Origin of the sequence: Gardnerella sp. DNF00476, from assembly GCF_049262735.1 — a bacterium.
Taxonomy (GTDB): Bacteria; Actinomycetota; Actinomycetes; order Actinomycetales; family Bifidobacteriaceae; genus Bifidobacterium; species Bifidobacterium vaginale.
The window spans coordinates 807,400-865,070 of record NZ_CP058401.1; the positions used below are offsets into that span (position 1 = coordinate 807,400).

Annotated in this window: 45 protein-coding genes, 3 rRNA genes, 1 pseudogene and 1 riboswitch (2 of these 50 only partly in view); of the genes and pseudogenes, 37 read left to right on the plus strand and 12 right to left on the minus strand. The window is 43.1% G+C overall.

All coding sequences use genetic code 11. The annotated features are described in order from the left end of the window. A protein-coding gene (gene tgt / locus HXT25_RS03310; RefSeq protein ID WP_174143107.1) for a tRNA guanosine(34) transglycosylase Tgt crosses the window boundary here: on the minus strand, nucleotides 1–506 show its start. Its footprint begins 820 nt before the window's first position; 506 of the gene's 1,326 nt are visible here — the first part of the coding sequence; the start codon lies at nucleotides 504–506; the stop codon falls past the left edge of the window. 341 nt (nucleotides 507–847) lie between these two features. Here tgt and HXT25_RS03315 point away from each other — a divergent pair, with 341 nt between their 5' ends. Continuing rightward, nucleotides 848–2,671: a S1C family serine protease gene (locus HXT25_RS03315; RefSeq protein WP_048730924.1), complete on the plus strand. Its 1,824-nt coding sequence runs from the start codon at nucleotides 848–850 to the stop codon at nucleotides 2,669–2,671. A gap of 9 nt (nucleotides 2,672–2,680) precedes the next feature. Further along, nucleotides 2,681–3,391 carry a nitroreductase family protein gene (locus tag HXT25_RS03320; RefSeq protein WP_422118660.1) on the plus strand — a complete coding sequence of 237 codons (711 nt, stop codon included), beginning with the start codon at nucleotides 2,681–2,683 and terminating at the stop codon, nucleotides 3,389–3,391. Between the two features lie 24 nt (nucleotides 3,392–3,415). Here HXT25_RS03320 and HXT25_RS03325 read toward each other — a convergent pair whose 3' ends face one another. Beyond that, nucleotides 3,416–5,173, minus strand: coding sequence for an ABC transporter ATP-binding protein (locus HXT25_RS03325; protein ID WP_422118661.1), 1,758 nt, complete (start codon nucleotides 5,171–5,173; stop codon nucleotides 3,416–3,418). Between the two features lie 32 nt (nucleotides 5,174–5,205). Further along, nucleotides 5,206–6,201 carry a 23S rRNA (guanosine(2251)-2'-O)-methyltransferase RlmB gene (rlmB, locus tag HXT25_RS03330; protein ID WP_019261477.1) on the minus strand — a complete coding sequence of 332 codons (996 nt, stop codon included), beginning with the start codon at nucleotides 6,199–6,201 and terminating at the stop codon, nucleotides 5,206–5,208. Nucleotides 6,202–6,414: 213 nt separating this feature from the next. On the opposite strand from rlmB, the gene HXT25_RS03335 reads away from it, so the two are divergent. The 12 genes from HXT25_RS03335 to HXT25_RS03390 all read left to right on the plus strand — a co-directional run bounded on the left by HXT25_RS03335 (nucleotide 6,415) and on the right by HXT25_RS03390 (nucleotide 22,627). After that, nucleotides 6,415–9,372 (plus strand): cation-translocating P-type ATPase, encoded by a 2,958-nt coding sequence (locus HXT25_RS03335; RefSeq protein WP_422118662.1) that lies wholly within the window; start codon nucleotides 6,415–6,417, stop codon nucleotides 9,370–9,372. Nucleotides 9,373–9,462: 90 nt separating this feature from the next. Continuing rightward, nucleotides 9,463–10,044 (plus strand): dCTP deaminase, encoded by a 582-nt coding sequence (dcd, locus tag HXT25_RS03340; RefSeq protein WP_014554278.1) that lies wholly within the window; start codon nucleotides 9,463–9,465, stop codon nucleotides 10,042–10,044. Between the two features lie 333 nt (nucleotides 10,045–10,377). Further along, nucleotides 10,378–11,199 (plus strand): alpha/beta hydrolase, encoded by an 822-nt coding sequence (locus HXT25_RS03345; RefSeq protein ID WP_014554279.1) that lies wholly within the window; start codon nucleotides 10,378–10,380, stop codon nucleotides 11,197–11,199. Further along, nucleotides 11,196–11,660 (plus strand): nucleoside deaminase, encoded by a 465-nt coding sequence (locus tag HXT25_RS03350; RefSeq protein ID WP_004113892.1) that lies wholly within the window; start codon nucleotides 11,196–11,198, stop codon nucleotides 11,658–11,660. Before HXT25_RS03345 ends, HXT25_RS03350 begins: the two co-directional genes overlap by 4 nt. A 485-nt stretch (nucleotides 11,661–12,145) precedes the next feature. Then, entirely contained in the window at nucleotides 12,146–13,156 is a 1,011-nt protein-coding gene (locus HXT25_RS03355; RefSeq protein WP_422118663.1) for a substrate-binding domain-containing protein, read from the plus strand. 264 nt (nucleotides 13,157–13,420) lie between these two features. Next, complete coding sequence (locus tag HXT25_RS03360; protein WP_422118664.1) at nucleotides 13,421–14,914, plus strand: sugar ABC transporter ATP-binding protein; 1,494 nt, start codon at nucleotides 13,421–13,423, stop codon at nucleotides 14,912–14,914. 172 nt (nucleotides 14,915–15,086) lie between these two features. Continuing rightward, nucleotides 15,087–16,088 (plus strand): ABC transporter permease, encoded by a 1,002-nt coding sequence (locus HXT25_RS03365; protein WP_422118665.1) that lies wholly within the window; start codon nucleotides 15,087–15,089, stop codon nucleotides 16,086–16,088. 298 nt (nucleotides 16,089–16,386) lie between these two features. Continuing rightward, the gene (locus tag HXT25_RS03370; protein WP_004116565.1) at nucleotides 16,387–17,325 is read left to right on the plus strand and encodes a D-ribose ABC transporter substrate-binding protein; all 939 of its coding nucleotides are present in this window, start codon (nucleotides 16,387–16,389) and stop codon (nucleotides 17,323–17,325) included. 390 nt (nucleotides 17,326–17,715) lie between these two features. Next, nucleotides 17,716–18,111 (plus strand): D-ribose pyranase, encoded by a 396-nt coding sequence (gene rbsD, locus HXT25_RS03375; RefSeq protein WP_004116568.1) that lies wholly within the window; start codon nucleotides 17,716–17,718, stop codon nucleotides 18,109–18,111. A gap of 68 nt (nucleotides 18,112–18,179) precedes the next feature. Next, nucleotides 18,180–19,244 (plus strand): ribokinase, encoded by a 1,065-nt coding sequence (locus HXT25_RS03380; protein WP_422118666.1) that lies wholly within the window; start codon nucleotides 18,180–18,182, stop codon nucleotides 19,242–19,244. A 257-nt stretch (nucleotides 19,245–19,501) separates the two neighbouring features. After that, entirely contained in the window at nucleotides 19,502–20,470 is a 969-nt protein-coding gene (locus tag HXT25_RS03385) for a ketopantoate reductase family protein (protein ID WP_004113883.1), read from the plus strand. A 213-nt stretch (nucleotides 20,471–20,683) separates the two neighbouring features. Next, nucleotides 20,684–22,627 carry an alpha-glucosidase gene (locus tag HXT25_RS03390; protein WP_422118667.1) on the plus strand — a complete coding sequence of 648 codons (1,944 nt, stop codon included), beginning with the start codon at nucleotides 20,684–20,686 and terminating at the stop codon, nucleotides 22,625–22,627. 28 nt (nucleotides 22,628–22,655) lie between these two features. Here the strand turns inward: HXT25_RS03390 and HXT25_RS03395 are convergent, their stop codons facing one another. Continuing rightward, nucleotides 22,656–23,438: an SIR2 family NAD-dependent protein deacylase gene (locus HXT25_RS03395; RefSeq protein ID WP_032836326.1), complete on the minus strand. Its 783-nt coding sequence runs from the start codon at nucleotides 23,436–23,438 to the stop codon at nucleotides 22,656–22,658. 38 nt (nucleotides 23,439–23,476) lie between these two features. On the opposite strand from HXT25_RS03395, the gene HXT25_RS03400 reads away from it, so the two are divergent. The 8 genes and pseudogenes from HXT25_RS03400 to HXT25_RS03435 form a co-directional block, all read left to right on the plus strand. Further along, nucleotides 23,477–23,818: a hypothetical protein gene (locus tag HXT25_RS03400; RefSeq protein ID WP_422118668.1), complete on the plus strand. Its 342-nt coding sequence runs from the start codon at nucleotides 23,477–23,479 to the stop codon at nucleotides 23,816–23,818. Nucleotides 23,819–24,008: 190 nt separating this feature from the next. After that, a 16S ribosomal RNA gene (locus tag HXT25_RS03405) occupies nucleotides 24,009–25,536 on the plus strand. Nucleotides 25,537–25,596: 60 nt separating this feature from the next. Beyond that, nucleotides 25,597–25,863, plus strand: a complete 267-nt coding sequence (locus HXT25_RS03410; protein ID WP_101892036.1) for a hypothetical protein — start codon at nucleotides 25,597–25,599, stop codon at nucleotides 25,861–25,863. 47 nt (nucleotides 25,864–25,910) lie between these two features. Beyond that, nucleotides 25,911–28,969 (plus strand): 23S ribosomal RNA (locus tag HXT25_RS03415). Nucleotides 28,970–29,133: 164 nt separating this feature from the next. Further along, a 5S ribosomal RNA gene (gene rrf, locus HXT25_RS03420) occupies nucleotides 29,134–29,250 on the plus strand. The 16S, 23S and 5S rRNA genes sit together here, the layout of an rRNA operon. A 316-nt stretch (nucleotides 29,251–29,566) precedes the next feature. After that, a riboswitch (TPP riboswitch) is annotated at nucleotides 29,567–29,659 on the plus strand. Then, nucleotides 29,647–31,164, plus strand: coding sequence for a hydroxyethylthiazole kinase (thiM, locus tag HXT25_RS03425; RefSeq protein WP_422118669.1), 1,518 nt, complete (start codon nucleotides 29,647–29,649; stop codon nucleotides 31,162–31,164). Its footprint overlaps the riboswitch before it by 13 nt. 5 nt (nucleotides 31,165–31,169) lie before the next feature. Further along, nucleotides 31,170–32,867: a bifunctional hydroxymethylpyrimidine kinase/phosphomethylpyrimidine kinase gene (locus HXT25_RS03430; RefSeq protein ID WP_013399395.1), complete on the plus strand. Its 1,698-nt coding sequence runs from the start codon at nucleotides 31,170–31,172 to the stop codon at nucleotides 32,865–32,867. 66 nt (nucleotides 32,868–32,933) lie between these two features. Then, nucleotides 32,934–33,116: pseudogene (locus HXT25_RS03435) on the plus strand (XRE family transcriptional regulator); the annotation flags it as partial. Nucleotides 33,117–33,296: 180 nt separating this feature from the next. On the opposite strand, the gene HXT25_RS03440 reads toward HXT25_RS03435, so the two are convergent. The 3 genes from HXT25_RS03440 to HXT25_RS03450 form a co-directional block, all read right to left on the minus strand. Continuing rightward, nucleotides 33,297–33,668, minus strand: coding sequence for a hypothetical protein (locus tag HXT25_RS03440; RefSeq protein WP_004112863.1), 372 nt, complete (start codon nucleotides 33,666–33,668; stop codon nucleotides 33,297–33,299). Nucleotides 33,669–33,829: 161 nt separating this feature from the next. Then, the gene (locus HXT25_RS03445) at nucleotides 33,830–34,990 is read right to left on the minus strand and encodes a histidine kinase (protein WP_422118670.1); all 1,161 of its coding nucleotides are present in this window, start codon (nucleotides 34,988–34,990) and stop codon (nucleotides 33,830–33,832) included. Further along, nucleotides 34,987–35,658, minus strand: coding sequence for a response regulator transcription factor (locus HXT25_RS03450; protein ID WP_020761671.1), 672 nt, complete (start codon nucleotides 35,656–35,658; stop codon nucleotides 34,987–34,989). The genes HXT25_RS03445 and HXT25_RS03450 overlap by 4 nt, the downstream gene beginning before the upstream one ends. A 475-nt stretch (nucleotides 35,659–36,133) precedes the next feature. Between HXT25_RS03450 and HXT25_RS03455 the strand changes: the two genes are divergently transcribed. Genes HXT25_RS03455 through HXT25_RS03470 form a run of 4 tightly spaced genes read left to right on the plus strand, consistent with a single transcriptional unit; the run spans nucleotide 36,134 to nucleotide 39,490 of the window. Then, on the plus strand, nucleotides 36,134–37,036 hold the full coding sequence (locus HXT25_RS03455; RefSeq protein WP_248899419.1) for an efflux RND transporter periplasmic adaptor subunit: 903 nt from the start codon (nucleotides 36,134–36,136) through the stop codon (nucleotides 37,034–37,036). Then, nucleotides 37,033–37,743, plus strand: coding sequence for an ABC transporter ATP-binding protein (locus HXT25_RS03460; RefSeq protein ID WP_248899418.1), 711 nt, complete (start codon nucleotides 37,033–37,035; stop codon nucleotides 37,741–37,743). The genes HXT25_RS03455 and HXT25_RS03460 overlap by 4 nt, the downstream gene beginning before the upstream one ends. Continuing rightward, the gene (locus HXT25_RS03465; RefSeq protein ID WP_422118671.1) at nucleotides 37,727–38,938 is read left to right on the plus strand and encodes an ABC transporter permease; all 1,212 of its coding nucleotides are present in this window, start codon (nucleotides 37,727–37,729) and stop codon (nucleotides 38,936–38,938) included. The genes HXT25_RS03460 and HXT25_RS03465 overlap by 17 nt, the downstream gene beginning before the upstream one ends. 27 nt (nucleotides 38,939–38,965) lie before the next feature. Then, nucleotides 38,966–39,490 carry a hypothetical protein gene (locus HXT25_RS03470; protein ID WP_016636350.1) on the plus strand — a complete coding sequence of 175 codons (525 nt, stop codon included), beginning with the start codon at nucleotides 38,966–38,968 and terminating at the stop codon, nucleotides 39,488–39,490. Between the two features lie 44 nt (nucleotides 39,491–39,534). Here HXT25_RS03470 and HXT25_RS03475 read toward each other — a convergent pair whose 3' ends face one another. After that, entirely contained in the window at nucleotides 39,535–40,797 is a 1,263-nt protein-coding gene (locus tag HXT25_RS03475) for an MFS transporter (RefSeq protein WP_422118672.1), read from the minus strand. Nucleotides 40,798–41,105: 308 nt separating this feature from the next. Between HXT25_RS03475 and HXT25_RS03480 the strand changes: the two genes are divergently transcribed. From HXT25_RS03480 to HXT25_RS03505, 6 genes are all read left to right on the plus strand, one after another. Further along, entirely contained in the window at nucleotides 41,106–41,231 is a 126-nt protein-coding gene (locus HXT25_RS03480; protein WP_004131337.1) for a hypothetical protein, read from the plus strand. 207 nt (nucleotides 41,232–41,438) lie between these two features. Then, entirely contained in the window at nucleotides 41,439–42,710 is a 1,272-nt protein-coding gene (locus tag HXT25_RS03485) for an ABC transporter substrate-binding protein (RefSeq protein WP_004131339.1), read from the plus strand. Nucleotides 42,711–42,794: 84 nt separating this feature from the next. After that, nucleotides 42,795–43,700: a carbohydrate ABC transporter permease gene (locus tag HXT25_RS03490; protein ID WP_004118115.1), complete on the plus strand. Its 906-nt coding sequence runs from the start codon at nucleotides 42,795–42,797 to the stop codon at nucleotides 43,698–43,700. Further along, the gene (locus HXT25_RS03495) at nucleotides 43,700–44,521 is read left to right on the plus strand and encodes a carbohydrate ABC transporter permease (RefSeq protein ID WP_004112888.1); all 822 of its coding nucleotides are present in this window, start codon (nucleotides 43,700–43,702) and stop codon (nucleotides 44,519–44,521) included. Before HXT25_RS03490 ends, HXT25_RS03495 begins: the two co-directional genes overlap by 1 nt. A 33-nt stretch (nucleotides 44,522–44,554) precedes the next feature. Next, on the plus strand, nucleotides 44,555–45,934 hold the full coding sequence (locus HXT25_RS03500) for a glycoside hydrolase family 13 protein (protein ID WP_422118673.1): 1,380 nt from the start codon (nucleotides 44,555–44,557) through the stop codon (nucleotides 45,932–45,934). A 29-nt stretch (nucleotides 45,935–45,963) separates the two neighbouring features. Next, nucleotides 45,964–47,022, plus strand: a complete 1,059-nt coding sequence (locus HXT25_RS03505; RefSeq protein WP_004113759.1) for a LacI family DNA-binding transcriptional regulator — start codon at nucleotides 45,964–45,966, stop codon at nucleotides 47,020–47,022. A gap of 142 nt (nucleotides 47,023–47,164) precedes the next feature. Here HXT25_RS03505 and HXT25_RS03510 read toward each other — a convergent pair whose 3' ends face one another. After that, nucleotides 47,165–48,694 carry an aminotransferase class I/II-fold pyridoxal phosphate-dependent enzyme gene (locus HXT25_RS03510; RefSeq protein ID WP_080968790.1) on the minus strand — a complete coding sequence of 510 codons (1,530 nt, stop codon included), beginning with the start codon at nucleotides 48,692–48,694 and terminating at the stop codon, nucleotides 47,165–47,167. Nucleotides 48,695–49,054: 360 nt separating this feature from the next. On the opposite strand from HXT25_RS03510, the gene HXT25_RS03515 reads away from it, so the two are divergent. Continuing rightward, nucleotides 49,055–51,118, plus strand: coding sequence for a cation:proton antiporter (locus tag HXT25_RS03515; protein ID WP_422118674.1), 2,064 nt, complete (start codon nucleotides 49,055–49,057; stop codon nucleotides 51,116–51,118). A gap of 379 nt (nucleotides 51,119–51,497) precedes the next feature. Beyond that, nucleotides 51,498–51,764 (plus strand): hypothetical protein, encoded by a 267-nt coding sequence (locus HXT25_RS03520; protein WP_103013388.1) that lies wholly within the window; start codon nucleotides 51,498–51,500, stop codon nucleotides 51,762–51,764. Nucleotides 51,765–51,804: 40 nt separating this feature from the next. Here the strand turns inward: HXT25_RS03520 and HXT25_RS03525 are convergent, their stop codons facing one another. Then, the gene (locus HXT25_RS03525; protein ID WP_004118120.1) at nucleotides 51,805–52,620 is read right to left on the minus strand and encodes a nitroreductase family protein; all 816 of its coding nucleotides are present in this window, start codon (nucleotides 52,618–52,620) and stop codon (nucleotides 51,805–51,807) included. Between the two features lie 73 nt (nucleotides 52,621–52,693). Further along, nucleotides 52,694–53,278 carry a hypothetical protein gene (locus tag HXT25_RS03530; RefSeq protein ID WP_004113769.1) on the minus strand — a complete coding sequence of 195 codons (585 nt, stop codon included), beginning with the start codon at nucleotides 53,276–53,278 and terminating at the stop codon, nucleotides 52,694–52,696. A 194-nt stretch (nucleotides 53,279–53,472) separates the two neighbouring features. On the opposite strand from HXT25_RS03530, the gene HXT25_RS03535 reads away from it, so the two are divergent. Together HXT25_RS03535 and HXT25_RS03540 are read left to right on the plus strand one after the other, a co-directional pair. After that, complete coding sequence (locus tag HXT25_RS03535; RefSeq protein WP_004113771.1) at nucleotides 53,473–54,231, plus strand: histidine phosphatase family protein; 759 nt, start codon at nucleotides 53,473–53,475, stop codon at nucleotides 54,229–54,231. Nucleotides 54,232–54,385: 154 nt separating this feature from the next. Beyond that, nucleotides 54,386–55,729 carry an ABC transporter substrate-binding protein gene (locus tag HXT25_RS03540; RefSeq protein WP_014554295.1) on the plus strand — a complete coding sequence of 448 codons (1,344 nt, stop codon included), beginning with the start codon at nucleotides 54,386–54,388 and terminating at the stop codon, nucleotides 55,727–55,729. Nucleotides 55,730–55,980: 251 nt separating this feature from the next. Here HXT25_RS03540 and HXT25_RS03545 read toward each other — a convergent pair whose 3' ends face one another. Beyond that, nucleotides 55,981–57,000 (minus strand): LacI family DNA-binding transcriptional regulator, encoded by a 1,020-nt coding sequence (locus HXT25_RS03545; RefSeq protein ID WP_116437281.1) that lies wholly within the window; start codon nucleotides 56,998–57,000, stop codon nucleotides 55,981–55,983. Nucleotides 57,001–57,349: 349 nt separating this feature from the next. On the opposite strand from HXT25_RS03545, the gene HXT25_RS03550 reads away from it, so the two are divergent. Next, nucleotides 57,350–57,671, plus strand: the start of a protein-coding gene (locus HXT25_RS03550; RefSeq protein WP_004112931.1) for a carbohydrate ABC transporter permease. Its footprint extends 533 nt past the window's final position; 322 of the gene's 855 nt are visible here — the first part of the coding sequence; the start codon lies at nucleotides 57,350–57,352; its stop codon lies beyond the right edge, outside the window.

Consider the following 57,671-nt stretch of genomic DNA (forward strand, 5'->3'; position numbering starts at 1 on the left):
AATGCCATACGCTCTTTACCTTCTGCAATAACATCGTCGGACTTCATGCCTGTAACGTCCATTGCAAGAGTTTTCTTAAAACCAGCGCCAAGCGAAAGCACTTGGAATCCGCCAGAATCCGTAAAAGTTGGGCCATCCCAGTTCATAAACTTTGCAAGACCGCCAGCTTCGTCTAAAATGTCTTCGCCAGGGCGCTCATATAAGTGGAATGCGTTAGAAAGCATGCATTGGCCGCCCAAGTCTTTTATTGACTCTGGCAGCACGGCCTTCATTGCGGCTTGAGTTGCAACAGGCACAAAAGCAGGCGTGTGAATATCTCCGTGAGGCGTGCGAATCACGCCAGTTCGCCCGTATCTAGCTCCATCTTTTCCCTTGCCGTCCGCCGTATTTTCCAAACGCGTTTTTGTTGTAAACGAGAATTCGCTGCGATCTCCAGGCTTACCAGGCTCTGCTCCGCGTGGGTGTTCAATAAGATTAGTCATACCTTTTACTCTATTAGAAGGCATGACGATATGCGCATAAGTTGTGGCATTGTACGCGGAAAAGTCGTCAGCAACCGTTCGTTAAATTTTACGTGTTTATGTATTTTCTATAAAAACCGCTAGCTAATTTTACGGTATTCATACGGTAACTATATGGTATTTATACGGCATTATATGGCTAAATATTCAGGTAATTTTAAGAGCAAAACGTTTAACTCATATTGTAAGAAAATTAAATCTTAGATTTTAACTTACGCTTTATTTGCGTGTAGAAAGATTAAAGCGCGTAAAAATCTCATATTAACTTGTATGAATGCGTGTAATCAGATTAGAGTATGTTGTGTTAAAAGATTTAAGGAGGATTAATGGCTGACGATATTTATGATTCTAAGGCCTATGATTCTAGTGAAGTGCAATCTGAGCAGTCTTCACAAGGACAGTCACAGACGGAGGAGACTAAGCAGACTAGTCAGGGTGAACCTCAGATTTATCGTCCTGCTCCGGAATATGGTGCATATGGTCCTGTTAATACTGGCGACGGAAGTGATGAAAATAATTCTGCAAACTCTTCGGTTGCTGGCGACTCTACTGCTAATGATGGTGAAGAATCGTCAAGAAACACAGTTAACGGAGATTATGCGCGTTCGGATGACAATTTGGATAATCCATTCTTGCCTTATGGTGATCCCTATAGCGGCAATATTAAAAATTCTAGATTTGGGAATCCTTATGATTTGAGTGATGATGCTGCTGATGGCGATGCTGGCGATAATCAGGATGATGCAGTTCATGGCGAAGTACAGGTCGTAAATCAGGGTTCAAATCAGAATCCAAATCAGGGTCCACATGTAGTGTACAAAAAGCGTGGCGCTAGAAAAGAGTCCAGAGAAAACTCAAATATAACAGTGGCGATTGTGTCGTCAATTATTTCTGCAGTGGTATGCGTTGTTGTAATGTCATTCGCTATCACTCAAGGACTAATTTCTATTCCAGGTTCGGGAACGCTTGCAGATGTAGGTACACAATCATCTTCAAAAGGAACAGCAGTAGTAAAAGGTGGTCAATCTCCAGATTGGCGTTCGGTTGCTAAAAACGTTTCTGGCGGAGTTGTGTCTATTCAGGCGCGCAATGACAAGAATATGAGCAAAGGCTCTGGGGCAATAATCGACAAGCAAGGTCATGTTGTTACAAACAATCACGTTATTGCTGGAATGCAACAGCTGCAAGTAACGCTATCTAATGGCCAGATTTACAAGGCAAAGCTTGTTGGAACCGATAAAACTACCGATTTGGCTGTGCTTAAAGTAGACGGTTTACCAAGTAACGTAAAACCAGTTGAGTTTGCTGATTCTGATGCTCTTGCTGTTGGAGAACCTGTGATGGCAATTGGAAATCCTCTTGGTTACGACGATACTGCTACAACAGGCATTGTTTCCGCGCTTAATCGCCCAGTTTCCGTTATGGATGATCAGAGTCGTTCGGAAATCGTAACAAATGCTGTGCAAATTGACGCTGCAATCAATCCTGGTAATTCTGGCGGACCAACTTTTGATGCTGCTGGAAAAGTAATCGGTATTAATTCTTCTATTGCCGCAACTTCTGCTAGAGGCGGCACAGCAGGGTCTATTGGAATTGGATTTGCTATTCCGTCTAATCTTGTTAAGCGCGTAGTAAACGAGATTATTAAGAATGGTTCTGTAAAACACGTTGCTCTTGGAATTATGGTTAAAAGCGTGAACGTAACGCAAAATAACATTACGCGCGGCGGCGCTCAAGTGGCGTCTGTAACTCCTGGCGCTCCTGCAGCAAAAGGCGGAATGCGTGCTGGAGATACAATCGTGGCGTTTAATGGAAAGCCTGTGACAAGCAATTATTCGCTTTTGGGATTTGTGCGCGCTACCGCTTTGGGAGATAAGGCAACAATAACAGTTGTTCGTGGTAACGGAACTGTCAATCTAACAGTCAAGTTTAACCAAGAAGAAGCTGCTGTTAATGGCGCAACTCGTCAAGACCCTCGATCCTTGAGGAAGCGCGGAAGTAAAAAGCCTGATTCTTCCGATAAGAAGAGCCAGAACAACAATGGAGGCGATTCTTCAGATGGAGATGATGATCCTTTGGATCAACTCCCTCGAGGCGGAGACGACGATTCTGACGATGGTGGCATTTTTGACCCATTCGGTTTCTGGTAAACTGATAGCATGACTTACAAAGATTTTGGCCAACTTGCATCGGAGCGGTTTTCTGCACGCGACTTTTTAAACAAGCCGATTGAGCAAAACGTTTTAGAGTCAATATTGCACACCGCTTCTCTTGCGCCAAGCTGGAGCAACACAAGAGCTTATGCGCTTGCGATTGCACAAGGCAGCAAAAAAGATCGCATTGTGAAAGCTTATTTAGATAAGTGCAATGCAATGCTTAAAGCCAAAGATAAGAGTTTGAGCGAATCTGAGCGCGCTCAGTTTGCTCAAGAGTCAGCGCCTAATGGCGACGTTCCTGTTGCAAAGCCGTACCCCGACGATTTAAAGCAGCGAAGCGCTAAACTCGGTCTAGCGTTATATTCGCATTTAGGAATCGAAAGGCACGATTTTGCAGCCAGGAACGCCCATACGCGCAGAAATTTCGAAGCTTTTGGAGCACCCGTTATTGGCTTTGTTTTAGCTAGACGCGATTTTATGCCATTTGCTGCAATGGATGCAGGTCTTATGCTACAAACGCTGTTTCTTGCTGCTAAAGATTTAGGCGTTGACTCTTGTCCGCTTGGAGTTTTGGCTACTTGGCGAGATCCGCTAGACGCGGAGTTTGATGTTCCAGAAAACATGGAGCTTTTAACTGGATTTGCGCTTGGGTATGCTAGCGATTCGCATACAAACGAGTTTAGAGCCGAGCATCCAAAGATTGAGCTGCTTTAGCGATTGCGAAACAATTGTTTTTGCCTATTTTATGTGTGCTTTGCGCTCGTAAATAGTGGCAGTGCTTTCATAAACCCAAGCTTTCCAAGACGTTTTAACGTTGGAAACAGCGTGCGCATTGTAATGCGAAATGTTGTAGTTTAAAGCCAAGAAGTAGTACCACGGCTGGCTGGATTCGCTAACAAAAAATTCTGGCTCGCCCTTTGCAGCACAATCCGTCAACTCTTGTGCTTGCTGGCTTGCAGTAGGGCTTTCATTCGTTATAAAAGTCTTGTTTTTGTAAGCGCAATCTATAAGATTTTTAGAAAAATAAGGGTTTGCGCCTATTAAAAGCCACGAATATTGGTGAGTGTCGTTTTCTTCGTGAGAAATAACTTTTCCACTTTCGTCAACCTGCTCGTCGTTATGGAGCCAAGATGCTACAAAACGCTTATTTTGCAAGTGATTACTAGATATGTATTGTGCTACAGCTCTAGAAGGCGAATAGTCAAACAGAATGTCGTTTACGCAAGCAAACGCGTTCCAAATTAGGCTTGGTGCAAGGATTATTGATATTAGTAGGTTGATTTTAAAAGCTTTGTTTTCGGTAATTTTTGTTTTATTTTGATAAAGATTAGTCGGCTTTATTTTAGCTAGTGCAGATTTTGTAAAAATGGCGACTTTAATAAAAATCGCAGGAATATCTTTTGTACTAAGCGGCTCTTTGATGTGACTAATCCAAAGTATGCTTAGCAGAAACACAAAGATTAGACCTGCGTGGTGAAGCGTAAAATAGCGAACAGCTACGATTGTAAGAACGAGATAAGGGATTACAAGAACCGCAAGGAGTTTTCTGCGCTTGGCGATTTTAATTGCAAATGCCCAAATCACAAGACTAAAAATTGTGCATATTGTAATCGGCAAAAAGTCAAAAGGCATTCTTCGCATTGAAATATCGCCATAAAAGCTTGTAAACATGCTTTCGGAAGGCATTACGAATATAAAAGCGAAGCATTTTGCAATTGTTGAATTGCCATCAATCGTTGCGCGAGTGGCGAATGCGTTTTTTGCTGGCCATGCAAGAGCAAGGTTTGCAGCGCCAAAAATGGCGATTAATCCCCAAGATATAAGTCGCGCCCAATTTGATGCGATTGTTGCTTTAATTGCGTGAAGAATGGAGCTAAAATTAAGAGTTTTGCTAATATTCTTGCTAAAAACTCGCCAAATCCAAGCAATTGTAAAGCCTGCAGCAAATGCAATCCCGTACACGCTAAGCAAGCACATAAACATAAGACTAATCGCAAGTTTGCAAGCGCTAGAAGTCTTAGAATCCGCACTATTCCAATAATGTGCCGCTACTAGCAAGCTTAAGCAAAGCAAAGCGTATGGTCGCGATGTAACACCGTACTGGAAGCAAGCAAAATAAGTAAACGGAATAAGAAAAGTTGCAAGGCTGCTTGCGCTTTTAAAAGGCGACTTAAAAATAAGCCACGCACCCAGTAGGCTTGCGCAAACCAGTTGAATACCCTTAATTCCAAACTCGTATGGAACGCTATTTTTAGCTGCAATCGCAAGCAAAAGATTCCAAAAAGGAGGGTGACCCTCGTAATGGGGTCTAACGCTAATAATGTCTGCAAGCGACGAGTCGCGCGCAATCAGCCAGCTTTGAGCTTCGTCAAACCAAGGTTCGTGGAAACACATTACGATTGCAATAATCGCAATGTATAAAACAAAAGCTAATAATAAAGCCAATGTGCGCGCGTTATGTGAATCTTGTAAATTGCGTGGCTTAAAAATCCGCATGAGTGTTAACTCTTAATTCGCAATGCTAATTACTAATTTTGACTCAAGGCGGCAAGCCTGCGAGCGTTAGCAACAGCATACAAGCTGATTCCAGCTGCAACGGATGCGTTAAGCGATTCGACAGCGCTAGAAATTGGGATTCCAGCAATAGCATCGCAAGCTTCACGCGTTAGGCGACTCATGCCCTTGCCCTCGCTTCCAAGAACTACGACAAGCGGATCGGTTTCAAAACCAGTCTCGCCAACAAGCTTGTCGCCGCCACCGTCAAGACCAATCGCATACCATCCGCGCTCGCGCAAACCTTGAATCGCCTTGTTTAAATTCACAACGCGAGCAACAGGCAAATGTGCTGCTGCGCCTGCAGAAACCTTCCAAGCGGCAGCTGTAACAGATGCGCTTCTGCGCTCTGGCAAAATTACGCCATTTGCGCCAAAAGCGGCTGCGGATCGAATAACAGCACCAAGATTTTGTGGATCGGTAACTCCATCTAGTGCTATAAACAATGGGCGTGCGTTAATGCGAGCGGCTGCAGAATCCGCCGCCTCCATAGCGCGAGACTTCTTTTCTGCGCGATCAACAAGCTCTTGCAGCGAATAGTATTGATAAGGCTGCACTTTTAATATAATGCCTTGATGATTGGTGCTGTGAGCAATGCGATCCATTTCCAAGCGATCCGCTTCCAAAAGTCGCAAGCCTTGCATGCCAGCAAGCTTAACGATTTCGCGCGTGCGATCGTCATGCTCAATGCGATTTGCAACATAAAGTTGCGTGCTAGGAACGCCTACGCGCAAAGCTTCAAGAGCTGCATTTCGCCCAATTACCAACTCGTCGCTATCTGTGCCCAACTTATCTACTCTGCGTCTAGCTGCCAAACGCGGATCTGCAAACGTGCGCTTAATCGCAGCCTTTTTAGCGAAATAAGCCTTATGATACACGCGGTCCTCTGCTTTAGGAGTAGGTCCCTTGCCGCGCAATGCATTACGATGTTTTCCACCCGACCCCTTGGTCGGTCCTTTTTTCATAGCCATATTCTTATTTTCACATGCCCCCGAGGCATTGACGATGCTTTGGTGCTGCATTAGCGAGGCATTAGTATTTGGCGCTTTATGTGGCATAATAGAACGGTACTTAATTATTGTTATTGCAATAATCCACAACCGCGCAATAATCAAGATTTTGAGTCAACTTTGCGTAAAAATTTTGATTATTGACTACTCCGCGGCGCTCCCAAGGGGGAAAATATGGTTGATCAAAGCGATCAATCCAAAGATCCGTCATTGCAAGACGTGCAAAATGTTGCAAATTCGCTTAATGTAAACGTTTCTACGGGTTTAAGTAGTGATGAGGCGGCTAAAAGGCTCGCGCAATTTGGCCCGAACGTTTTAGCTAGCGCTCCTAAAACACCAGCGTGGAAGAGATTCCTAGAACAGTTTAAAGATCCGCTTGTTTACTTGCTTATAGCGGCTACTATTATTTCCGCAATCGCATGGTTTGTTGAGCGCGCACAACATGGTGGCGAAAGTGGCGGCGAAGTTCTGCCGTTTGACTCAATAGTTATAATCGTGATTCTTATAGCAAACGCAGTTTTGGGCTATATTCAAGAGTCGCGCGCGCAAGAAGCAGTTGAAGCGCTGGCAAAAATGAGCGCTCCGCAAACGTCTGTTCTTAGAGATGGGCGAGTTATGCGCATAGATACGGCGGATGTTGTGCCTGGAGATATTTTGGTTCTCGGCGAAGGCGATGCTGTTTCTGCAGACGCAAGGCTTATTGCAGCCGCTTCTTTGCGCGTTGCGGAAGCAAGCCTTACAGGAGAATCTGTTGCTGTTAGCAAGCGTCCAGAAACTCTAGCTTCGCCAAAATCTTTGGCAGACCGCACAAACATGGTGTTTAATGGCACTGCCGTAACGCAAGGCACTGGTCGCGCAATAGTCACTTCTACTGGCATGAAAACTCAGGTTGGAAAAATCGCAGATATGCTTTCTAGCGCGCAAGAAGAAGCCACTCCTCTCGAGAAGGAGATGGTTCGCGTATCTAAGGTTCTTGGAATCGCAGTGTGTATTATTGCAGCCGTTGTGCTTGCGTCTATGTGGGCTCTTGAAGGATTCCGCACTATTGAAGACGTTATAGATTCTTTGCTTCTTTCTGTTTCTCTTGCTGTTGCTGCTGTTCCAGAAGGCTTGGCTGCTATTTTAACGGTTGTTCTTGCTTTGGGAGTTCAGCGCATGGTAAAGCATCATGCTGTTGTTAAAAAGCTTTCGTCTGTAGAAACTCTTGGCTCCGCATCTGTTATTTGCTCCGACAAAACTGGTACTTTAACTCGAAACGAGATGACTGTTGAGCGTGTTATAACGCCTAGCGGCCAAGTACAGCTTACAGGTAGTGGGTATAAGCCAGAGGGACGAATGGTTTTGCTGGATTCTTTAGATGCGGATTTGGCGGTTCCTCCAGCTCTAGCAACAGAGGTGATTGGCGCGCTCGGATCTGGGTATTTAGCAAACGATGGCGACTTGCACCATAATGAATCGTCTGACGCATGGCAGCCAGTTGGCGACCCTACCGAGGTTTCGCTTATTGTTGCGGCGCGCAAAACCAAGGCGGACAAGCGTTACGCGCATCTTAGTCGCGTTGCGGAAGTGCCGTTTACTTCTGAGCGCAAACGCATGTCTGTTGTTGTTAAAGACGGGTCGGATTCTGGGAATCTTATTGTTTGCGCTAAAGGCGCTCCAGATGTTTTGCTTTCTTATTGCACGCGAATCGCAGTGGCTGGCGCTGTTCGTCCGCTTACAGATGGCGATCGCGAAGAGATTCTTGCAAATGTGGAAAAGCTCTCTGGCGAAGCGTATCGCACGCTTGCAATGGCGTATAGACCGCTTGGCGTAGATAGTTTAGCTAAAGTTGACGGCATGGTTTCTAACGCTGCCGGCCAAATCGCAGATGTTGCTGAACAAAGTGATGTTTTGGAGTCTGATTTGATTTGGAACGGCATGGTTGCGATTATTGATCCTCCTAGAATCGAAGTTCGAGATAGCGTTGCTCAAGCGCATCGTGCTGGAATCAGAACTGTTATGATTACTGGCGATCACCCGCTTACTGCTGCTCGAATCGCTCGCGACCTTGGCATTATTGGAAAAGATGAGCATGCGCTTACAGGCGATGAGCTTGACGAGTTGCTTTCTAGGGATGACGACAATATTGCTTTCGACGATGCGATTAGCAAAGTGAGCGTGTATGCGCGAGTAGCTCCAGAACACAAGCTTGCTATTGTTTCCTCGCTACAAAGGCAAGGCAATATTGTTGCTATGACTGGCGACGGCGTAAACGATGCTCCTGCCGTAAAGTCGGCAGATATTGGCGTTGCAATGGGCATTACGGGTACGGAAGTCACTAAAGAATCTGCCAAGATGATTTTGGCAGACGACAACTTCTCCACAATCGTTGCAGCAGTGCGCGAAGGTCGCGGAATTTTCGACAATATTCGTAAATTCTTGCGATACTTACTTAGCTCCAACGTTGGCGAAGTGTTCACCGTGTTTGGTGGCGTAGTGTTTGCTGGCGCTTTGGGAATTACGCAGCCAAATTCTGTTGGCGTAACTTTGCCTTTGCTGGCAACTCAGCTTTTGTGGATTAATTTGCTTACGGACGCTGCTCCTGCGCTCGCAATGGGCGTTGATCCACAAACGGATGATGTTATGAATAGGCGTCCGCGAAGGCTTACGGATAGCGTTATCGATAAGCCAATGTGGGGAGACATTGTGTTTATTGGTGTGATTATGGCAGCTATAACGCTGATTGGCATGGACATGCATTTGGCTGGCGGATTGTTTACAGACCGCTCCACAACTGTTTTAACTCATGCTTCTCAAATGACTCACGCGCGCACAATGGGCTTCACTATTCTTGTGTTTGCTCAAATGCTTAATGCTCTTGCATCTCGCTCGCATTTGCAAAGCGTGTTTGTTGGCTTGTTCGCAAATCGTTGGCTTTGGGGTGCAATCGCAGTTTCCGTAGTGTTGCAGCTTGCTGTAATTTATATACCATTCCTTAATGGCCCGTTTGGCACAGTTCCGCTCGACTTTATGGAGTGGGTGGAGTGCCTTGGGCTTTCAATGGTTGTGCTTATTGCTTCGGAGTTAAGAAAGTGCGTTTTGCGATTTATTGCTAAGCGCAAAGCTGCATCTTCTGTTGCAATTTCTGCCTAATATTTTCGACCGCGGCACGCGCTACACTTGGCATATTAGTGTATTTAAGTGTTTGTTTTACGCGGTTTTATCGCAAGGAGATTTGACGTTATGCTGTTGTCTGATCGCGACATTCTCAAAGCTCATGACGAGGGTCATATTGATTTGACCCCATGGACCCCACAAATGGTCCAGCCTGCGTCGATTGATGTGCGGCTCGACCGATTCTTCCGATTGTTCAATAATCACGCTTACACCTACGTGGATCCTGCAGAAAATCAGGGGGAGTTGACTGAGCAGTTTGCGGTTGCCCCTGATGAACCTTGGATTTTGCATCCTGGCGAGTTTGCGCTTGGATCCACTTGGGAGTATGTGAAGTTGGATTCCACAATTGCTGCGCGCTTAGAAGGCAAAAGTTCGCTTGGCCGTCTTGGAATTTTAACTCATTCCACAGCTGGGTTTATTGACCCAGGTTTTGAAGGCCACATTACTTTGGAGCTTTCAAATGTTAGCACTCTGCCAGTTAAATTGTGGCCAGGTATGAAGATTGGTCAAATGTGCTTCTTCAAGCTGAGTTCTCCTTGCGAAAATCCTTACGGGTCTTCTGTTAATGGATCTCACTATCAAGGTCAGCGTGGTCCAACACCATCTAGGTCTTATGAGAACTTCTATCGCGCAAATTTGGAAGATTAAATTTATAAGATTATAAGATTAGAGTTGAAAATCTAGATTTGAAAGTCTAAATTTGTAAGATTAGCAACGAATATCAAGAAAAATCAGGGGAAAAGTAGTAAACTTTCAGGAACTTATCAGCTAACGTACTAGCAGCACTAAGGATTATGTGTTTTCATAATATTAGTGAAAAACTTAAAAAGTAATTCACGAAAGCTTATTCATATTTTTTCCTTTAATTTAAACCCCGACTTAAACGGTCGGGGTTAAATTTTTATGTAGCGTTTATGCGTTTAGCGCAGTGTTCGGATTACAAGGGTTATAAATGCCAAAGCTGTGCCGTATGCTGTAGATATGACTAATCATAACGGTGTGATCTCAGATGAGTTCGACAACGGCGAGTTTGACAATAACGACAATAATGGCGATTTTGGCAGTGAGGATTCTGCTGCAAGCGCTTCAAATGGTCTACATGCTGGTCGCGAATCTAGTGTTGTTCCAGGCAGATTCGGCGAAGATTTACATGTAAACGCTGCTAAGTATTCTCGCGGAGAAGCGTCGGCTTACGCTACAAGACCTCTTCTTTTGCTTCTGCACGGGTGGGGTTCCAATGAGGATGATTTGCTTGATTTGCTGCGCGTTGTTGCCCCTTATAATGATGCGATTTCTTTGCGCGCTCCGCTTCGATTAGATCAAGGCGCTTACAGCTGGTTCCATGATGCTGTTCCTCAGGGAGATGACTTAGATCGAGATATGTATGCTGCAGCTGCTGCAATTGACGAGTGGGTTGCTGCGAACGTTCCTGAAGATCGCGCTGTTGTGCCATTTGGTTTTTCGCAGGGTGCGGCTCTTGCTGTTCATATTCTCAGGCTTAACCCTGAACGTTATCGTGCAGCCGTTGCGCTTTCTGGCTTTGTAGCTCCTAATATTGCCAAGGATATTTCTCTTAATGATGATGTTCTTGCAGATCTTAATACGCCTGTTTTCTTTGGTTATGGTTTGGATGATGCTGTTATTGCTCCTTACGAGTTTTCGGCGGCTGCAGCCTGGCTTGAGGAACATACGTGGTTGGAAGAGAAGCGTTACCGAGGGCTTGACCATGCAGTTCACATGGAAGAACTTGGCGATATTCGCTCTTGGTTTGCTTTGCACAATATTTCTTCGGGGCTAATGTGACTTTGTGCGCGCGCGAATATGTTCCGCTAATGCAAGAGGCATTGCGACTTGCGCAAGTTGCTTCCGATTGTGGAGAGGTTCCAGTTGGCGCTGTTGTTGTAGATGGTTCTGGTGTGATTATTGGCCGCGGCTCTAATCTTCGCGAGCGAGACGCGGATCCTCTTTCTCATGCAGAAATTCTTGCGATTAGGCAGGCGGCAGTATCTCGCAAGTCTTGGAATCTTAGCGATTGTGCGCTTGTTGTTACTTTGGAGCCTTGCCCTATGTGCGCTGGGGCGATTTTACAAACGCATATAAAACGTGTTATTTTTGGCGCATGGGATTCAAAACTTGGCGCATGTGGATCTGTTTGGGATATTCTGCGAGATCCTCATGTTGGCTCGCATCCGCAAGTTTTTGGTTCTGTTTGTGAATCGGAGTGTGTTCAGATTCTAAGCGATTTTTTTAAGAATTGCAGGTAGGTTTGATTTACTCAAGTCTTTTCTAGCTTTGTTTAGCCTTGTTCAATATAGTCTAGTTTTGTCTTCTTTTATTGTGTCTTATTTAATCTTATCTACTCGTATTTTTAAATTATTTTATTTTACTAATAATTATTTTAATAATATAAATTTCTTAATATTTTTATCTTGCAATTGCGCTTTTTAAATGTTATAGTTGCGGTAACGTTACCGCACAAGGTTTGCTACGGAAGCGAGAAGAGTGTGAAAACGTTATCTCATAGGTGACTTTGGTCAGCGCTGATGAAGCTACTTAGTGAGATTGAGGTTAGTAAAAACATCATATGCATAGATGCATAGTGTGATTCTCTCAAAAGAGAGGAGTATATGAAAAAACGTAATTTAGAATATAGAATACAAGAGAAAATCAGAGCATATAAATTGCAATGTAAATAATCTTAAATGCTGTACTTGTATAGTTTTGTATAGTGTTACCGATGGGAGGTGCTATGACGTATATTACGATTCGCGATGTTGCACAACATGCTGGAATATCAGTGTCAACTGTGTCTCGTGCATTAAACAACACGGGTCGTATATCGGCAAACACCAAGGCAAAAGTTGAGCGTGCGGTTGCTCAATTAGGTTATATCCCAGATTCGCGCGCGCAAGCAATGCGATCGTTACGCACAAAAACAGTAGGACTGCTTGTGCCAGACATTCGTAACGCATATTTTGCCGAACTCGCTTACACTGTTCAAGACTCATTGTTTGAGGCAGGCTATTGTGCATTTATAGGAACATCATCTGAAAGTGCATCTCGTCAAGATTCATTTATAACCAGTATTCTTTCGCAACGTATTGATGGGGCGATTATAGTTCCTCAGGGTGAAGTTACTGAAGCTATGAGAAAGCTGATTGAGCAGCGACTCCCTATGCTGTTTATGGATCGCCACGTAGAACCGCAAGCTGGCGGCTTAGAACACGTACCAGTAGTTGATTCAGACCCAACAAAGGGCATTCGTGATGCGCTGTTAGATGTTCTGCAACATGGTTTTCACTCAGTTGGCTATATTTCTGGCCCGATTATTGTTTCGCCTTCGTTGCAAGAACGTGAGCAAGCATTTAGAACCGTGGCTTCAGAGATATTTGGCGAAGAGCATGTATTCGTAGAATCAACAGGATTTGACCAGTCGTCGTGTGCAAGCGTAATGCATCGCATGATTAATGTTGGAGTGAAAGCTCTTATTATTGGCTATTCGCCAGATGCGTTGCGAGTAATGCAAGTGATGGCTCAAGAAGGATTAGTAATAGGCAAAGATATATCATTGATTTCTTTCGATGATGTAGAAGTGTTTCGCCTAGCAACTCCACGTATTTCTGTGATTTCACAGCAAGTTCAACGCATTGGCCAGATAAGTGCTGCACTATTTTTAGATATGCTTGAAAATAATGGTGACGTTAAATCGCAGAGTGTAGAAACTGTGTATATCCCTCGCGAATCGCTGGGGCGAGCATAGATTCATAAAAAGCTGCAAAACATATCGTCATTACTTAATGGTTTATCTATCAGTATTTCAACTGATTATTGCACTGTAACTTTGTTGTATGTGTATTAATTGTTTGAGTGGACATTGTTCGTACTTTGTACTTTGCACATTGTACTTAATGTTTTATTCGCAATTCGCAAGTCAATATAAACGTAACTAAACAAACAATAACTTGACGTAATCAATGGTAATTTCGCGAGCGCATTGATGCTATAGCGAAGGAAGAGGCTAAACATGACGGAGCTGTCATTAGTAGGAGTATCGAAAATATTCGGTAATTCTACTGTAGTTGACAATGTGTCAGTAAAAGTAAAGCCAGGTGAAGTTCATGTTCTACTTGGTGAAAATGGTGCTGGCAAGTCAACTGTTATTAAAATGATGAGTGGCATTTATCAGCCAGATAAAGGTCATATTGAGATTAACGGTAAAACGGTGCGTATTCCTAATGTAGATGCTGCGCGCAAATTAGGTATTGCTGTAATACACCAAGAGTTAAATTTAGTGCCTGAACTTTCTATTATGGAAAATCTGTTTCTTGGCATGCTACCAACCAAAGCTGGTTTTGTTGATCGTGCAACTATGCGATCTAAAGCAAAAGAGGCATTGCAAGTTATTGGCTTAGAAGAAGATGTAGATAGGCCAATGGGAGAGCTTGGAGTGGCTCGTCAACAAATGGTAGAAATTGCTAAAGCGCTTATGCAACATGCATCTATTCTTATTCTTGACGAACCGACAGCAGCACTTACAAAACGTGAGTGTGAACAATTATTCAGCATTATTGCAGATTTGAAATCTAAAAATGTTGGAATGGTATTTATTTCTCACCATTTGGATGAGATTGCGCGAGTTGGAGATGTAGTAACCGTACTTCGAGATGGAAAATACGTTGACACTGTTAGTGCAGATGTTCCAGAAAAAGAACTTGTAAGGTTAATGGTTGGACGCGATATAACTAATCAGTTCCCACATGGAAACAGGCATCAAGGCAAGGAATTGCTAAAAGTAGAAGGATTAACGCGAAAAGGTGCTATTGAGGATGTGTCTTTTAGCGTTCATGCTGGAGAAGTCGTTGGACTTGCAGGCTTGGTTGGTGCTGGTAGGACTGAGGTTCTTCGTGCAATATTTGGAGCGGATACTTACGATTCGGGATCTGTTTCAGTAGACGGAAAAGCGATTCCTAAAGCAAATATTGCTGGCAGCATTGCTGCAGGTCTTGGATTAGTGCCAGAAGATCGTCGCGTGCAAGGTCTTATTTTGGAGGCATCTGTTGCAGATAATCTTGGAATCTCTACGTTAATTCCTACATCTCATGCTGGTTTTGCAGATTTAAAAGGTCAGCGTGTGCATGAAGAAGAAACTGCAGAGAAATTGCGTATTCGCATGGCAAATATTGATCAGCTTGCTGGTTCGCTTTCTGGTGGAAATCAGCAGAAAATCGTATTTGGCAAGTGGTCTATGGCAAACGTAAAAGTGCTGCTTTTGGATGAGCCTACTCGTGGCGTTGATGTTGGCGCTCGCGTTGAAATCTATGAGCTTATTAACAATATCGTTGAAAACGGTGGAGCAGTACTTATGGCTTCATCAGATTTACCTGAAGTTCTAGGAATGTCTGATCGTATTCTCGTAATGTCAAACGGCAAGATCAGTGGAGAACTTGCTGCTAGCGAGGCTACGCAGGAAAAGGTTATGGAACTTGCTGTAACGCATCTTAGTGAATCAGATAAATAGGAATAAATAGCAATAAATAACGATAAACAACAATAAACAACATGGCGTGAAGTCATATTGAAAAATTAAAAATTGAAAGATTACTTGTAAAACGTAAAAATTGCGTTCTGCAGTTTGAAAAGCGCAAATAGGTGCTGTGAACTGTTGGAAACTCGTTAAAGGAGTATTTGTTATGAGTGCTACAAAGAGCGAAAAATCTCACCGTTTAGGGTATGGTGCAGACGACAAAGGATTTTTGCCAACGTTAAAAAAGTTTGCATCTCGTAATGGTGCACTTATTGGTTTGATTATTTTGTGTGCAGCGCTTTCTTGCGCTACGCCTGCATTTTTAACAAGTGTAAATATTCTCAACGTTGGCATTCAAGCTGCTACGGTAGCAATTTTGGCATTTGGTCAAACTTTCGTAATCGTTTCCGCTGGAATTGATTTGTCGGTTGGTGCAGTTGCTGCGATTTCTAGCATGCTTGTTGCTTACACTGGCGCTTCTATGGGCTTACCTCCAATATTTACTATTATTATTGGTGTAGCTACAGGTGCAGTTTTTGGCTTAATTTCTGGCGTTGCTAATGCTTTTCTTAAGCTGCCGTCGTTTATTGCCACGTTGGCAATGATGTCTGTGGCTCGTGGACTTACGCTGGTTGTTTCGGATGGTCGTCCTATTTCCACTTCGGGCATGGTGAATTTCTTCGGAGCAACAATATGCGGAATCCCTATGCCAATAGTGATGATGATTATTATGGGCGTTATTTCCGCAATAATCTTGAACTTCACTACTACAGGTCGTTCAATGTATGCTGTTGGCGGAAATATGGAAGCATCTCGTCTTTCTGGCATAAACATTCATAAAACTCAAATTATGGTGTTTATTCTTTCTGGTGTTTTTGCTGCTGTAGCTGGTTTAGTGATTGCAGGGCGTTTGCATTCTGCTCAGCCTCAAGCAGCTACCGGTTACGAGATGGATGCTATAGCGTCTGTGGTTATTGGTGGCGCATCGCTTTCTGGAGGCAAAGGTAAGATTTCAGGCACATTCGTAGGCGCAATACTTTTGGCTGTTATTCGTAATGGCTTGAACATTTTGAACGTTTCTTCCTTCTGGCAGCAAGTTGTTATTGGCTTGGTGATTGCGTTTGCTGTAAGCCTCGATACTTTGCGACGCAAGGAAGATACTCACTGAAATAAGGCATATTAAGCAATTAATAGACATATTAATAATCCGTAGAAACTTGATCTCCTTGCTTAGAAGGGGGGTGTTTATAAAGGTATTGACTTAATGGTGGCAAGCATCAATGCCTAAATGCAGCAAAAATATAATAAGAAATCTAACAAAAATCTAATAAAAATAATTTAAATTATAACTGAAAACAATTTAACAATATGGTAAATAAATGGCAAAAACATCAGCCTTATTTATGCAAATAATGTTTTAAATATTGTGATTTGCGATTAATAAGGCAATAGTCAAAGGAGATATGATGAATTATCTAGTTATGCGCCGTGGTATGAAGCTCGCTTGTGCTGTTGCAGCAGCATCGGCTCTTGTTTTCAGCATGAGTGCGTGTGGAAATGCAAGCTCTAGCGACAAGGTTGCGCTGTTAGTGTCTACGCTAAATAATCCATTCTTTGTGGATTTGCGTGATGGTGCGCAAGCGGAAGCCAAGAAGCTGGGAGTTGATTTACAGGTTTCAGATGCTCAGAACGATTCTTCTAAGCAGCAAGATCAAGCTCAAAACGCGCAATCTCAAGGTGCTAAAGCAGTAATTATAAATCCTGTGGATTCCGATGCTGCTGGCCCAGCCGTTGCGCCACTTCTTAGCTCTGGTATGCCTGTGATTTCTGTGGATCGTTCCGTAACTGGCGAAAAAGTTACTTCTCACATTGCCTCCGATAACGTGGCAGGAGGTGCTCAAGCTGCCGATGCGCTCGCTAAGAGCATGGGAGAAAAGGGCGAAGTTCTAATTTTGCAAGGCATCCCAGGTGCTGCTTCTACGCGAGATCGTGGCAAAGGTTTTAAGGATCGCATTAAGAAGTATCCAAATATTAAGGTTGTTGCGGAGCAGACTGCTAACTTTGATCGTGCTGAGGCGTTGAACGTTGCAACCAACTTGTTGCAATCTCATCCGAACGCAGCTGGCATTTACGCCGAGAATGACGAGATGGCATTAGGTGCAATCCAATCATTAGGTGCTAAAGCTGGTAAAGATGTTAAAGTAGTTGGCTTCGATGGTACTGCCGATGGCATGAAGGCCATTAAGGCTGGAACAATGGCTGGCACTATTGCTCAGCAACCAAAGGAGCTTGGGCGTTCTGCCGTTGCTGCAGCTGTAAAAGCTATTAAGAAGCAAACTGTTCCAAAGACTGAGCCAATTACTGTGAAAACAGTTACAGCAAAGAATGTAGCTGATTTCGAGTAATAGTAAATCAAGTAGTACAAAAAAGTAGTAAACCAAATAGTGTGAAAAGTGTACAAAAAGTAGTACAACATTTATATGGCGTTGAAATCGTTGACTTGTATGCTAAGCGTAACAATTAATACGATTTTATTGCATATGCAACGTGTATGTTGTCATCGTTTTCAACGCCGCACTATTTGTTGTTTTTTAATATCACATTATTTTGGATGCATTATTTGTAAATATATAAAAAGTAAATATTTAAAATAAGTAAATATAAATAAGTAGATATTTAGTCTTATAACAATCATTACAGCAAGCATTTAAGCTTGATGAGCATTTGCTATTATGCGATTATCACTGTTGATAGTCACTAATGCAAGGTAAAAATTTAATATCATAAGGAGAAAAATGTTAACTCATGGCATCTTGAACTCGCAATTAGCGGCTGCTCTGGCAAAGCTTAGGCATAAGGATCAATTTGTTATTTCTGATTGCGGATTACCAGTTCCACAAGGCGTAGAAGTAATAGATTTAGCTTTAGTGTTTGGAATTCCACGATTTAGCGATGTGCTGAATGCAATCAAAGCTGATTTGGTACTTGAATCAGGCATAATGGCTAAAGAAGCATGCAATAAAAAGCCAGAAGAGTGGGTAAAAGAATCCTTAGGCGTGCCGCTAACATACGTTCCACACGATGGCGATGAAGGTTTTAAAGCTTTAGTTTCACAAGCAAAATTTGTGATTCGTACAGGCGAAACTACGCCATATTCCAACGTTTTATTGCGCTGTGGCGTTCCTTTCTAAATTTCTAAATTGTGGTGTTCTTTTATAAATTTTTAATATTAAAGATTAGTTGCTGATTTAGGAGAAAAATGCATTGTTATAGTAAGCTTGATTCGTTAAGTGGATTAGAAAATATTGCGTCGTTCCGCTTAAACGATTTAAAAGTTACGCAAGAGAATATGCAAGAATCACATAAAGCGGATTCAAACGCTATTGCAATAGTCGGCTCTATGAATGCGGATTACACTATTGTGGCAGATCGTCTTCCTAACCCAGGAGAAACCATTAATGGAAACGAGATTCGCGTGTTGCCAGGTGGAAAATCTGGTAATCAAGCTGTATCGGCTGCAAAACTCGGTGCACACGTTAAAATGTTTGGTGCAGTTGGCAATGATTCCAATGCTGATTTTCTCCTAAATTCTTTGCAATCTTCCGGAGTTGATACAACTTGTGTTCGTCGCGTGGAAAATAAAAAGAGTGGCGCAACTGTGATTACTGTAGATGCGCATAGTGGGGAAAATACTATTGTGTATGCTCCAGGATCTAATTCTTTAGTAGATTGTGAGTATATTCAATCGCCGTTAGTAAAATCCGCTCTTACTAGCGCAAAAGTTCTTGGTCTTTGTTTAGAAAGTCCTTTAGAAACTGTAACTATGTGCGCACAACTAGCGCATGAAAATGGCGTAAAAGTGCTTCTTAACGATTCGCCATTTTTAAACAAGTTGCCTAAAGATTTGATTGATTCTGCGGATATTTTGCTTGTTAACGAGCATGAGATGGCGCAACTTTTGAATATTGAAGAGCCAGATGATGGCGATTGGTATTCTTTTGATTGGAATCATGTAGCTCACGCTATGCATGATTTTGGCTTTGATGAAGCTGTAGTTACTCTTGGCTCTAAAGGCTCTGTAGTGTTGGATTATTCAAAAGAGGATTGCGTATGCATGATTTCCCCTCAGAGCGTTAAAGCTGTTGATACAACTGGCTGCGGTGATGCTTTTATGGGCACAATATTAGCTTGTTTGTCTGTAGATATGCGTTTAGACGAAGCTGCCGCGTTAGCGTCTTATGTTTCTGCGTATGCAGCTACTGGTTTTGGCGCTCAAGCTTCTTATGGCACAGTTGAACAAATTCGTCAATTTTTTAATGTTTAAGTGACTGAGTTGTAGGTGATTGCGATATACGCATATTTGTGAGCATTATTAGTTGGTAATTGCATTTTAAATAATACAAAATTTTGACATTCTCAAAAAACTGTGTAATATGCTATAAAAACCAAAAAGCAGTTGGCTGATTTTAGTCACTACAATCAGCTTTACTGCTTTTTACTATATTCATAGTCGCTTCGACGAATTTCCATGTATGTACGAATTTCGCCTAAGCACATTTTTACCTAAAAGGAGGTGTCACTATGAGTGGCATGAAATATGCAATGATCGGTTCTGGAGCTATGGGGTATCGCTATGGCGTTTTGTTGCAGGAAACGGCTGGCATTCATGTTGATTTCATTGATGCCTGGGATGAAAATGTGAATAAAGTTCGCGAGCAAGGCGGCGTAATGGTGAGCCGAGATCATGAAAATCGTCATCTTGTGCCAATCAATATGTATACCCCTGAGGATTATGACGGCGATCCAGATGTGTGGATTGTGTTTATGAAGCAGATGCAACTTGCTCAAATGTTGGAGCGTTGCAAGCATTTGTTTAAGGATCATCAAGTTGTTTTTGCTGCAATGAATGGTTGGGGTCATTTCGAAAAGCTTCAGCAGTATTTCTCGGATGATCGTATTTACGGTGGTACTGCAATGATTGCAACCGTGCTGAATGGCCCGGGCGACGTTGATTTTATTGGTAAAGTCGGCGTTGGCACAATGAATATGTGCGCGTTGAATGAGCAGGTGAGCGATGTTGAGCTTGCTATGCGAGATGATTTTAAAGCTGCTGGCTTGAATCCTACTATTACGGAAGATTTCAAGGGTACTTGCATGGCGAAGGTAGTTTTTAATTCCGTAGTTAACACTTTGTGCACAATGTATCAGATTCAAATGGGTCAGTTTATTTCTTACCCAGGAGCTATGGATATGGCTCGCCAACTTATTGACGAGGCGTACGACGTGTGCGATCGTGCAGGAATTCGTATGGTTAATACGCGTCAGCAGGAGTTGGAGGCTATTGATTACGTGAGCCGAGTGGCAAATCCTTTGCACTATCCTTCTATGTATCAAGATATGAGTCGTGGACGAAAAACAGAGGTTGATTATATCAATGGCTATATTGCGAAGCTTGGTCGAGAAAATGATTACGTGTGCCGCACGCACGAGTTCTTAACGCACGGAGTTCATTTGGCGGAGCTTGCATTTAAATTGCATAATCAGCAGTGATTTGGAGAGCATTCTACAATTCGTACAATGAATGAAAAGGAGACACGGCTCGTGGTTTTTACTACGGGCCGCTTTTTATTATCCGCGCGTAACATCTAATATGCTGATAAAATTTAGAGTCTAAAATCATAAATACTATTAAATAAATAAAATTATTTGTAATAAATAAAACTGTAATAAAAATACTTATTGACGTAAATTAATGGGGAATGTATGACTACTTTTGACAGATCGAATTTGCCAGAATCCGTGCGCACAAACGGTGCTACGCCAAACCCTTGGTGGGCGAATGCAGTTGTGTATCAGATTTATCCGCGAAGCTTCCAAGATACTAACGGCGACGGAATCGGTGATTTGAAGGGCATTACTTCGCGTCTTGATTATTTGGCTGATTTAGGTGTTGACGTGCTTTGGCTTAGTCCTGTTTACAAGTCTCCGCAAGACGATAACGGCTACGATATTTCCGATTATCAAGATATTGATCCGCTTTTTGGCACTCTAGAAGATATGGACGAGCTTCTGGCAGAAGCGCACAAGCGCGGGCTTAAGATTGTGATGGATTTAGTAGTAAATCACACTTCCGACGAGCACGCTTGGTTCCAGGCTTCAAGAGATGCTTCTAGCGACTACGCGGATTGGTATTGGTGGAGACCAGCGCGCAAAGGTTGCGTTCCTGGGGAGCCAGGTGCTGAGCCAAATAAGTGGGGCTCGTATTTTGGCGGTTCTGCGTGGACTTACGATCCAAAGCGCGGCGAATATTACTTCCACCAGTATTCGCCAAAGCAGCCAGATTTGAATTGGGAAAATCCTGCGGTTCGTGCTGCCGTGTACAAGATGATGAATTGGTGGATGGATCGCGGAATTGACGGCTTCCGCATGGATGTGATTACGCAAATTTCTAAGCGCGTAGATAGCGAAGGGCGTTTACCTGGAGAATATGGTTCGCAGATTGAAGATGCGCCAGCAGGCGATGACGGCTACTCTTCTCCGTATTTCTTCTGCTCCGACGGCCCTCGTTTAGACGAGTTTTTGCGCGAGATGCGCGAAGCGGTTTTCAAGGGTCGCGAAGGTTTCTTAACTGTTGGCGAGGCTCCTGGAATTTCCGCGCATCGAAACACTTATATTACAAATCCTGCTAATGGTGAGCTAGACATGCTCTTCTTGTTCGATCAAGTTAATGTTGATTGCGCAAATGGCACTAAGTGGAATCCTATTCCTCTTAAGTTGACGGCATTAAAGCGCGCAATGGCAGATCAGCAGCAGGCAGTTAGCGAGGCTGGTTGGGCGAGCCTGTTCTTTAATAATCACGATCAGCCGCGTGCGCTTTCTCGCTGGGGTAGTGAGGCTAGCGATGAGATGCGCGTGCTTTCCGCTAAGTCTATTGCAATGCTCTTGCACATGCACCGTGGCACTCCGTACGTGTATCAGGGTGAAGAAATTGGCATGACTAACGCGCACTTTACGCGTCTCGAGCAGTATCGCGATTTGGAAGCGTTAAATATGTTTAAGCAGCGCGTAGAAGAAGCGCATATTCAGTCGGCTGAGTCGATGATGGATGCGCTCGCAAAGCGCGGTCGCGATAATTCTCGAACGCCTATGCAATGGAATGCGTCTAAATATGCGGGATTCATGCCTTTTAATGTTCCGTCGCAAAATAATGCACAGCCGTGGATTAGCGTGAATCCTAATTATGTAGATATTAACGCTGCTGAGCAAATGGAAGATTCGGATTCTGTTTATTCGTTCTACAAGCGTTTGATTGAGTTGCGTCATTTGCAGCCTGTTGTTTCGGCTGGTTCTTGGAATTTGATTGATGCGGATGATGAGTGTGTTTACGCGTTTATTAGGAAGGTTGAGCAGACTTGTGAGAATGCTAAGGCAGATGAGGCAGGTCTTGAGCATGGTGTGAGTTCTTCAAGCGCGGTTGCTGGCGATTCTTCCTCTGTCTCGATAAAGAAGCTGCTCGTAATGGTAAATATGACGGATTCGTCTGTGGCAATACCTGCTCAAAGTGCCGAATTGTTGCGTAATATCGCCTCTAATGGCGTATCGTATGATGATGTGATGATTTCTACCTACAGCGCGGATCATGCTCTTAAATCACTTAAAAATGGCACGCTTGCGCCTTGGGAGGGAATCGCTGTTAGCTTGCAATAATTATTTTGAAATAGTCACTTTGTAATATTCACTTTGCAATAGTTTCGTCTACTAATTTTGGCAGAGCTTTCGCAATATCTTCGCGTATTATGCACTCTGCCAAATAATCGTATTGCGTAGCGCCCAGGTTCATTATTGTAATCGGCACTCCTGCGCGAGCGGCTAGCGGCACAAGGCTTGCAGCTGGAAACACTTCTAGCGTGGAGCCAATAACCCACAACTCGCTTGCGTGCATAATCGCCTGCGCGCTGCGTTCCATTGCGCCTTCGGGAAGTGCTTCTCCAAAATATACAACGTCTGTTTTTATAAGACCGTTGCAAGGCATGTTTCCGCGGTACGGCAGCGCGCGCCTGCAATGTGGGTCTGGGTGTGCGTCTAAGTCGCGCATAATGTCGGCTGTATTGTAGCTAGCGTGGCAGCTCATGCAGTGTGATGTTCCAATGCTTCCGTGCAAGTTCACTACAATATCTGGGCTGTTTCCAGCTTTTTCGTGAAGCGCATCAAAGTTTTGAGTGGCGATTAAGTCCAGCATCCCAGCTTTCTCAAGTTTTACTAGCGATTTGTGTGCTGTTCCTGGCTGAGCGTTCCAAACTGGCGACTCTTTTTGCCAGCGCCAAGAGTACACGCGTTCTTCTTCGCTGCTTAAAAACGCGTCTATATCGTAAACACTCATTTGCTCTGGGTGTTTAGTCCAAACTCCATCTGGGCCTCGAAAGTCTGGAATGCCAGCGCTTGTAGATATTCCGGCGCCTGTTAGAGCCACAATGTGATTGTGTGAGTTGTTCTTGCTGTTTTTCTCGCTATTTCTCATATACCTATATATAGCACGCGAACGCATAGCACGTACACATGTTGTATGCATATATTTTGTTTACGTTGTTTGCGTTGTGTATTTTGATTATTTTGCTCGATTGCTTTGCGCGACACTCCCGGGTTTTGTGTTTTTTATGGTTTTTTGTTTGTTTTTTGGGTTGTTTTTGGTTTTGTGTTGGTGGTTGTGGTGGTTTGTTGTGGTTTTTTGCGTGTTTTCGACACGCCGATGTTTTGGCTTGTTTTCAATGGTTTTGTGGTGTTTGTTTGGTGTTGGTTTGCGTTTTGGTGGGGTTTGGTGTAAGTTTATCTCTTGCTGCTCAGCGCGGCTGGTTCTCCTCGTTTGAGGTTGATGGGCCGGCTGGTGTGGTGGTGGTTTGAGAACTCAAGAGCGTGTCTGTACTACTTATTAGTTAATTATTGCCAGTTCATTGTCAGCCTCACGGATTGTGGGGTGCCTGAGAGATGGTTAAATGATGGTGAGGTTTTTTGTTGGGATGTTCTTTCCTTAAAGAATGTCTCGTCTTTTTCTTTTATATTGGAGCCTTTTGTTGGCTCTTCATTGAAGTTTTTCGTGGAGGGTTCGATTCTGGCTCAGGATGAACGCTGGCGGCGTGCTTAACACATGCAAGTCGAACGGGATCTGACCAGCTTGCTGGTTGGTGAGAGTGGCGAACGGGTGAGTAATGCGTGACCAACCTGCCCCATGCTCCAGAATAGCTCTTGGAAACGGGTGGTAATGCTGGATGCTCCAACTTGACGCATGTCTTGTTGGGAAAGTGTTTAGTGGCATGGGATGGGGTCGCGTCCTATCAGCTTGTAGGCGGGGTAATGGCCCACCTAGGCTTCGACGGGTAGCCGGCCTGAGAGGGCGGACGGCCACATTGGGACTGAGATACGGCCCAGACTCCTACGGGAGGCAGCAGTGGGGAATATTGCGCAATGGGGGGAACCCTGACGCAGCGACGCCGCGTGCGGGATGAAGGCCTTCGGGTTGTAAACCGCTTTTGATTGGGAGCAAGCCTTTTGGGTGAGTGTACCTTTCGAATAAGCGCCGGCTAACTACGTGCCAGCAGCCGCGGTAATACGTAGGGCGCAAGCGTTATCCGGAATTATTGGGCGTAAAGAGCTTGTAGGCGGTTCGTCGCGTCTGGTGTGAAAGCCCATCGCTTAACGGTGGGTTTGCGCCGGGTACGGGCGGGCTAGAGTGCAGTAGGGGAGACTGGAATTCTCGGTGTAACGGTGGAATGTGTAGATATCGGGAAGAACACCAATGGCGAAGGCAGGTCTCTGGGCTGTTACTGACGCTGAGAAGCGAAAGCGTGGGGAGCGAACAGGATTAGATACCCTGGTAGTCCACGCCGTAAACGGTGGACGCTGGATGTGGGGCCCATTCCACGGGTTCTGTGTCGGAGCTAACGCGTTAAGCGTCCCGCCTGGGGAGTACGGCCGCAAGGCTAAAACTCAAAGAAATTGACGGGGGCCCGCACAAGCGGCGGAGCATGCGGATTAATTCGATGCAACGCGAAGAACCTTACCTGGGCTTGACATGTGCCTGACGACTGCAGAGATGTGGTTTCCTTTCGGGGCAGGTTCACAGGTGGTGCATGGTCGTCGTCAGCTCGTGTCGTGAGATGTTGGGTTAAGTCCCGCAACGAGCGCAACCCTCGCCCTGTGTTGCCAGCGGGTTATGCCGGGAACTCACGGGGGACCGCCGGGGTTAACTCGGAGGAAGGTGGGGATGACGTCAGATCATCATGCCCCTTACGTCCAGGGCTTCACGCATGCTACAATGGCCAGTACAACGGGTTGCTTCATGGTGACATGGTGCTAATCCCTTAAAACTGGTCTCAGTTCGGATCGTAGTCTGCAACTCGACTACGTGAAGGCGGAGTCGCTAGTAATCGCGAATCAGCAACGTCGCGGTGAATGCGTTCCCGGGCCTTGTACACACCGCCCGTCAAGTCATGAAAGTGGGCAGCACCCGAAGCCGGTGGCCTAACCCTTTTGGGATGGAGCCGTCTAAGGTGAGGCTCGTGATTGGGACTAAGTCGTAACAAGGTAGCCGTACCGGAAGGTGCGGCTGGATCACCTCCTTTCTACGGAGTTTTTGTGCACGCTCGGTTGAGTGTGGTTACTGGTGTGGAAAACAATAGTTAATGTTTTTAGATGAGTTTGTTGGGCATGCTTTTGGGTTCCCGGATTGCCACCCCCCTTTTTTTGGGGTTGCGGTCCTGGCCCTTGGATTACAGGTTGAGGCTTTTTGGTTTTTGGCTTGTGTTCTTGGTGTTTGGTGGTTTGAGAACTGGATAGTGGACGCGAGTAAGAATAGTGAGACTGTTTTTTGGTTTTGCTTGTTTTTACTTTTATCAATTTCAACCGGCTCCATTTTGGTGGAGTCGCTTGATCGTTTTGTGATCGTTTAGTGTGATGATTTATTGTCTAGAGAGTTAAGCGATAGGCTTTTTACTGGTGTATCACTGGTAAGGGCGTATGGTGGATGCCTTGGTAGACAGGACCGATGAAGGACGTGACGGGCTGCGATATGCCTCGGGGAGCTGCCGAGTGGGCTTTGATCCGAGGATTTCCGAATGGGGAGACCCGGCCACTGTTATGGGTGGTCACCACAGTTTTTGTGGGGGGTACGCAGGGAAGTGAAACATCTCAGTACCTGCAGGAAAGGATACTCCGTGAGTAGTGGCGAGCGAAAGCGGATCAGGCTAAACCGAGTACGTGTGATAACCGTCAGGTGTTGCGTATTCGGGGTCGTGGGATTGACTGTTCAGCCTCTGACGGGGTTGAGAAGAGTGATAAAATGTCGTGTTATGTGAATGGGATTGAATTCCCAGCCGTAGAGGGTGATGGCCCCGTAGCAGGTTGCGCGATGTCTTTTTATGTTTATTCCCAAGTAGCGCGGGCCTCGTGGAATCCCGCGTGAATCTGCCCAGACCGTTGGGTAAGCCTAAGTATTCCTGTCTGACCGATAGTGTACTAGTACCGTGAGGGAAAGGTGAAAAGCACCCCGGGAGGGGAGTGAAATAGTTCCTGAAACCGTGCGCTTACAATCCGTCGGAGCCTTCTTGTGGGGTGACGGCGTGCCTATCGAAAAATGAGTCTGCGAGTCAGTGGTATGTGGCGAGGCTAACCCGGGTGGGGGAGCCGTAGCGAAAGCGAGTTTTAAAAGGCGTTTTAGTCGCATGTCCTGGACCCGAAGCGGGATGATCTAGCCCTGAGCAGGTTGAAGCGCGGGTAAGACCGTGTGGAGGACCGAACCCACCTAGGTTGAAAACTGGGGGGATGACTTGGGGTTAGGGGTGAAAGGCCAATCAAATTCCGTGATAGCTGGTTCTCTCCGAAATGCATTTAGGTGCAGCGTCATGTTATTGCTTGCAGGGGGTAGAGCTACTGGATGCTTGCGGGCCCATACCGGGTACTAATAGCAGCCAAACTCCGAATACCTGTTAGGTTTATCATGGCAGTGAGTCGGCGGGGGATAAGCTCCGTCGTCAAAAGGGAAACAGCCCTGATCGTCGTCTAAGGTCCCGAAGCGCGTGCTAAGTGGGAAAGGATGTGGAGTCGCATAGACAGCCAGGAGGTTGGCTCAGAAGCAGCCATCCTTGAAAGAGTGCGTAACAGCTCACTGGTCTAGTGGTTCCGCGCCGACAATGTAGCGGGGCTTAAGCACGCCACCGAAGACGCGACTGCATGATTTAGTTCATGTGGGGTAGGAGAGCGTCCTGTATGGGGTGAAGCGGCAGTGTGAACTTGTCGTGGACTATACGGGAGTGAGAATGCAGACATGAGTAGCGAGAGACAGGTGTGAATCCTGTCCGCTGAATGACTAAGGGTTCCGGGGCCACGTTCGTCGTCCCCGGGTGAGTCGAGTCCTAAGGCGAGGCCGACAGGCGTAGTCGAATGGATGAACGGGTTGATATTCCCGTACCGGTGTTACACCGTTCGAACTGAATCTGAGAGTACTAACCTTCGTTATTCTGGTTGATTATCTTTCGGGGTTTTCTTCTGGTTTAGTGTTGGGAGCGTATCGGTAGTAGGTTAGCGTGGGAGTGACGCGGGTAGGTAGCCGGCTGCGGAGGTGGTTTTCCGTGGCTAAGCGTGTGGGCTGTCCTCTAGGTAAATCCGGGGGATGTTAAGCTGAGGCGTGATGGGTAGGCTGTAAGGCTGATTCCGGTGATCCTGCTTGCCGAGAAAAGCTTCAACGTGAGGTGTGATTCCGCTCGTACCCTAAACCGACACTGGTGGTCTGGTAGAGTATACCGAAGCGATCGGGCGAATCCTGGCCAAGGAACTCGGCAAATTACTCCCGTGCCTTCGGCATAAGGGAGACCCTTGATGGTGATGTTTTTTACAAGCGGAGCTGTTGGGGGTGGCACAAGCTAGGGGGTAGCGACTGTTTACCAAAAACACAGGAGCGTGCGAAGGCGTAAGCCGCTGTATACGCTCTGACGCCTGCCCGGTGCCGGAAGGTTAAGAGGATCCGTTAGCTTTGGCGAAGCGGTGAATTTAAGCCCCGGTAAACGGCGGTGGTAACTATAACCATCCTAAGGTAGCGAAATTCCTTGTCGGGTAAGTTCCGACCTGCACGAATGGCGTAACGACTTCCCCACTGTCTCGGCCAGGAGCCCGGCGAAATTGCAGTACGAGTAAAGATGCTCGTTAAGCGCAGAAGGACGAAAAGACCCCGGGACCTTTACTATACCTTGGTATTGTCGTTAGGTGTGGATCGTGTAGCATAGGCGGGAGGCTGTGAAGCGCGGGCGCTAGCTTGCGTGGAGTCGATAAGTGAAATACCGCTCTTTCCATATCTGGCGTCTAACCTCGACACGTTATCCGTGTTAGGGACAGTGCCTGGCGGGTAGTTTAACTGGGGCGGTTGCCTCCTAAAGAGTAACGGAGGCGCTCAATGGTCCGCTCAGCCCGGTTGGCAATCGGGTGTTGAGTGTAATCGCACAAGCGGGCTTGACTGTGAGACTGACGGGTCGAGCAGGGACGAAAGTCGGAGATAGTGATCCGGTGCCGGCGTACGGACGTGGCATCGCTCAACGGATAAAAGGTACCCCGGGGATAACAGGCTGATCATTCCCAAGAGTCCATATCGACGGGATGGTTTGGCACCTCGATGTCGGCTCGTCGCATCCTGGGGCTGGAGCAGGTCCCAAGGGTTCGGCTGTTCGCCGATTAAAGCGGCACGCGAGCTGGGTTCAGAACGTCGTGAGACAGTTTGGTCTCTATCCTCTGCGCTCGTTGGAATGTTGAGGAGACCTGCCCATAGTACGAGAGGACCTGGGTGGACGAACCTCTGGTATGCCGGTCGTCACGCCAGTGGCGCTGCCGGTTAGCTACGTTTGGAAGGGATAACCGCTGAAAGCATCTAAGCGGGAAGCCTGCTCCAAGATTAGCATTCCTTGCACTTTGTGTGTGAGCCCCCATGTAGAACACGTGGTTGATAGGCTGGATGTGGAAGCCCTGTAAGGGGTGGAGCTGACCAGTACTAATGGGCGATTGTGATACTACTTGTATTGCTTATCGTTTAATTCTCTTAACTTTGAGGAGTGTTAGACGGTCATTTTATGGTTAAGTTGTTGATTTTGATGATTGTTTTTCTGTTGCTCGCGTTCATGTCCGGTTCCCAAACCGCCAATTTGCCGCTCGCTTATAGTGAGTGTATAATCTAGTTTTGCGGTGGTCATGGCTCAGGTGAGACGCCCGGTCCCATTCCGAACCCGGAAGCTAAGGCCTGACACGGTGAGGGTACTGCACTCGATAGGGTGTGGGAGACTAGCACGCTGCCGCATTATTCTTTCTAGCGGGGAACTTGATTGTTCCCCGCTTTTTTATTATTTAAGTTTAGGTTATCGTTCGCGCGCACGATTCACGCGCTTACTGTAGTGCGATTGTACTTGATTTACGTCGTGTCGTTATACAAACGCACTACATGGAAGGTCCTCGTTCGCGCGGTCTAAGCGCGCTCACGTCTTCGCCGCCGTAGAAGCACACCGTGCTTCTACGCTAAGCGGCTCAGCGCTCCGAATTACCTTTTCGCGCTACGCTCTAAGCGAAAAGGCAGGTCGGAGCGCATATAAATAACGTCATAACGAACATATATAGTCAAACATAGGTTCGGGGTGCGCATAAGCGCTGAGATTATACCCGTTGAACCTGATCTAGTTAGTACTAGCGAAGGGAAAATCATGACTGCTGTGTCGTGTTCTAAAAATAATGAATTCTCAACTAATGCTCGTTGCAAGCAATTCGTTCAAGATGTACGTGAATGCATTGAAACTTTACGCGCAAAAAATCCGTTAACACATTGCGTAACGAATAATGTTGTTCAAGAAATAACAGCAAACGTTCTGCTGGCTGCTGGAGCATCGCCAGCAATGGTCGTAGATGCAGAAGAAGCTGAAGTATTTGCTCAAATCGCATCTGGTGTATTAGTAAACATTGGAACGTACAGGCCAGTAGACAAAGAATCTATGGATGCTGCGATTCGCGGAGCTGTAAAAGCGCACACTCCATGGGTTCTTGACCCAGTTGCAGTTGGCGGTTTAGCTCCACGCACGCAATACGCGCGCGAAATTGTTAAAAGTCATCCTGCTGTAATTCGTGCCAACGCTTCCGAAATCTTAGGCTTAGCTGGAGAAGAAAGCGGCGGTAAAGGCGTAGACGCTGGAGATTCCGTTGATTCGGCAGTTGCAGCAGCTAAGAAGCTAGTTAAACGCTACGGCTCGGTAGTGGCTATTTCTGGCGAAAAAGACGCTATTTATGGTCATGGATGCTCGGCACGAGTTTCTGGCGGCCACGAAATAATGACGAAAGTAGTCGGCACGGGCTGCTCTCTTGGCGCGTTGGTGGCAGCATACGTTGGAGCAAATCGAAATCGACCTTTTGCAGCAACAGTTGCCGCGCACGTACACGCTGCTGCAGCAGGAACTTGGGCAGCGCAACGCTCAACATTGCCAGGGTCATTTAGAAAATTATGGATGGATGCGCTTATGGATTTGAGCGCAGACGAGATGCTGAAATTAGCGAATATTGAATTTGAACTCGATCCTGTTGATTGGTCTTTATACTTTATAACAGACCCAAAGATGAGTGATCGAGCCGAAGAAGATATTGCAGTTGATTGCGTTAAAGGCGGAGCAAGCGTAGTTCAATTGCGCGATAAGTACGCAAATAGCGAAACTTTTAACAATAAAGCTCAAAGCCTGCGAGACAAAATGCTTGCTAATGGTTGCGGAGACGTGCCGATTTTTGTTGACGATCGTATAGATTGCGCTAAAAGCTTAGGGTTCAACTTGCATGTTGGGCAAACAGATACGCCTTATATTGAAGCGCGTAAGTCTATTCCTGCAGAGTGGATGGTTGGACTTTCTATAGAAAAGTTAGAACAGTTAGATTACGTTTATAACGAATGTGCTAAAGAAAATGTGCCATTGCCTGATGTTATTGGAATAGGCCCAATTTGGCCTACTGCCACTAAGCCAGACGCTGCTCCTGCTTTAGGAGTTGAAGGAGTAGAAAAGATTGCTAAACGCGCTAAAGAACTCGGCATTAGCACTCTAGGAATCGGCGGAGTTAATGAAAATACCGTGTTTCCTATTAAAAGCACTTCAATAGATGGTTTATGCGTAGTATCTGCTCTAATGCTTGCGCAAAATCCTTGCGAAGAAGCACACAAATTACGCGATGCCATTACAAAGGAATAAAAATAATGAATAATCAATTTTCGCAAACTCAAGCACCTTTGCAATCAATTTCTAAATTATATGATTCAAGTCTAAGGCCATCTTCCCTACCTTCTTTAGAAGAGCCAATTATTCCGCGAGTGCTAAGCATTGCTGGAACTGATCCAACAGGCGGAGCTGGAATTCAAGCTGATCTAAAATCAATCACAGCATCTCATGGATTTGCAATGTGTGTAACAACTAATTTGGTTGCTCAAAACACTTGCGGTGTGCGCGAAGTTTATACTCCTCCAACCGACTTTTTGCAAGCGCAACTAGAAGCAGTATTTGATGACGTAACTATTGATGCTGTAAAAATCGGCATGCTTGGAGACAAATCATATATTAGCCTAGTTCAAGATTGGCTTAAGAATCATCCTGTTCCTGTTGTTGTGTTAGACCCAGTGATGGTAGCAACTTCGGGAGATAGGTTGCTTGAAAAGTCTGCAGAAGATGCAATGCGTGAGTTTGCACCTCTTGCGGATGTGATTACGCCAAACATACCTGAACTCGCAGTATTATGCGATAAACAGCCTGCATCTAATTTTGAAGAAGCTTATGCTCAAGCAAGCGAGTGGTGTGCAAAAAACAATACTATTGTTATTGTTAAAGGCGGCCACTTAACAAGCGAAGATGCTGGTAATACTGTTGTGTTCCCAGATGGCCACAGAGTGCACGTTCCTTGCCCTAGGGTTGATACAACAACAACGCATGGCACAGGCTGCTCGCTATCTTCCTCGCTTGCTACGCGCATAGGATTAGCGTTGCGAGAAGGCAAGAAGCTAAGCGATTACAGTACAGTAGCGGATGCTCTAGCATGGTCGTCAAGATGGCTTAACGAAGCTATTGCTTGCGGTAAAGATTTGCATGTTGGCAAAGGTCATGGGCCTGTGAACCATGCTGCTCGTAATTATCGTTTGGAATTAGATTCTTCGTCAACTCCTTGGGAACATATGCAAACTAGTGGCTTAGACGGATTAACTGCGCAAAGCGTAGTCGTAAAAGCTCATAGCAAGGCTAGAAAGCCAAATGTGGAGCCTTGTGGCCCTTGGACTCAAGCTTTATGGGATGCTAGTGCAGATGTCGATAACAACATTATGAAAATGCCATTTATTAAGGCTTTAGGTAATGGAACGCTTGACTCCGACTTGTTTGCTTTCTACATAAGTCAAGATTCTGAATACTTGAAGCGTTACTCGCGCGCGCTAGCTGCTGTTGGAGCTAAAACGCCAGATAATGAAGCTAGAGTGCATTGGGCTACGGGTGCAGCTATGTGCATAGAAGCGGAATCGCAGTTGCACAGAGATTGGCTTGGAAGCAGAAATATAAGCATTGATGCGTCTTGCTCGCCAGTAACGTTAGCTTACGTAAATCACTTACTTGCTTCTACAATGGCAGAAGATTACGTGATTGGAGCTGCATCCATATTGCCATGCTATTGGCTTTATGAAGAAGTGGGGCAAATTTTAGTCAAAAATAATACTCCTGAAAACCCATATCATGATTGGATTTCAATGTATTCTTCTAATGATTTTGAGTCAGGAGTAAGAATGGCAGTTAAATTTGTTGAGAGAGCTTTTGAAGAAGCTGGCCCACAGGCTCGAATTCTTGCTGCTCAAGCATATATGACTTCATGCATTTACGAGTATGAGTTCTTTAATCAAGCTCATAGAGCATTGAGGTAGATGGTTTGATAGCTTGATAGCGCTGATGCATTGACTTCGTCTTTATTAACAAAATCTAGAAGATTTGAAGATGAGCTTATGCTTCAGCGCATGTTAGATGCAAAATCTGCAGCTATAAAAACTCAAGAAGAAGCGTCTATACTTATGCGTGAAACAGTTCGTATACTAAGGAATCAGGGATTGACGGTTCGTGATGTTGCAGAGCTTACGGGGGTTACTCCGCAGCGAATAAGCTCGCTTAAATCTTAGTGATTTAATGCAATGCGGTTGGGGCTATGCACAAGCAAGTTGCTCAGTAGTGTATAAACTCTATGCAAAACAAATCAATAGCGGATAAATAAGTAAAGGTCAAGTCGTAGGATGTGTGGCTACAACTTGACCTTTGAAAATTGCGATATGTTTTTAAGTTAAAATCGCAGTCTAATGCTTTTATTTATTCTTGGCAATTCCAAGAGCTTTTGAACTTTCATCCTTGTCAAGGCCTATAAATAAAAGCACGATTATGCCAATAATCAGCGGAACATAACCGTATCCAGATCCGTGGATTATGCCGAATATTTCCATAAGTCCATTTGCTATTACGGCTAGTGAAGATACTATAAAATATAGTTGAGCGCACCACGGTTTTTTAATGAGAAACATGGTTGCAAGACCAAATAATCCAGCGATAATTTGAGGCACTCCCCATAGATAATCATTACGCATTACAATCAGCGCAATTCCGCTAGCAAGAAATACACCATTGGCTATTGTCCAAAATACGGATGGAATTTGTGCTTTTGTATCTTCTAAATTACTCATATTCTTCTCCTTCTAATACAAGAAAATAATTGTGTATATCAAACCTTTACAACTTATAAATTAATGGCGTGCTAAAAGGTAAACAATATCTTGTCTAGGAAAACCTTTACAAATAATTACTATCTAAAACTGCTTAAGATTCATTAATCTTTTAAACTGAATCAGTAAGCCATACTATCTATACAGTTATGTTCATTTTTGAAAGGAATAACTGCATTACATTCCCAATACTTACCAAAGGCTCGAAAATAGAGTGAACCGCCTAAATGCTTTATGGTATCGCGATGAAGCAAAAGTCCTTTTTGAGATACTGAGCGAATTGCATCTTTACTTTTCCCGCCCAAAAATCGAACATTGAACTGTTTTATAACAATTTGTTTTTCGCGTATCGAAATTCTGATGTAATAAACTAAAGAAGCATATTTTCGCATGTTCAAATATAGTTCTTCGATTAATTCAATAACTTCACAGATGATTTCATTGCTAATGTCTTCAGGAATATCGTTACTAGATATATTGCATATTGATCTTCCTTTTAATCCACAAGATGTATTGATTGAGTCGTTCATTTGTAGCGTATCTTCAATGTGCTGAATGAACTCGCTTCGAGCATCTTGCTTAGCAGTATTTCCGCGTAGAATGTCGATAATATTATGTCCTTCTTCAAAAGCCTGATCTGCCAAATCATTTATTGCCTCAATAGCTTCTCGCTGCTTTTTAGAAATAGACTTGTCAAGTAATGCTATTTTACTTTGTAGTGCAATATCTGCAATCTTATTAGTTAATCTATCGTGCATTCGCACAGCCAGATGAAGATTATTAATTGTTTGCTTATCTTTTTCATAAAGAACCATTTTTTGGTGAGAAATGCGCAAAATAATACCAGTGCAAACGCAAAATATATTTATTAAAAGGTAAGCAATAAGATACTTGAAAGATAAAGTTGATAGGTATCGGTATGCAACGTAGTGTAATGCATCTATTACTAAGAATAAAGGTAGTGTAAATTGAATCGGATATAAATACGAAATAAAAACAAATGATATGATGAGCCCGAAAGTTACTGGTGGAAGATTCAGACTAGGAATAACAAGAATGCTGAGGTGTACAAAAATATAGCACATGCTCATAAAATGCGGGAGCAAGCAAAGAAACAGATTTATAGCAGCAAGAATCATGTAAACTATAACAAGTTGTATTGTGCTATTGTCGCTATTTGAGTAAATATATGCATCCATTGCGCTCGACAAACATCCCAATAGTAAAAATGTTTTATTGTCAATAAGCTTTTCTCGTAAACGACGCATTAAGAAAATAATCATTGTGTATCATTTCCTAAATATTCATCATGCAGCCATGTAGTAATAAGTTGTGAACGATTTGTCACATTCAATTTTTTGAATACGCGACGAAGGATAGTTTCCACAGTACAAGTTTCAACAAATAAACGTTTGGCGATTTGCGCATTAGTCATTCCTTTACTGCACAACTTTACAATTTCAGTCTCATGATCCGTTAAAGCAAGGCGTCCATTTTTTGGTTTATTTTGCAGACGTTGAAATGCTGTCGTCGTGTCGTCAAAATGAAGATCGCCTATTATTTGTGGCTTGAATGTGCCATGGGCAATACTGCTAAGCATGGCGCAAATAGTTTCTGGGTGGTTCTTTCCAATAATGCCTTGTGCGCCTGCTGTTGATGCTTTTAAAGCATAATCGTTGATAGGGAATGAAGTTATAGCAATTATTATTGGGAGTGAGTATCTTCTTCGCAATTCGTATAATATTTTAATTCCCGAAACACCAGACATATACATGTCAATTAGTAGCACGTCTGGGCATTGATTTTGACAAAACTGAATTGCTTGATCGGCGTACGCGGATAACCAGCAAATACTGCAGGAAGGAACAACCTGTTCAATATATGTTTTTAGGCCGTGTAGACAAAAACAATCATCATCAACAATGCCAACAGTAATATGCTTTGCTATCATATTGCTCCTTTAGAAAAGCATTATTTAAGTAATAATAGTACTTGAATTTGTATGATGAATATCTTGTCTAGGAAAACCTTTACAAAGCAGATTGTATAAAGGTAGTTGCTTGGAGCTTACGGGGTTACTCCGCAGCGAATAAGCTCGCTCAAATCTTAGTGATTTAATCACAATGCGGTTGCGGCTATGCGCAAGTAAGTTACTCAGTAGTGTATAAACTCTATGCAAAACAAATCATTCTCTGGTATTATGCAAGCTCCAAGAATCATAAATAAAATCATCATTTAGTGTGATGCAAACTCTTTACGGCGATTATAGGCTATTAAGCAAAAGCTGAAATCCTCAATAAAGTGTCAATCATAAAAGCGTTAATCGTAGCATTATCAAGCACTTTATTTATTTTGGATCAGTTTGAGAGGCTCGTTTCGACGCATCCTATGTGTTTACGAGTTTGGCGAGTAAGGAGATTTGTGTTATGCGTAAGTTTACGAAAGTACTCTTGCTTGCTGCTCTGCCAGTGTGTTTGCTTACTGCATGCTCTGGTAGAGCAGTTGATAATAGTCAACAGCAGGCACAACACGATTCAGTTCCACTTGTTTCAGTCAAAAAACAGCCTTTAACACAAGTTGTGTCTGGTAAAGCAGCAATAGAACAATCGTCTACCTTTGTTATCACTGCTGTAAGTAGAGGGAATTTTTCTCCATCGGTAAAAGCAGGAAGTGCTGTAAAAGCTGGAAGTGCTCTAGGCTACAATGCTGGTAACAAAATTATTGCTCCCGTAGACGCTAAAGTTGTGTCAGTAGCTGAATCATCTGCGGACGTGCCTAAATCTTTCCCACTATTCACTCTTAAATATGAAGGTTTTTCAATAAGCCTTAATGCAAAATCTTTACTTCGTTCTGCGGATATTACAGATGTTAAAGGTCGCTTCCAAGTTGAAGATGGTGTTGGGCCAACCAATTGTTTGCAAATAGTACAAAGCGGTGGAACTTCTACCGATATTGCAGCCTCGGGTAGTAGCAAGAATGATAGTGCTGATTCGACTCAAACAGATGAGTCGAGTGCGCAAAGTACACCTAGTGTATCGTCAAAAGTTTTAACGTGTTTAATAGATAAAAGCGCAGAAGTAGAATCAGGTCAAAATGCGACGCTTGTTTTTAATGGCAAGCATAAACAATCAGTTCTAACACTGCCCGTTAGTGCGGTTGCTGGAAGAGTCCAAAAAGGCTTAGTCTCATACAAGAAAGGCGATAATTGGGAGCGCAAAGAAGTTGGTCTTGGAATCAGTGACGGCGCTAATATTGAAATTACGTCTGGTTTGCATGAGGGTGATGTTGTAGCAGGTGTTTCTCCTGATCTCATTCCAGGAGTGCAATGATTATGGAGAACAATACTGTTCCGCTGGTTGAACTACAAGACGTGTCAGCGCGTGTAAAACTAGGCAATGGCGAATGGCTTACCACTGTTAACTCTGCTTCTATGTTACTTAATCAATGTGAAACATACGCGGTAGTTGGCAGGTCTGGATCTGGCAAAACGAGTCTTATTTCTATTATTGGATTTTTGAATAAAAATTTTACTGGAAAATACTATTATTCTGGCAAGTCAATCCAAAAGTGTAGTGATAATACAGTATCGCATATGCGCGCTCGAAATATTGGTTTTGTTTTTCAAAACTATTCTCTCATTAAGCATTTAAGTATTAGAGAAAATGTTGAGTTGCCGCTTTTATACGCAGGACTACAACAAAGCAAGCAGACAAGAAGAAAAACGATAGAAGAAGCATTATGTGATGTTGGATTGCAAGATAAACTAAACGAATACCCTGGAAGGCTATCAGGCGGTGAACAGCAGAGAGTCGCGATAGCGCGTGCTCTAGTCACTAATCCCGAATTACTTATTTGCGATGAGCCAACTGGTGCTCTCGATAGTAGTACGGGAGAAAAAGTGCTTCAAGTGTTGCATGATCGTGTTCAAGAATCTGGAACAACATTACTATTAGTCACTCATGATATGAAAGTGGCTCGTTCTTGCTCTCACATTTTTACTATGGAAGGCGGTGTTCTTTATGATCATGCTGCTTAAAGATTTACGCCTGTCTCCTATGAGATCCTTCCTCACAGGTTTTTCAATGTTTATCGGCATCATTGCCGTTATTGCGTCAGTGCTTATCGGCACGGTTGGTAAGGACTATCTTATTGCAACTAACGAACAGCTAAACGGTCGTAGACCAACATACGAGATTACTTTTTCAGCACAAAATTTTGACGAATATTCAGTATTTAACAAATTCTTAAATCGCATTGAATCCGCAAACCGTAACGCTAACGTTATGCTGCAACCAAACACTGGACTACTGTTTAGCGCTTCTATGCCAGCCTCGAAGAGTGTAAAAATAAGCAAAGAATATAAGACTGGCAATCTTCAATATGTTGACGCTGTTTACACTACGGCAGGATACAACAAAGTTTATAACTTACCTATTGTAAGTGGAAGATGGTTTAGTAATAGCGCTAAAAGCAACGCATTAGAAATGGTAGTAAACCAATCTGCTAGCAAAAGATACAAGATCGGTGAAGTAGCATTTATTACTTCTCGCAAAACAACACAAATGAGTCCTATAAGGATTGTTGGAGTTGTGAACGATGGCGTAGACTCAGCAAAAGTATACGTGAATATTCTAGGATTATTACGTTATGCTCCAACTCTTTGGGAATATTCTGGAAAAGAAGCTCAAGGCTCAATCTACTGGTTGAATAAAGAAAATCGTTCTCAAAAATCAATTAAATCTTATGTTTCAGATGCTCTTTACGACTGTTGTGGTGGACAAGTAAACGAAATTAGAAGACATGATAATAGTGATGATTACGAGAATGTTATAACAGTATTGCAATTAAGTTTTGCTATCGTAGCAGCATTATTACTTTTTGTTTCCGCGCTAGGTTTGATCAATATTGGTTTAGCATCGTTGGAGCAGCGCACACATGAACTGCTTATACGCAGAGCTTTGGGTGCTACTAGATGGTCGATTGCTTCACTCGTGTTAGGCAGCGCGATTATTTTAGCGCTGATAGTTTCGATTGCTGCTGTTGCTGTTTCTTTTGGCCTTGTGTCTATAGCATCAAGTTTTTGGGATGCAGCAAGCCCAGTTAGTCCGCCAGTTTACCCATATGAAGCCGCTATTGGAGCTGTTATTGCGGCTTTTATTACAGCGCTTGCTGGAAGTGCGGTGCCAGCAATAAAAGCATCGCGTTTACAACCAGCATTAGCATTGCGTTAATTTTCAAAAAATAAGAAAGAAGGAATAATGAATAATCATAATATTGGTAAAGCAACTCTTATTGTTGGTGTGCTTAGTGCGCTTCTTATGTTTAATGCGTGTGGAGGAATAGGCAACAATAATGCGAGTGGTATGGGTGGCGCGCGCTCGCAAAATAGTTCACCTAGAGAGACTGTTGATTTTGCTCATATAGAGAAGGAATACCAGGAGTCCGTTGCAAAGCTTAGTTGGCCTGAAAAATATAAAGCTCCTGCAAACTTGGTTGGAGAAGAAAAAGACAGCCAGTTCCAGAGTGGATATGGTGATACGCAAGCATCTAATTATTATCAGTGTGCTTGGGAGCGGCAATGGCTAGATACGTATGCTAGTGATGAACAAGCGGCAAGTAAAGCTTTGCGTGAGCTCGAAAAAGTGCCTAGCATGCCGTTTATGGGTCCAGATCGTTGTGATGATGCAACGAGAAACTTTTTCAAAGAGCACATGCGTAAAGCAAAACTAGGAGATCCGTCAGGATTCCAACAGGATGTGCAAACTAATTGTCCTGTGATGTAATTGCATTTGTATAGCTTTATTGTGCTTTCGCGCTAAATAGCTTGTTATATGCTTCTTTTTACCCATGTTGATGGTGTCCAATAATCTTTGGTAAGCATTGATGGGTATGTTTGTTTACGAGCTTGAATAATCCATAAGGCTATACCTGTTGAAACAAGTATTACGCCAGAAGCAATCATTATGAATAATGATGAATTTAGATTTCCCCATGCTAGTACGCTTGCATACCCTACGATAATGCCGCATTGCTCCATAATAGAAGTAAAAGTAGTAGTTGCGCCGAGAATGTGTGTTGGTATGCCGTCGAGAAGAGCTGTTTGCCCATAGACAATAGTGGCGTCAAAAATAATACCTGCAATGAAAGCAGAGCAAAGAAAAAGAGCAATCCAATTATTGAGTGCAAAAATAAGTAAAGGAATAGAAAGGAATCCAGGTAATAAAATAGAGTATAAAATCTCATAATGCAGCACAATGTATTTGCATAATAGCGAACCTACAATCATGCCAATGTTAAATATGCTGACTATTGATCCCCAAGTGGATGCTGAATGAAAAAGTGTGAGACAATGGTGTGCTCCCATTAGTCTGAATGCAGCAAGCCATGAGCCTGATTGTAATGCGGATACTACTCCTAAGACTATTAACCATGGTGTAGATTTCATATAGTGTAGAGAGGCTGCAAAACCAGCAGTTTTATTGCTTCCTGTCTTCGTATTGTTTGAGCTATTTTGTGCTTGCTGGTTTAGATTAACTAACAGTAGAGGTAGCGCCGCTAATATCATCACAATAGCAATGCTCGTAAAGAAAATGAGCGGATTGCATATATCAACAAATATGCCAGTAATCGCAGGTGCAGCAAGCCTGCTGAGATTAATCCACATACGCATGCTTGCTAAAAACTTGGTTTTTTCGCCAGTTGGTACGCTATATGCCATCAATACTTTTTGATTAGGCGAAGAAAATGCAGTAAAGAACCCGAATATTATGCCGAGTAGTGTAACCGTAATCGCAATAAGATTATGCTGTGCTACTAGAGCGAAACCGTATCCAGTACACAACAAGGCAAAGCAGAATGTTAGCGCTATAAACAATCTAGTTGGTGGATATTTATCTGCAATAATTCCGCCAAGCGGTGCTGCTATGCAGGTCATAAGTGCTACGGACACTGCGTTAAGCGCTGCGTGAGATAAGTCGACATGTATTAAAAGATATAGGCTTACGCCAAATCTACAGCTTGTTAAAAGAAAAGCATTAAGCGATAAAACGGATATAACCAACCCCGATCGTACTCGTGCTGCAGTGTTCATTGCTTACTCTTCTTACTTTTCTTTCTTTCATATTATGAATGATATGTGTCTTTCGATATGTACACCTTTATTTACACCTTTTTATGGACTGTGAGCGAAATGAGTGTTTTATTGCAGTTTGCAAGCAAGATGCATAAATTACTGGCGATAGTAGGAGAGGAAGTTAGAGAGTTTGCCCATTGCATCGCGAAGCGTTTGCAAGCGCGGCAAGTAGATAACGTGTAATTATTTTAAGGGATTGACGTTTGTTTAACAATGTAGTAAATTGATTTACAAGAGTTTAGCATTGCAGTTCAAAGGAGACTGAAATGGAAAGAATACCTAAAGGTAAAAAGTTCCAATTTAAGGCATTGCTTGATGACAAACAGTGGGTATTTAAAGATAATGTCTTCGGAGTTGGAGGGGAGGAGGTAGAAACAAGCGTGCATTTTTGATTTGGTGTCTGTGTGAACATGACATGTAGATTTATATGAGCCAGTGTTTGCGGCAATTAAAAAACTGTTTGCTTGTTATGTAGTCATACAACAAAGAATAAAAAAATTACTAGTTTGTTTTCTGATGCTTTAGAGAATAGTTCGTCACCCATTTTCTAAATGCAAAATGAGTGCAAGTTAACATATGCAGATAAAAAGAAGGTTACAATGAAGAAACTTACAAAAATATGTGCATTAATCGGTGCTGCTGCAATGATTATTAGCGCAGGTGCGTGTGGTAGTGCAAAATCATCCGACGCTAATGGCTCAACACAGCTTACCATTTGGCATTATTGGGATGGCGCTAATGCCGATACCTTTGATGCAATGGTGAAGGATTTTAATGCTTCGCATAAAAATATTAAGATTAAGACTGCGAGCGTTCCGAATTCTGATTTTATGACGAAGCTTCGTGCATCGGCTTCGTCGAAGAGTTTGCCAGATATTTCTATAAGTGATTTGGTATGGGTGCCACAGATTGCAAAAATGGGCAATTTGACTGATCTTTCTAAGGTTATCAGCTCGAAAACGCTCGATGATGTGACTCCTGCATTGATTGACTATGGTCATATTGACGGCAAACAAGTTTCTGTGCCAGTTACTGCCAATAATCTTGCGTACATGTACAACAAGGACGTTTATAAAGCAGCTGGGTTAGATCCTAACAAACCACCACAAACATGGGATGAGTTGAAGAAAGTTGCCGAGACAATCAAGGAAAAGACAGGCAAGCCAGGGTATGATTTGCTTACTCAAGCAGGAGATAACGGCGAAGGTTTAACTTGGAACTTCCAGGTCAACTTGTGGCAAGCTGGCGGCGAATTCTTGACGAAGGATAATTCTAAGGCTGCATTCAATACGCCAGAAGGCAAGAAGGCTATGAACTTCTGGATGGATCTTATCAAGAGCGGCGTGAGCCCATATGCTAAGTGGGGCGAATTTGAAAAGGGCAAGGGTGGTTCTGCTCAGGAAGGTAGCTGGATGGTTGGCATCTGGGCGCCAGATCCACCATTTGATTTCGGTGTAGCGAAAGCTCCTCATCCAAAGGATGGCAAGGAAGCGACTAATCTCGGTGGTGAACAAGCAATCGTCTTCCATAATTCTGACGCTCGTGCCAAGGCTGCTGGCGAATTCTTGAACTGGTTCTTGCAGCCAGAACAGGTGATCAAGTGGTCGCAAAAGACTGGCATGCTTCCTGTAACGAAGAGTGTTGCAAAGTCTGATAAGTATTTGGATTGGGTTAAGAAGGAACAGCCTCGTTTAATTCCGTTTGTGGAACAAATGGAGATTGCTCATACGCGTCCAAATACTCCATTGTATCCAAAGATTTCCTTTGAATTTGCAAAGGCTGTGGAGAAGGCTTTCGCTGGAGAGCAGAGTGTTGACGAAGCGCTTGCGAATGCTGAAAAGGCAGTAAACGACGTGATTGCCAAGGGCTGATCGCATAAATACTGTGCCGATAGCTGGGCCGAATGGAATAAAGTTGACTCAGCTATCGGAGTTCTTTGCATCAAGGAGTATGTAATGAAAAAACGTCATTTTCTCAAGTCTGCGCACAGGCACTACCAGAAAGATCAAGTAATATGTGCTGCGGTATTCTTGTTGCCAGCAGTGCTTATTATTGGTGGTTTCGTGCTGTACCCTGTGTTGTCTGCTGTATATATTTCACTAACATCGTGGGATGGGTTCTCTCCAGAAAAGAAATTTATTGGCTTGGGAAACTATGTTCGTCTTTTCCAAGATCCTGAGTTTTTCAACAGCTTAATGGTAACGGTTATTTATGCTGCTGGTGTATGCGTATTAAGTGTGTTGACTGGATTGTTGCTTGCGCTTTTGCTTGATGCGCCTATACGAGGTAGGAGTATTTATCGTAGTATTTACTTCCTTCCAGTGGTTACATCTTCTGTGGCTGCAGCCATTGTGTGGAAATATATGCTCGATCCTTCTGGATTCGTGAACAGTGTGTTGATGAAATTCAATATACATGGACCAGATTGGTTACAAAATCGCTGGCTTGCGCTTATTGCATTAATTCTTTTGACCGTGTGGAAAAATATTGGTTTTAACGCTATTTTGTATTTAACTGCGTTACAAGCATTGCCAAAAAGCGTGTATGAAGCGGCTGCATTAGATGGAGCTACTGGGTGGCAAAAATTATGGAAGATTACTTTCCCATTGCTATCTCCAATGACGTTTTTTGTAGTAGTTCAGGCATTAGTAACGAGCTTCCAATCCTTCGACCTTGCATACATGCTCACTGGTGGCGGTCCTCGCGGAGGCACGGAAGTGCTTGGCATGATGATGTATCGTGATGCGTTCAAGCTCGGTGATTTTGGCTATGGAACAGCAATAGCGTTCATTACGCTTGCGCTAGTGCTAGGCGTGACGATGATTCAATGGAAAGTTTCTGGAGCACAAGGAGAAGAATAATGAAATCATCATTATGGTCGCGTTTGGCGCGTCATGCGATTCTGATTTTAGGTTCAGCAACAGTAATCATTCCATTTTTGTGGATGTTCACTACTTCTTTGCAAATGCGTGCTGAAACATACACGAATACTTCAATTTTTCCTACATCATGGCATTGGGAAAACTATATTCACGCTTGGCAAGCGGCACCGTTTGCGCAATATTATTGGAATACGCTATTGATGACGGTAGGGATTGTTGTAGGACATTTAATATTTGATGCCTTTGCCGCCTACGCTTTTGCGCGATTAGAATTTCCTTTGAAGAAAACAATATTCATTCTGCTGCTTTCTGCATTGATGATTCCTAATTTTGTGATTGTTATTCCGTCTTATGAGATAGTCGCTAATTTGGGATGGGTTGATACGCTGTATGCTTTGATTGTTCCTAGACTTGCAGATGTGTTTGGCATTATTTTACTTCGCCAATATTTTGCAACAATTCCTCGAGAGCTTGATGAGGCAGCGCGCATTGACGGTTGTGGCAGGTTTGGAATATTCTTCAAAGTAATCGTTCCATTGTCGTCTCCAGCGTTTGCGACGCTTGGTATTTTTAGTTTTCTCTTTGCGTGGAATGATTTCCTTTGGCCGTTATTAGTTACGAATACGGATGAAACTCGTACAATTCAGATTGGTTTAGCATCCTTCGTAGGGCGTTACGGAACCTCTTGGAATTATTTGATGGCAGGAACTTTGACTGCAACAATACCAAGTATTATTGTGTTCCTTTTCTTCCAACGTGCGCTTGTTAGAGGAATTGCCAATACTGGTATGAAAGATTAGAAATTGTAGAAAAATTAAGGATGGGGTTTTATTATGTCTATACCACAGTGGTTGCCTGATGCAAGATTTTATCAGATTTTTCCTGATCGCTTCTATCGTTGTGAAGGCTACGGTATGCTAACTGAAGGTCATGTGCCGCTTGACTCATGGGATGCTGAGCCTACGCGTGAGAATTTCTTAGGTGGTAATATTGCTGGAATTACAGAAAAACTTGATTATATTCATGATTTAGGTTGCAATGCGCTCTATTTGAATCCAATTTTTTCTGCTGCAACAAATCATCGTTATGATGCAAACGATTATTTTAAAATCGATCCACTTTTAGGAACTCTTGAAGATTTCCATACATTGGTAGATGAAGCGCATAAGCGGAATATACGTATAGTACTAGATGCAGTTTTAAATCATTGTGGTAAAACTCATTGGATGTTTCAAGATGTTGTTAAAAATGAAGAGAATTCAGAATATGTTAATTATTTTTCAGTGAAAAACTTTCCAGTTAAGTCATTGCCTGTACCTAATTATAAAACCTGTTCTGGTTGTGAATATCTACCGAAGTGGAATGTGTTTAATCCAAAGGTGCGTGAGCATCATTTTAATGTTGCGAGATATTGGATTGATCAAGGTATCGACGGTTATCGTCTTGACGTTCCATATTTTATTTATCCAGAATTTTGGCAGGATTTTAGGCAAGTTGTTAAATCAAAAAATTCAGAATTATGTTTGATAGCTGAAGAATGGAGAGACCCTGCTCAATGGTTGCAAGGAGACACTACCGATAGCACAATGAATTATACTCTGCGTGATTTAGTTTTAGGTTTTACTGCAACAAAGCGATTCAATGCATACGATTTTGTTAACGGTATTAACCGTCTGCAGGAGCGCATACCGTATGGATATCACCATGGGATGATGAATTTGTTGGGTAGTCACGATACTGAGCGTGTTTTAACTGCGCATCAAAATAATACTGAGGATTGCATAACTGCCTACTGTTGCATGTTTGCCTGCGAAGGTGCTCCGATGATTTATTACGGTGATGAACTTGGTATGGTTGGCGATAATGATCCAGGGTGCCGTTCTGGCATGCAGTGGGATAGTCTTGATACAAATGCTGAAATATTCCGTACAATTGTTCAATTAAATGCATTGCGACGTGATCATATTGCGTTGCGAAGGGGTGCGCAAAGTTGTTACGCTGTTGATGGAGATACTGTCATTATTTCGCGAGAGCATAAGGAAGAATCTCTTTTGATGATTATTTCACGTAGTAATTTATTAGAGTATAATTCATCGAAGCTACCTCAACAATTGCAAAATCATAATTGGCGAATTATAAATGGTGTAACTGTTGGAGATAGTTGGCGCCCTAATAAAGATAATTCTATGATCGTATTGCAGGCTCAACAGTAAAAATAATGTAGAAGTAAGAAGTGTGAAGCATGGGAAAGAAAATTACAATGCAGGATATTGCTGATGCAGCGCGTGTCTCTAAATCTGCTGTCTCCTTTGCGTATAATACTCCTGATCGCTTATCGTCAGAAACTGTAGAACACATATTTTCAGTTGCAAAGGAACTAGGATATGTGCGTAATCCTGTTGCTTATATGCTGCGAACTCAAAAGACAAATAGTTTGGGATTGTTACTACCACAGCAATTAGGGCGAGTGCTAGAAAACCCATACTATTCGGAATTTATTCAGGGTATTGGGCAAATCTGTGAGCGAGAGGGATTGACGCTTCTTTTAGTGCCTCCACTTCGTAATTCTATGTTAAAAGCAATTCCTTATGCTGCCGTTGACGGTTTTATAGTAACTGGTTTAGAAGAAGATCGTGGTGAAGTTGAAGCGCTTATGCAGCAAGGAAAGCCATTTGTGATTGTTGACAGTGAAGTACATAGCCAGGCTCCGAGTATCAATATTGATGAGACGCGCGCTATGAAAGAATTAACTGAGCATCTTATTTCATTAGGTCATCGCAATTTTGTGGTGATTTCTCCAGAATCAGGCAATGATGATGGGTATCTTTCTTGGCATGGAACAATTCGTCGCCGTATTGATGGTGTGGTTTCTGCTTTAGAAGAGAATGGAATAGCTCCACTGGTCGATAAGAAAAATGTTATTGAAGTGCCATGTACTCGTACTGGAGGAGAAGAAGCTTTTGCACAAATAAAACAAAATAATTCTGTATTACCAACTGCATTCATCTGTTTTAGTGATGTTATTGCGTTTGGAGTAATGGACGCTGCTAGACAGTCTGGTTTACAAATTCCACGCGATATTTCTGTTACAGGATTTGATGATATAGATGAGTCTGCATGTAGTAACCCACCGTTGACAACAGTTAAACAGCCTGTCACAACTAAAGGACGTTTAGCTGCTGAATATATAGTAGAGACTTTGAATGCTGGGTATGAACGAGCATCATCCCGTCACGTATGCCTACCTATTACTGTGCTGCTGCGTGAGTCAATTGGCCCAGCAGCATCTATAAGAGAATAGGCTGCGTAGTAAATACTTGATTCCTTCCTCCTATGAAAATATAGTGCCACGTTAAGTTTTTTTAGCGTGGCACTATATGCATAATTTCTTGAATAGGGTCAGAATTAATCGTAATTTTTTGTTTATGCAAAAATTATGATTTCTACTGGCGATAGTAGGAGAGGAAGCTGGAGAGTTTGCCCATTGCATCGCGAAGCGTTTGTAAGCGTGGCAAGTAGACTACGCGGAAGTAGCCTGGAGTCTGCCAATTAAAGCCTTTTCCGTGCACAATCAGCAACTTCTGATCGCGTAGCAGATCAAGCGCAAACTGTTCGTCGTCGTGAATGTTGTAGCGAGCAGGATCGAGTTTTACAAACATGTAGAAAGCAGCATCTGGTCGCTCAACGCTTACGCCATCCATCTCCTGAAGTGCGTTATAGCAATACTCGCGCTGCTCATACACGCGTCCGCCCGGCTCCAAATACTTCTCAACGCTTTGGTATCCGCCTAAAGCAGTCTGAATAATAGATTGCGCAGGAACGTTCGAGCACAAGCGCATATTAGACAGCATGTTAAGCCCCATAATGTAGTCGCGAGCTTTGGATTTATCTCCCGAAAGGCTCATCCAACCAATACGGAAGCCAGCAATCATATGCGACTTAGAAAGTCCGCTAAAAGTTACGCAGAACACGTCTGGAGCAAGAGAAGCAATCGAAACATGTTTTTTGCCGTCCATAACAAGACGATCGTAAATCTCGTCCGCAAAAATAATCAGATTAAACTCGCGCGCAATCTTAACAATCTCTTCCAAAACTTCGCGACTATACAGCACGCCTGTAGGATTATTCGGGTTAATAATCACGATTGCTTTAGTACGAGGTGTGATTTTAGAGCGAATATCGGCAATATCTGGGTACCAATGCGACTTTTCGTCACACATGTAGTGCACAGGAGTGCCGCCAGCCAAGCTCGCGCACGCAGTCCACAACGGGTAGTCTGGGCTTGGTATAAGAATCTCGTCGCCGCAATCAAGCAACGCTTGCATAGAAAGATTAATCAGCTCGGAAACGCCGTTTCCAGTGTAAATATCTTCCATTTGCACGCCTGGAATGCCCTTAAGTTGATCGTATTGCATAATCGCCTTGCGTGCGGAGAAAAGTCCGCGACTATCCGAGTAGCCTTCGCAGTCAATAAGCTGCTGTTGCATGTCGTAAATCACTTCGTCTGGAGCGCGGAATCCAAAAGGCGCAGGATTCCCAATGTTGAGCTTTAAAATATGCGTTCCGTTTGCTTCCATGCGGTTTGCTTCTTCTACAACAGGGCCTCGAACGTCGTAAAGCACGTGCTCAAGTTTGGTGGATTTGTTGAAGTTTCTATGTTTGAGTGTTTCGGAAAGCTCATCTTCTGTTAATGGGTGATTTTCCTCGTGCTGCTCGCTGCAGTCTGCTTGCGCCTTTTGCGCGGTTTTTGCGCAAGAATGCCCACCTTTGATTCCGTAGTCGCTAATTTCAAGAATTTGTGCAAGCATATCTCGCACGTCTTTGCGTGGCTCAGTTTTACCGCTTAAATACTGGCTTAACTGGCTTTTGCCAAGCTTATGGCCGCTTTTTGCTGCGAGATCGATTACATCAATCTGCTTATATCCTTTGATTTTCATGGCCTTTTTAAGGTCGTTTGCAAAATTCTGTGCCATAATCCGTCTTTCTTATAGAAGCTTATAAAATCAGCATTCTTAAATTGAACAAACTTACAACAAAGTTCAAAATAGAAGCTATAAATTGAACTTTGAGGCGATTAAAAGACAATTTTACGCATAAAAAAGCATTTTGCAAGCCTAGAATTGAATTTATTTTGAATTTTGACAGAACCGTGCGAACAATTATGAACTTTTTGAATCTATGTTGAACTCTTGAATAAATAGATAATCTTTAGATTTATTTTAGATTACTTTGAATTGCTCAAATTGTTTTACCATTTTCTTATATTTCGCGCGGTTGCCATGTTTCGATAAGCTGGAAAAATATGGCAAATAAGCAAGGGGAGTTATAGCGGCATGCCAGTTTTTGAGCTAATTCTGTACATAATGGCAGTTGTGGTTCTGTCATCATTCTTGGAGCGTTTTATACCAAGAGTTTCAGTGCCGCTTGTGCAGATAGCTATGGGCATTATTGCTGCAGAATTGCCATTTTTTCCAAACGCATCTTTAGATCCAAACATGTTTATGGTCGTTATAGTTGCGCCACTTATATACTTTGAGTCTAGAGAAATCAATAAGCTAGCTCTGCTGTCTTCCTTCAAATATTCAGCCACGCTAGCTATTGGATTAGTTTTAGCCACAATGATTGTTGTTGGCATTCTATTGCCTGCAATATGGCCGTTTGTGCCAATTACGGCAGCTCTTGTGTTGGGTGCTGCATTAGGTCCAACGGATGCCGTGGCAGTAAGCGCTTTAAGTCACGAAGTGTCGCTTACGCGCAAACAATTTAGCGTTCTTCAAGGCGAATCATTATTTAATGACGCATCTGGAATAGTAGGATTCCAATTTGCAGTGTTGGTAGCATCCTCAGGCGTTTTCGACATTGTTCCAGCATTAAGCAGTTTTACAACAAAATTCTTTGGTGGAATAGTAGTAGGCGCGTTAGTAGGTTTTGCTGCAAACTGGCTTTTTGAAAAAATCAGGTCACTAGGTTGGGAAACTACGAAAACTAGAATATTAATGGAATTATTCCTACCATTTTTGCTATACATGGGTGCAGAAAGCCTTGAAACTTCGGGAATGCTTGCGCTAGTTACTGCAGGATTGCTTACAAAATTCGATCGTTCTGGAGTAGGTCCTAATGTTTCGCGAACAAATATAGTGGCAAACAGTGTTTGGAGCGTTCTATCTTTTGGGCTTAATGGTGCTGTTTTTGTGCTTTTGGGAATCGCGCTTCCAAAAGTAGTAAGTTCAAGTTGGAATGATCGTGGAATTAACAATCTTATTCTAGTGGCGATTATTTGCGTAACTTTAGTTGCCATTATAGGCGTTCGATTCTTGTGGATGGTTATTATGATTCGCCTTGCAAGGCGATCTAAAGCAAATAGGCGAGATGTAGATTGGCTAAAATCGTCCGTAATAATGACATTAGGTGGAGCAAAAGGAACTTTAACATTAGCGCTGATGTTTACGCTTCCAATTAGCTTCTCGCTTAGAAATGAATTGATTTTTATTGCTGGAGTGGTGATAGTAGTAACGCTTTTGCTAGCTAACTTTATTCTTCCCTTAATATCTCCTAAAGATAACAATCATGAGCTAGAAGCGGTTACGCCAATAATCATAGAAGTTTTGCGGAGAACCGTTGAAGAGCTTACGCTTAACGTTACGCAGGACAGCACTAAAAGTGATGATTATGAAGCGCGAGGCGCTGTGTTATCTGTGATTGATTCCTACACGGAACGAATCAATAGGCTAAAACAAAATGTAAATAAGAGTGATTCAAAAGACTACTTGTTATTACGTGTAGATGCTCTAAATTGGGAAAAGGACTATATAAAACAAAGGCTTAAAGACATTAAACAAGAGGGTGCAACTAAGTTTAAAATGCTAGATGAGGAAGCATGTGAACGGCTTTTAGACCAAATAATGAATTCGTTAAGACACATACATGCTGGTTCGCAAAAGCAATCAATAATGTGGCATGTGCGAGGGCGATTTAGGGCTGCTCAACGAAAGTATGTAACGGTTGCGCGGCGAGTAGGTAATATGATTCGCAGAACGGCTCCCCTTCTTAGAGAAGACATGATTTTTGTGCGTGTTCGGCAGATTCATATTGACGTTATACATAGCGTTGTTAAACGTTTATATCAAGAAATGCATAAAGAAACGTATAGCACGGAGCATTGTTCAGCTCTTTTACGTGAGTATAGGACTAGCGAGGCTTTTCTTAGATCGAGACCAAATGTTGCTATGAGCGTAAAAATGATTGAGCGAATCGATGATGTTAAGCGGCAAGGGTATGCAATTGAGCTTAGGGTTATTCACGATATGTATGAAGCTGGAGATATTACGCGCGCGCAAGAGAGGCAGCTGCGAAACAACGTTTATGTTATGAGCGTAGATGCTAATTCAGACGTGTAAGTTTTGTGTTAAATGCAGCTTTGTATTGCGTTTGTATTAACTTTGCGGCGTGCTGTGTCGTTCGCGCGGTCTAAGCGCGCGAACGACTTCGCCGCGCAGAAGCAGTGCTTCTGCTTTGAGCGGCTCAGCGAATCGAGGTGATTTCTCGCGCATTATGCAGCTCGAAATCGTCGATTCGCACGCGGTCTAAGCGCGCGCTATTCCTCGCGGCTATTAGTAGCCGCTCGGCTGATTTGGCACATAAAGTCCACCGGACTTTATGTTTGAGCCAAATCACGCTTTGAAGGAGCTTGAAATGCATTATGCAATTTCAAGCTCAGTCAAAGCGCAATCGAACTACATAAAGTTGCGAATCAACGCAGTTTGTTGCGGTGATACTATGGGTTACATGTATTTCTTTACTCCGCGCAGATGTGAATCTACTCAAAAAATAATGTACGCCAACAAAGGGCAGGCTCTTATTGCAGCGGATAAAAGTTTTACGGAACGCGGAGCAAAGCTGTGGGTTTATAAATGCGATTATTGCGGAAGTTGGCATTTAACGCATTCAAATCCTGCAATTCGTAAGTATTGCGATATGCGCTCGCGATTTGAAACAACCAAACCTAAGTCTAGAAAACGCGGATATAAGCCGCGTCTTCGTTAAATAATTAACGTTAAATAATTAACGCTAAAAAATCAATAAATCAATACTTAAAAGTAAATCCTTGCGCATTAAGCTGCGATTCGCAACTATGGTTTTTGGCTCCAGAATCTACAGCAAGCTTTGTGATTTGTGCGCTGAACGCGTCTACTGGTTTGCTGGCATTTCGCAAATCGTAGTATTTATGCACTCTTTCATCGAATTCTGCAAGTTTTTCAAGCAAAACATCATCGCTGCTAGGGTATTCATTTTCAAAGAATTGCATGCTCGAATCCATGCGCGGCTTTAGTTCTGGGGACTGGTCTGGCATTCCAATCGCAAGCCCAAGTACTGGATACGTGTATTTTGGCAACTTCAAAAGTTCAATTAAATCGGGTATATTGTTCAAAATTGAACCAAGAATTACGCATCCAAGTCCAAGCGATTCTGCGGCTGTTTCCATAGCGTGTAGTGCAAGAATTGCGTCATTTTGTGATTGTGAGAACCTGTATCCTGTTTTAAGCGTAAAGTCGTTCCCGTCTGCATCAATGCCATTTTTGCGCGCTATAGCAGCATTTCTGTGCTGGTCAATAATAAAAACATACAAAAGTGGTGCTGTGGCTATATAAGTTTGATTTCCAAGTTCGGAAAGCTTTTTCTTAAGGCTTACGCTTGTGATTTTAATCGCGGACCAGTCGTTTAAAAACTGACTACAAGCTGCACGCTGTGCTGCTGCTTCCAACGTTTTTACAATATTTTCGCTAATCGGCTCGTTTTTAAAAGCGCGTATAGATCTGCGATTAAGAAGTGTTTGAATTGTTTTATTTTCTTCAATCTGTTTATTGTTGTTTTGATCGTTATTTTGTTGCAACTCTGTCATTTTATTTCCTTAAAATTATGCTATTTAAAAATATTTATGCTATTTAGACTACTTAAAATACTTGTTTTTCTTGTTATTTTCTGCGACTTTGCCTTTTCTTAATTGCAGATAGTACCGCGCGATTTGTGTATCTACCTGCAACTGTTGTTAAGATTGCGCTAAAAACCGCAAGCCCGATGTTCATGAGCAAAGAATCTTCTTGTTTATTGTCTTTACTGATTTTTTTATAGTCTTCTCTATTTACGTCTTTATTTTTGCTACTTTTATTTTTTCTGTATTTCTCAAATTGTTTATTTTGCGCGATTTTGTGCATTTTATTGTTTTTTACGTAATGCTTCCATACGATTTCTGCGACTTTACCTACGACCATTGTAACGATTGCCGGGATTGCAGATTTTGCAATCATATCTAACAAAGTGTCAGGATTTTTAAGTCTTTTTTGTCTTAATGCAATAGCTTTATCGTTAACCTTGTTTAAACGCTTAATTGTAAGATTTGAAGCGCTGCGGGTTGCGCTGCGAGACGCATTATGAGTCGCACTATAATCTGCATGCGCGTTGGAAGATTCGGTATAAAATTGACCAGAAGAGTCTTGTCGTGAATCGTGCTGCGAATCATATCGTGAATCATATCGTGAATCATTTTGGGTTAACGTCATATTTTTATGTTAATGGTAGCGAAATACCAATTAGTAATTGACATGTAAAAGTGTTATAAAAGTGTTATAAAAGTGTTATAAAAGCGAGCGAATATGGCAGTGGAGCCAGTTTGTAAGTAATGGGTTTAGATTTGCGCTAAGGCACCAAGCGTAGATTTTTGACTTGTTGGCGGTGCTTAAGGCGGAGTGGATTTATGCTGAACAGTATTGACGTTGACGTTAATGGTGGTTCATTTAGCGGAGATTCGTACGAGATTCAAGATGTTCCAGCAACTTGTGGCGGAGCTCCCGAGGGTAGACTTGTTCTTTTGCGTCACGGACAAACTGTTTGGAGCGAATCAGGTCAGCATACAGGCAGAACGGATATACCGCTTACTCAAATTGGTTGTTCGCAAGCAGTTTATGCTGGTGAGCGCATTCGACAAGCATTTCCTAAGGGTTTTGATGCGGATTGCCAGTTTGTAAGCCCTCTTGTTCGTGCTCGTCAAACAGCTCAACTGGCGGGTTTTACGCATTGCACGCCGTTAGAATACGCAGCTGAATGGGATTATGGGTGTGCAGAAGGGCGAACTAGAAAAGATGTCTCCGCGTTAAGCGGAGTAGAATCGTGGGATGTTTGGCGAGATGGTCCTAAGGCTCTTCCAGAGTTTATGTCGGATTCTTGTGAAGAGTCTCTTCCTAGTGGTGAAACGGTGAAAGTCGTACGCTGCAATGGGGAAAGTCTGCAGGATGTTTCTGATAGAACGCAAAAAATAATCGACTCTGTTTTGCCAAAGCTTAAAAGCGGCAAGGATGTGATTATTGTTGCACACGCGCATGTTCTTAGAATTTTAGCTATGAGATGGTTAGGCGTTGATGCGTCTCAAGCGCGGTTGCTGCGACTAGACACTGCTCATTACAGCGCTCTTGGAACTTATAAGGGAGATCGTGTAATCGTTCGCTGGAATTGTTGATTTGTGATTGTTGCAGATTATTCGACACGCCATCATATCAACACTGCTATCGTTTGCAATATCTTTGCATTTGAGGCATAATAAAAATTGTCGAAAAGGGCACCTAGGGGTGCGGCGGCTCATAGTAGGGTCGACGGCATAGGAGAAAGGTTCGATGATGAATCGTACAATTAAGTCAACAATTGCGCTTGTAGCTTGCTCCGCGATGGCATTTGGTGCGCTCGCTGCATGTGGTTCCAGCTCTTCGGATTCTTCCGACAAGGGTAAGGTTTACTTCCTTAACTTCAAGCCAGAATCTGCTGATCAGTGGAAGGAAGTCGCTAAGGAATATACCAAGAAGACTGGTATTCCTGTAAAGGTCCAGAACGCTGCTTCTGGTACATATGAGCAGTCTCTTAAGAGTGAAATCAGCAAGGGTGATGAAGCCCCTACACTCTTCCAGGTGAATGGTCCTGTTGGATATGCGTCTTGGAAGGATTACACTGCAGATCTTAAGGATACGGAGCTTTACAAGCAGCTTCAGAACAAGGATCTTGCTCTTAAGGATGGAGATAAGGTTGTTGGTGTTCCATACGCAATGGAAACTTACGGCTTGATTTACAATAAAGCTTTGCTTAAGAAGTACACTGAGCTTAAGGATGCAAAGGTAAAGTCTGCTGAAGAGATTAACTCCTTCGATAAGCTTAAGGCTGTTGCTGACGACATTCAGGCTCGTAAGAGTGAACTTGGTGTTGATGGCGCATTCACTTCTGCTGGCTTCGATTCCAGCTCTGATTGGCGCTTTAAGACTCACCTTGCAAACATTCCTCTGTACTACGAGTTCAAGGCAGACAAGGTAACTAAGCAGCCAGCAAAGATCAAGGGCACGTTCCTTGACGGATACAAGAAGATCTTTGATCTTTACATTACTGATTCCACCACTCCTGCAACTCAGCTCAGCTCTAAGACTGGTGAGGATGCAAACTCTGAGTTCTCGCTTGGCAAGGCTGTGTTCTATCAGAATGGTACTTGGGCTTGGACCGACCTGCAGAAGGCTGGCATGAAGGCTGAAGACCTTGGCATGCTCCCAATCTACATTGGTGCTAAGGGCGAAGAAAAGCAGGGCTTGGCTACTGGCTCCGAGAACTACTGGTGCATTAACGATAAGACTTCGGATGCAAACAAGAAGGCAACTAAGGACTTCTTGAAGTGGGTTCTTACCTCTGATTATGGCAAGGAAGCTATGTCTAAGAAGATGGGCTTCACCACTCCATTCAAGAGCTTTGCTGATATGAAGTCTGAGAATCCTTTGACTGCTGCTGCTGTTGAAGATGCTCAGTCTGGTAAGACTCCTGTAAGCTGGAACTTCACTATGATGCCATCTGACAACTGGAAGAACGATCTTGGCTCCGCTTTGCTTGAGTATGCTCAGGGCACTGGCAAGTGGGATAAGGTTAAGAGCGCCTTCGTTGACAATTGGGCTAAGGAAGTTGCTCAGACTCACGAAGATCAGGATTAATCTGAATATTGATTATTTGGCTTAAACTTGATTACAAATTAAAGTCATAATTTAAGGACATAATTTAAAACGATAATTTAAGATTGGGCTGTTGATGTAATTGCATTAGCACAGTGCATTAATAGCCTACTAAAAGAGCTTCAAGCCTTAGGTGTTTGAAGCTCTTTTGTTTGAATTTAGGCTGAATTTTGTTTGAATCTATTCTGATATTTAAATAGTATTTTAAGATTGCATTTAAAATGGTACTTAAACTAAGCTACGTCAAGTTGAGATGTACTCGAGCGCACAATTAGCTGTGCTGGAATCGTAATGTATCTGCGACTTTCATCTAAATAATCTCCATTAATTAAAGATAAGGTCATTTTTGCAGCATCCACTGCCATGCTTACAGGGTCTTGTCTGATAGTTGTAAGTCCTGTTTCTCTAGCGTAGAAGCTGTCGTCAAAACCGATAATTGAAAGATCACCTGGTGTGCTGTATCCGCTTCTAGAAAGCTGGAACATTAAAGGTATTGCTATTCCGTCTTCTTGGCATGCGATTGCGGTAGGCATACTACTGTTGCTTAAAAGCGATGAAACTATTGAACTTATGCGGTCTAAACCTTCTGGAGCTACGATTTCGGTAGGCGTAATATTGTTAATCTTGCATTCGTCAATAAACGAATGATAACGTTGTAAAACGCTGAAATGAAGGGAAACATCGCGATTTGTGCGAATATAAGCTATGTTTTTATGACCTAATCCAATAAGATGGCGAGCCATAAGCCTCGCGCCCTGATTGTCGTCAATATTAATTGTTGCGTCAAAATCGCAGTCCATAGGATATAAGCAGTTTATGCCTAAAACTGGTACACCAGTTGCCTTTAATGAAGCAACTTCCGACTTATTTACGTCAAATGAGCAAACTATTACGGCATCTGCATTTCTTCGAGTTGGTAGCATATCAAAGAATTCTGCGCGCTCTTGGCTGCTTGATATTTGGAAAATTGATAGATCGTATCCTGCTGGGTGAAGAACCTGATTCAATCCTTGTATTATGGATGCGCTAAACCACAGGCGAATGCTGTCGCTCATTAGTAGTGCGACTCTTAGAGTTTTGCCAGATTTTAAAGCGGCTGCAGAACGAGATATTGAGAAGTTTAGTTTTTCTGCAATAGCCAACACTTTGTCGCGAGTTATTGTGGAAACTAAGTCTGGTCGTGTAAATGAGCGTGAAACAGTAGATACTGATACGTGAGCTTCGTTGGCAACATCTTGAATATTAGCCGGCATGTGAACTCCTTTATTCGCACAACATCAATATCTTCATCAATATTTTTATTAATGTCTTCATTAATATCATTCAATCATCTTCAACGATAGTATATGAGCAGCGCATACATCAATGTTCATTGCGCCTCTTATACACAAACGTTTGCAATAAAAATAATAATAGCAGATTTTGCTGCAAAATCGCCAAAAATAGGGATTTTCTTCACATTTGATTTTAATTTCATCGCGTAACGACATGCAAAAAATGACAACGTTTGACATTGCTGTTGCATGTAGTAATATAAAAGTATTGGTTCGGGCGTCGACGCTCGTACAAGCGTCGTACTCAAGGAGGAGAAAGTGACGAGTCATGATTAATATGAGTGGAAAAGCAATACGTAAATGGTGGGCGTTATTCGCTTTGCCAACGTTTGCTGCTTTTGTAATCGGCTTTTTAGTGCCGTTCGTGATGGGTGTGTATCTTAGCTTTACTAAGTTCCATACTGTTACGGATGGAAAGTTTGTGGGTATTCGCAATTATCGCAAGGCTTTGCGCGATCCTCATTTTATTCATTCGTTGATTTTCACAACTGCTTTTACTGTTGTAACAACAGTTGTTATTAACGTTATTGCTTTTGCAATTGCGTATATGCTTACAAAGAAGTTCAAAGGTTCAAACTTATTCCGTACAG

Coding starts and splice junctions, on each gene's coding strand:
- HXT25_RS03320 (WP_422118660.1), top strand. CDS start 2,681: ATGACTTACAAAGATTTTGGCCAACTTGCATCGGAGCGGTTTTCTGCA.
- dcd (WP_014554278.1), top strand. CDS start 9,463: ATGCTGTTGTCTGATCGCGACATTCTCAAAGCTCATGACGAGGGTCAT.
- HXT25_RS03460 (WP_248899418.1), top strand. CDS start 37,033: ATGATTATGGAGAACAATACTGTTCCGCTGGTTGAACTACAAGACGTG.
- HXT25_RS03445 (WP_422118670.1), bottom strand. CDS start 34,990: ATGATTATTTTCTTAATGCGTCGTTTACGAGAAAAGCTTATTGACAAT.
- HXT25_RS03440 (WP_004112863.1), bottom strand. CDS start 33,668: ATGAGTAATTTAGAAGATACAAAAGCACAAATTCCATCCGTATTTTGG.
- HXT25_RS03525 (WP_004118120.1), bottom strand. CDS start 52,620: ATGACAGAGTTGCAACAAAATAACGATCAAAACAACAATAAACAGATT.
- HXT25_RS03370 (WP_004116565.1), top strand. CDS start 16,387: ATGAATTATCTAGTTATGCGCCGTGGTATGAAGCTCGCTTGTGCTGTT.
- HXT25_RS03540 (WP_014554295.1), top strand. CDS start 54,386: ATGATGAATCGTACAATTAAGTCAACAATTGCGCTTGTAGCTTGCTCC.
- HXT25_RS03500 (WP_422118673.1), top strand. CDS start 44,555: ATGTCTATACCACAGTGGTTGCCTGATGCAAGATTTTATCAGATTTTT.
- HXT25_RS03335 (WP_422118662.1), top strand. CDS start 6,415: ATGGTTGATCAAAGCGATCAATCCAAAGATCCGTCATTGCAAGACGTG.
- HXT25_RS03470 (WP_016636350.1), top strand. CDS start 38,966: ATGAATAATCATAATATTGGTAAAGCAACTCTTATTGTTGGTGTGCTT.
- HXT25_RS03325 (WP_422118661.1), bottom strand. CDS start 5,173: ATGCGGATTTTTAAGCCACGCAATTTACAAGATTCACATAACGCGCGC.
- HXT25_RS03430 (WP_013399395.1), top strand. CDS start 31,170: ATGAATAATCAATTTTCGCAAACTCAAGCACCTTTGCAATCAATTTCT.
- HXT25_RS03385 (WP_004113883.1), top strand. CDS start 19,502: ATGAGTGGCATGAAATATGCAATGATCGGTTCTGGAGCTATGGGGTAT.
- HXT25_RS03495 (WP_004112888.1), top strand. CDS start 43,700: ATGAAATCATCATTATGGTCGCGTTTGGCGCGTCATGCGATTCTGATT.
- HXT25_RS03410 (WP_101892036.1), top strand. CDS start 25,597: ATGTTTTTAGATGAGTTTGTTGGGCATGCTTTTGGGTTCCCGGATTGC.
- HXT25_RS03480 (WP_004131337.1), top strand. CDS start 41,106: ATGGAAAGAATACCTAAAGGTAAAAAGTTCCAATTTAAGGCATTGCTT.
- HXT25_RS03490 (WP_004118115.1), top strand. CDS start 42,795: ATGAAAAAACGTCATTTTCTCAAGTCTGCGCACAGGCACTACCAGAAA.
- HXT25_RS03505 (WP_004113759.1), top strand. CDS start 45,964: ATGGGAAAGAAAATTACAATGCAGGATATTGCTGATGCAGCGCGTGTC.
- HXT25_RS03355 (WP_422118663.1), top strand. CDS start 12,146: ATGACGTATATTACGATTCGCGATGTTGCACAACATGCTGGAATATCA.
- HXT25_RS03360 (WP_422118664.1), top strand. CDS start 13,421: ATGACGGAGCTGTCATTAGTAGGAGTATCGAAAATATTCGGTAATTCT.
- HXT25_RS03475 (WP_422118672.1), bottom strand. CDS start 40,797: ATGAACACTGCAGCACGAGTACGATCGGGGTTGGTTATATCCGTTTTA.
- HXT25_RS03365 (WP_422118665.1), top strand. CDS start 15,087: ATGAGTGCTACAAAGAGCGAAAAATCTCACCGTTTAGGGTATGGTGCA.
- HXT25_RS03545 (WP_116437281.1), bottom strand. CDS start 57,000: ATGCCGGCTAATATTCAAGATGTTGCCAACGAAGCTCACGTATCAGTA.
- HXT25_RS03380 (WP_422118666.1), top strand. CDS start 18,180: ATGCATTGTTATAGTAAGCTTGATTCGTTAAGTGGATTAGAAAATATT.
- HXT25_RS03465 (WP_422118671.1), top strand. CDS start 37,727: ATGATCATGCTGCTTAAAGATTTACGCCTGTCTCCTATGAGATCCTTC.
- HXT25_RS03455 (WP_248899419.1), top strand. CDS start 36,134: ATGCGTAAGTTTACGAAAGTACTCTTGCTTGCTGCTCTGCCAGTGTGT.
- HXT25_RS03395 (WP_032836326.1), bottom strand. CDS start 23,438: ATGAGAAATAGCGAGAAAAACAGCAAGAACAACTCACACAATCACATT.
- HXT25_RS03510 (WP_080968790.1), bottom strand. CDS start 48,694: ATGGCACAGAATTTTGCAAACGACCTTAAAAAGGCCATGAAAATCAAA.
- HXT25_RS03530 (WP_004113769.1), bottom strand. CDS start 53,278: ATGACGTTAACCCAAAATGATTCACGATATGATTCACGATATGATTCG.
- HXT25_RS03315 (WP_048730924.1), top strand. CDS start 848: ATGGCTGACGATATTTATGATTCTAAGGCCTATGATTCTAGTGAAGTG.
- HXT25_RS03400 (WP_422118668.1), top strand. CDS start 23,477: ATGTTGTATGCATATATTTTGTTTACGTTGTTTGCGTTGTGTATTTTG.
- HXT25_RS03515 (WP_422118674.1), top strand. CDS start 49,055: ATGCCAGTTTTTGAGCTAATTCTGTACATAATGGCAGTTGTGGTTCTG.
- rlmB (WP_019261477.1), bottom strand. CDS start 6,201: ATGGCTATGAAAAAAGGACCGACCAAGGGGTCGGGTGGAAAACATCGT.
- thiM (WP_422118669.1), top strand. CDS start 29,647: ATGACTGCTGTGTCGTGTTCTAAAAATAATGAATTCTCAACTAATGCT.
- rbsD (WP_004116568.1), top strand. CDS start 17,716: ATGTTAACTCATGGCATCTTGAACTCGCAATTAGCGGCTGCTCTGGCA.
- HXT25_RS03535 (WP_004113771.1), top strand. CDS start 53,473: ATGCTGAACAGTATTGACGTTGACGTTAATGGTGGTTCATTTAGCGGA.
- HXT25_RS03485 (WP_004131339.1), top strand. CDS start 41,439: ATGAAGAAACTTACAAAAATATGTGCATTAATCGGTGCTGCTGCAATG.
- HXT25_RS03450 (WP_020761671.1), bottom strand. CDS start 35,658: ATGATAGCAAAGCATATTACTGTTGGCATTGTTGATGATGATTGTTTT.
- HXT25_RS03345 (WP_014554279.1), top strand. CDS start 10,378: ATGACTAATCATAACGGTGTGATCTCAGATGAGTTCGACAACGGCGAG.
- HXT25_RS03390 (WP_422118667.1), top strand. CDS start 20,684: ATGACTACTTTTGACAGATCGAATTTGCCAGAATCCGTGCGCACAAAC.
- HXT25_RS03520 (WP_103013388.1), top strand. CDS start 51,498: ATGGGTTACATGTATTTCTTTACTCCGCGCAGATGTGAATCTACTCAA.